Origin of the sequence: Sporosarcina siberiensis (assembly GCF_042681925.1) — a bacterium.
Classification (GTDB): domain Bacteria; phylum Bacillota; class Bacilli; order Bacillales_A; family Planococcaceae; genus Sporosarcina; species Sporosarcina siberiensis.
This window is the reverse complement of the sequence record NZ_JBHUGI010000032.1, coordinates 230,686-288,356: the sequence shown is the minus strand read 5'-3', so window position 1 is coordinate 288,356 and position 57,671 is coordinate 230,686. Positions and strand designations below refer to the sequence as shown.

Sequence of the window (57,671 nt, the reverse complement as noted above, 5' to 3'; positions counted from 1 at the left end):
GTTTGGCAGGTATCATGCGTTTAGAGAGTAAGATTTTAAGTACATCAGCTGCACCTATCACATCGAAACTTTATTCTTTAAATCAAGCTGGATTGGCATCGGCTAGAACAGGAGGAGCCGCCGGGGCAGGATTTAGCATCGGCAATAACATTGTAAATGTGTTTTCAGGAGACAAGGATATGGGGAAAGCTGGAGTTGCAATTGCCCGTGATACAGCTGTAGCCACCGCATCTAGTTATGCTATTGGAGCATTGGCAAGTACTTCAGCTGGAACGGCAGTTGTTGGTGGGATAGCCACTGTAGGAACAACGCTTGCAGGTACAACTGTTGGAACGGCTGTAGTAGCGGGAGCTGGGGCCGTTTCGGGAGCCGCAGTTGCAACTACAACTGCATTCACAGGTGCAATAGCTACTTCGGCAGTAGGAACCGCGGTAACTGCTGCTTCAACAACAATAGGAGGTTCGGTTGTGGGTACTGCGATAACTGGTGCAGCGGCTGCGATTTCAGGTACAACCATAGGAGCTGCGGCAATAGCAGCTGCACCGATTGTCATAGGAGCCACAATAGTTGGGGGAGCGTTTGCTATCGGAAAGAAATTAATCGAAAAAAAGTATTAGAAATCTGTTGTTCTAGGGCGTGAATCGTAAACTAGTCTTTGGTTGCCTATTATGTTAAATGGATAGAGAAAAATAGGTCGTATAAAAAGTGTGCCTGTAAAAGACGCACTCCAACACAATTCTGAAAAGTGTTTAAGTTGTGTGATGCACAGGCAAGTGAAAATACTAGTATACTATTGAACTCTGATTTTTTTACTGCATTGATATAATTTTAATGGTAAACTAATGAACAACCTAGAAATTAAAACTATTTTCATTTCATAGATTAATTGTAGTAAGAAATGAGGGATGTTTGTGAATGATAATGAGGACATACTTAAACGGCTAGAACAATTAGAAGCTGAAATGAAGGTATTGAAAAAGCAACAACTTGAATGGGTAGCTAAAACTACAGGTGTTAATGAGCCGATGAAATTTGTTTCGCCTACGCCTAAATCAGAAAAGAAGATTGCGGAACCTCACTATGCTCAGCCATCCGATACAACGTATATTGAAAAACCGATTCAAGAGCCAGTGATCAAGAATGAATTTAATCTTGAAAGAGCATTAAGTACTTGGCTACCACGAGTCTTTATGTTTATTCTTTTATTAGGTGTTTTGTGGGGACTGAAGCTTGGTGTGGATTACGGTATTGTTACGAATCCTGTACGTATAGGTTTAGGGTATGCAGGTACAGTACTTTTGTATTTTCTTGGTATGAGATATTACAACGGAAACAGCAAAGTATTTGGACTCACGCTACTCGGAGGATTAATTGCACTAGGAATTTTGACAACATTTGCTGGACATCAGTTGTATGGCTATTTTAATTTTACAACGGCTTTCATTTTAGGTGTAGCTTATATTGGTATTGGCGTTTGGTTGTCTCAGAAAACTAAATCAGAAACACTTACGATATTTTCAGCAATTGGTGGCTTTTTGCTTCCTTATTTACTTGAAGGCCAAGGTACTATTACATTGCAGTTTTGTGCGTATATTTTGATTTTATTTTTATCGTTATTTTATGTATCGCTTCGACAAAAGCAAAAATATACATTTTATATCACATTTTTATTATTCCACCTGACATTGGTTACATATAGTTTACTTAACTTCGCAAACTTGGATGAATCGATCGTCGTTGGAACAGTTTTAATGCAACATTCTATCTTGCTCTTCTTCTATTTAAAAGGAACGATTTCAAGACACGTGTTTTCAGAAGCACTTATTTACTCGAACTTCGCGTTCGCGCTAGGTTGGGTAAAGTTATTAGAAACAAGCCAGGAAATTGTTGTATACGGATTTTTAGCGGTTTTGTATACAGTCGTTACTGTAATCTTATTCGTGAAAAAAGACACGATTATTGGAAGTGTTCTTTCTGCGGTTTCAATTTTTGCGATAAGTGCATTTGTTTTATCATTTGGTTTTTCGAATGGCAACAGTACACTTCTGTTGTTACTCGTAAACGGGGCAGTAGGTTTATGGGTGGGACTGCGTTTTAACACGATTAGAACTATTATTACGAGTTCATTTATATACGGAATTACCGCATATAGTGTTTTTTTCACAAACGATTTATACCGATTTTATTCACTGGAACATGCACTGTGGCTTTTGTTTTTAGGCACAATGGTTTTTATTTATTATTCATTTATCAAGTTTCCTCCGTCGTTTTTAAAAGGGAAGTTGAAGCGAATAGATCAAAGTCTTATTATCGGACAACTTATTGTTATGAATTATGTGGTTAGGCTAACGAATCTTACACTTCAAGATTCGGATTTGGCAACTACAACCATTAACCATATTTTTGGACTTGTATTACTTGCCACATTAGGGGCTATGTACTTTATTCACAAATGGCAAAGAGGACGATATGTAACGTATGCAGTACTCATCGAGTTTTTCTTATTAGGCGTAGCAATGCTTACTTTTACACTATCAAATCCTTATGCTGAGTCGAATCATTTATTTAACCTCTTAGTTGAACTAATTTATGTTGCTATCCTTATAACGATGTTTATAAGTGTTATGAAAGAACGGTTTTATTTCAAATCTGCTCAATTACTAAAGAAAATTCCACTACTAGCGCTATGCATGCAAATTATTTTGTTTTTATTCCTGAATAAATGGTATGTATCTACAGCGTTATATTATGAGTTGAATTGGGAGTACTCGTTGCTCATTCACACCTTCTTATTGTTCTCTTTTTCTTTTGTCTCAATTACTCTAGGGGGCAAGATGAACTGGAGACATGTCAGATTAGCAGGGGTTTGGTTGATAGTCGTTTGTATTATAAAACTATTCTTTGTTGACCTAGTGAGTGTGTCGATAGTAGTCCGCGCAATCATGTTTATCATCGTAGGTATTGTCGGATTGATTTATTCAAAGACCTTAACTAAAGAATGATTTAAGTACCTATTATGTTAAATAGATAGTCGGAAAATGAAAAAACCATTGTTTTCAGGGTATAGGAGAAGTACCAATCACAGAACTTCCGATATACGAACCCCACCAAAATAGGAGGAGCTGAAAACAATGGTCACACTATCATTAAATCATATTCAGGGGAAGAACGGAAGTCATTGGAATCGATTAATGCGAGATGAAAAAGCTAAGGAATACTGTATTGTAGCGATTGATGCAGCGAAGTTTGTGAATACAGCGATGGTATGTACAATCTACGGTGATATTTTACAGGAGCCATTTGAGTTCGACGGGTCAATGACAGGCTATCAATTGATGAAGAAATACATTAATTCAGTGTGTGAAACATACGCACTTTCACAAGTGATTGTCGGAATTGAAACGACTGCGCATTACTATGAAGACCTTGTGAGATTGTGCATGGATGAGGGTTACGTCGTCCGAATTTTGAATGCCGCAACGACTGCCAGGGAAAGAGAAACCGTGTTGAATTATACGAAAACGGACCGTGTGGATTTGATGGCGATTGTCCAGTCATTACTTCATGGGCGTGGTGGAACGAGCGTTGAATCCATACTTGAACTTGAATCGTTAAAGACATTAACAAGGGCCAGAAGAACACTTGTTAATGCGCAAACAAGGTCCGTCAATCACTTGCGTCTGTATATGGATCACATTTTCCGTGAGTTTCAAGGGAAGAACCTGAAAGTGGATGGCGAAAATAAGGTCATCAAGATCTTAGATCAGTTCGTTTCAAAAACGTCGCTATTCTTGATGAGAAACCATCCTCACCCGTCAGATATCTTAACTCTAGGCAAAGCTGGACTAAGGAAGATATCTATTGAAAATAACCTGAAACTCCGTGAGGATGTTATCGATAGGTTCTTGGATTATGCAGCGAATTCGATTTCCAAACCAAAGTCTATGCTTGAAAGCGAGTTACTTTTACTCCAACTAAAACTTGATGAATATGAGTTAATACATCATCAAATCAAGCAATTAGAGGATGTAATTGAAGAGAAACTACTGGAAACCGATGGTGGTATCCTCTTAAGTATCCCAGGTTTAGGAATCACTACGGCCGCCGAATTGACCGCGGAAATAGGGAACGTCCATGACTATTCACATGCAGGACAACTCATCAAAATGGCCGGTACGAATCCAATTGTAAGACAGTCAGGTGGGAAAAAGGCGAATCATTACCGGATATCCAAACAAGGTAGGGCCGCTTTTCGAAATGTGGTCTACCAGGTAGGGAAAAACGTTGCGGTTCAGAATCCTGAAATGAAAGTCCGGTATTTGGCGATGAAGGACAAAGGTAAGAAAGCAGGCCAGTCCTATATCGCTCTAGGTAATCGAATCCTACGGATTGCCTTTGCCATGATCAATAATCAACAGTTATATAAAAGCATTGAAGCGGACTATTGTCTGGAAAAAGTCATCGCTGGCAAACTCAAGAATAAGAAAAAGCAGGAGCTATTCAATCAACGCTATATAAAAGAAGTAGAACTATAAACGCAAAATCTAGATATAGACAAAGGCGTTTTCCCGGAACGTAGACCACATAGTTTAGGGTACCTGAGGCTTTAATGACCTCGTTGCACAGCGTCATGGGTCTTGTTTCACAAATACGAATAAAACGTTAAAGAACGTGAGCTTGTATTTAATAGGATGTATCCCTGTGAAATGAAACGCAAGACCTTTCACGTTGCGGAAAAACGCCATTATAGTGTTCTGTGATTGTTGAGTTTCAAAAAAATACCATTATGAGGCTTTGGTTTCGTGCGGCCAAAAATCTATTTTCATAGCGCTTGACTTATTTCACATTAAACGCTGTGAAACAAACGTGATTGTTTCACAGGTACACTGATCACTATCTGAAAAGATCCGACCGAACTGATGGAGCTTTACAATAAGGAAAATGCACCTCCAACGATTATGAACGCTTTTGATTTGTAATTTGAGAAGGGTCTAGAGAAGGATAAGATTGGGGAGTGCCGTGCAATTGAACAAAACTAAGCCTTGAAAAACTCCCAGTGGAAATAGTTTCGATTACCACTAGGCTTACATTGGAAGAAGTAAGAGAGAGCTGAATTGATACTGTTGCGTGTCTGTGCAAGAAACTATCATGATTGTTTGTCACACAGACACGTTTCAAAACTTCAGTCATCTAGTACTTCAATCAGATATATCCGCTCATCAAATCCACCGCGTTTATCCGCTTTATCTTCCCGTATTCTTTCCAATTCTTCAATCGTCGTGTCATAAACTGAAGCCGCTGCATGAATAAGCTCCAACAAATCCGCAAGTTCTTCGATTGCATCCTCTGAATTCTCGTTTAACACAGCTTCTTCATACTCAGCCAATTCCTCATGCATCTTTTTATTAATCTCAATTAAGTATTCATCATTTGATAATATCCGAGAAGTTAATCTCTTGTCAGACTTTGCAATGATTTCAGGAATACGATCACGGACTAGTTTGTTGTAGATCGGCATTGTCTCATCTCCTTGTGTGAATCTTATAGTTAATTGTAGCACTTTTTTTGTCGATTTTACAAAAGGCCCCTCGTTTAAATTGAATACGTTTGGTGCTCTTTCTCAATAAGTATCCACATGTCATTTTCCTCGTAAATTTCTAAAAGCTGTTTTGCTTTCTGTAAATAGTTGTTTGCAGAATCATGACCTAGATGGTGAAGGCATAAAGATTTTCTTGAAAAACAGAGTGCAAGTGATTGATAAGGCATTTGTTTTTGATGCGTTTTAATCGTGTCTTCTAAAACAGAAAGTGCCTCTTGATAATTCTTATCTTTTATGAGTAGAAGGGTTAAATTTATAAGTAATGTAGATTGTAACTGAACAGAATATTGATAACCCTTATATTGGTTTAGGCGATTCAAGAGGCTTTTAGTGACTTCGATTGCCGTATCTACCGGAAAGAGATATAACAGAACGTTGATGAGTTTTATGTCTGTCAAATACCAATTGTTATACGTGGAAAGTCTGTCCCATACCGGTTCTACAATTTCTCTTGCACGATCAATATCACTAGTTTGAGCTAACTTGATGAGGGCATTACATATGGTTAAAACGTCACTAAGCATTATGTTTTTTTCGGAATTTTCATAGGCCATTATTTTGTTTTTAATAGAATGTAATCTGTGTAGATCGTTGTACGGTAGATTGAAAAAGTCCATTAGTATTTGTTGCTCTTCACTCACTTTATATTCGTCTGCAATAAATAAAAATTCACTTGGGCTGATATGAAATTTGTTTAAAATATTAATAAATGTTTCTGCTTTTATATCCGACTTTTCATCCTCAAATTTAGAATAGGAGCTTTGCGAAAGAATATTTTCTGCTGAATATTTCTGTGTGTAGCCCTTGTTTTTTCGTATTCTTTTTAAATGTTTCCCTATTGTCATTACGACTCACCCTTCAAAATATTCTTTTTCGAATATTTAGTAAGTATATCATTTTAATAGATTATTATACTAGGTAGGAGGTGAGAAGATTGGAAATTATATACGTATTGCTAGACATTTGGCTGATTTCTGGTGGAGGAAGTTAATCCTGCAATCTTCTGTACGTCCGAATAAGCTAAATAGCGATTTACCTATTATATCAAGTGAAAATTATGTAAATAGATTCCGTGTTGATACTACAAATTTAAAAGAAAAGAGAGGATCCGATGAAGAAGATTTTTAGTTGTTTATTGGCCATTTTGCTGCTCTCTACTACTTTTTTACATTCTGCGAAACCGACTTATGCTTTTGAGTCTACAAATGATGAAGTAATTATCAGTTTTAATAATGACAACTATCTTGTAAAGACTTTGTCTCAAAGTGATACTGCTATTAAATTTGAAATAATAAAGGATTCGATTGTTGAAGAATTAGAAGTTGATTATACTTCTGGGAATTTTACAATCACGGATAGCAGTGGTTTAATCCAAAGTTATAATGCTAATGATTTTATTGTTGATGATAGTCAAGCGAAAAAAGAAATTGCATTATATGAGAGAATGCATGTGATTTCAACTGAAGAAGATGAAGCAAACAACGAACTCATTTCACAAGAATTAGAATCGGAATCAGCGGATATGGGTGTTTTGAATATCAATTCATCCAGAAGTTATATTACAGGCGATATAAGGAAGGCTGTAGGGCTTGATAGTCCATCGGCTACTTGGAATTATCAAGGTGCTTATAATAGAGGTGCTAACGGAGCAGTAAAGGTTCTTGCTTATCAGGGTTCACAATGGAAGACAACGAAAGCTTTAAAGAAGTTTCAATTTACGAAAGGCGTAGCATTCTCTATAGTAATTGGAGCAGTTATTGCGTTTATTCCTGGCCTGAATATATCTACGGTGAGTAGCTTTCTGTTATCCGTAGGTGCTAGCGTTGTCAGCGGATATTTAGGAGATAATTTAACGCTCTTTGTTGGAGTTAGAAAACAGGATGTAGGAAGGGCTTATTTTGTGAAGAACGGCTTTACGACAAAGACAAAGTCCTACTATAATTATGTATATGGTAACCGTTCGAACGGTACACCACAGAAAAAGCTTTACAGCAGTGGTGGGTATGCATACTTTTACAATAATTGGAGCGTTTCTAAAGTTGCGTCTGTTGCTTATCAACAATATCGTTATATAGAACGTTTTAGATCAACGGCTCCTAGATCGAATGAGTTTTAAAAAATCCAGAAGTTGGTGAGTATGTGAATCAAACAGTGGAAAAAAATAAGAAAATTATATCATATGTCTATTTACTTATTTTTACTGTAGTTTCAGAAATTTATTTATTCACCAAGGCAACACCCTATGAAGCGATTAATGAGTTACGGTTTTATTGTTACATCGGGATGGCCATTTTCATCATAGGTTGGTTAATGCTTCAGAACTATAAATCGTTGTGGATAAACGTGGTAATCACTAGTTTGATTTTATGTTTGGTTCTGATTCAGAATTACAATCTTCCCGAGTTAAGATATGAAGACGCACAAAAGCTAATCAAGGAACAGTATCATATTATACCTGAGATGACGCATCAAAAAGTCATATGGAGTGATAAAGGAACGGACCTTTATCTGGTGACTGGCACTTTAAATGGAGAAAAAAGATTCTTTTCTGTGAATCCTATGACAAAGGAAATTGGGGAACTTGAGAATCCAGAGACCTCATAATTTTTCAGACTAAATTCTTGTCGTAAATGGCTGTTTTTCACTGGCATACTCTATATTGGATCACTTCTGAAAAATTCGTAAAAGACGAATGATTTGTTTGTGAAAAGGCAGAACGAATGGAAAGAAGAAGTCTAAGAAGTCTAAGAAGTACACACCCATACGGTGAAATTTTAGTAGACCTGCCATCAGAACATTTGCTGGCAGGTTTTTTTATGATTGTATTTTAACGTCTGTTTGATATGGTGGTGGAAGGTTGGTCATTATTTAGGTGCCTGTACATAAAGTTATTCTGATTATACAATATAATTACATATATTTTAGGTATATGTTGAAAAGTTGGTCAGATTTTGTTGACGTCATTATTTGCTTTAGCATATAAAAGAGTATACTTACGCATTTTATGAGAAATATATATAATAAATAAAACCGATTTATCCAATTCAGGAGAAGTCGGTTTTTTATGCGTATACAATTGGGTGAATTATTTGTTGTATTTCTTGCACAGGTACTCCAAAGTCTTTTTTGAATTCTTTTTCTAACCTATTTGTTTGTCGAACAGGCATCTTTCAATTATCGTATCTAAATTGTAATTTAGGGAACGATACCGAGTACTTGATGGTACCCGGGAGAAGGAGAAATGTCGATGAAGATTCGTTTTGGATATGTAGCCAATGCTTTAGGGTTGTGGGATGCAAGTCCTTCTAAAACGTTAACCTTTACTCGCTATAAAACACTTTCTAAAAGCGAACGGATGGACAAGCTGAGATCTGTAACAGTCCAAAACTTACAAAACACGAAACGAATTTTATATTATAATATCGCCCATGAAATAAAACTATACCGGTTTTCAAGTACGCTCGTTCCTTTAGCAACTCATCCGGAGGTAATGTGGGACTTCGTAACTCCGTTCAAAACCGAGTGGGAAGAATTGGGACAGCTCATAAAACAGTTTGATTTACGACCAAGTTTTCATCCAAATCAATTCACACTTTTTACAAGTCCGCGAGAAGAAGTAACTATTAATGCAGTGGTGAATATGAAATACCATTATAAAATGCTCGAGGTAATGAATGCACTTGATGAAGGTATTATTAATATCCATATTGGCGGAGCATATGGGGATAAAGAAAGTGCATTGGTGCGTTTCCATGAAAATCTAAAAGCATTACCTGTACATATAAAAAAACAGATGTCTCTTGAAAATGATGATAAAACGTATAATGTAGAAGAAACACTCCTTGTTTGTGAAAAAGAAAATATCCCTATGGTCCTTGATTATCACCATTATATGGCGAATGATGGTGAGGTTATTCTCTCGGATTGTTTACCGCGTATATTTAATACATGGAAAAGCGTTTCTTTAGTGCCAAAAGTCCATCTTTCTTCACCAAAAACAGATCAAGCATTTCGTTCCCATGCGGATTTTGTATCTTTTGATTTTGTCTTGCCGTTCTTGAAAATGGCAAAGGAGCTTGACCGAGACTTCGATATAATGATTGAAGCTAAGCAAAAGAATCTTGCTATGTTGAAACTCGTTGAAGAAGTAGCTTCGATCCGGGGAGTCAAACGGGTCTCAGGTGCAGTATTGGAATGGTAATTACAGATGGAATTACAAATTTCGTGTGATTGAGGTGGAAAAAGTGACGATTGTTCGTTTAGGGTATGTGGCAATGAGTATGGAATTGCAAAACGCATCTCCCTCACAAACCATGACATTTGCACAATTTCAAAAGATTAAAGACAGGGAAGCCGCTATTCGTAAATTGGAGCGTATTTCTGTTTCGAATTTAGAGAATACACTTAGAATTTTAAGGCATAATGCAGCATCTGATATTCACTTTTATCGCTTAACTTCACGAATAATCCCTCTGGCCAACCATCCTGAACTTCTTGATTGGGATTTTTTGAGTCCCTTAAAAAATCAATTGCGAGAAATTGGAGATTTTGCGACAGAACACAAAATGAGAATTGATTTTCATCCAGATCATTTTGTTCTCATTAATTCCATGAAGAAAGAGGTCCTGAAAAATTCCATTCAAACATTAAAGCTGCATTATTTAGTATTGAAAGGGATGGGGATAGATACGGCTCATCGCTGTGTGATGCATGTAGGGGGGAATTATAAGGATACGGAAAAATCGCTTGAACGTTTTATCAATCATTGGATGCTAGTCCCAAGGCCGATTCAAAAAATGATCATGCTTGAAAATGATGATACTTCTTTTACACTGGAGGATACTCTTTACTTATGTGAAAAGCTGGATATTCCACTTGTTTTTGATATTCATCATCATCTTGCGCTTCATCAAAATTCGGATTGGGAAGTTCATTGGGATCGAGTGGTCCAATCGTGGAGGCATTCGTCTCTTCCTGTGAAAATGCATATTTCAAGTCCGAAAAGTGCAAAGGAATTTCGGCATCATGCAGATTTTATTGACATCGATGTATTTTTTAATTTCTTAAATGGAATAAAGGGGAGCGTTCCACGAATTGATTGTATGATTGAAGCGAAAAGAAAAGACGAAGCCTTGTTTCGTTTAATGGAAGAGATTAAAGCAAGGGATGATGTGGAAGTCATTGATGGTTCTACGTTTCACTTAAGGTAATCAGGAAATTGGGCATGTGAATGAAGTTATTCGGATCATGCAAAGGACAATAGGTTAATCACGAATTCCTTCTAAAATAGAGTTGTAAGAAAAATTTCGTGAAAGTTTAAACAAACATGATTGCTTGTTGTACAGGTATGCGATAAAAAAGACAAACGTAAAAAATGTTACGTTTGTCATAGATCGTACGATTCTATTTGGTATATTCCACAACGATAAACGGTTGTAATTGGAATGGTTTAGGTGCAATGTTTCGGTCATTCCATTGTGCGAACCAGCGCTCTACTGGGTAGAAGAAATAGCCATCTTGCCAATGATCTGATGTATCATATGGGTCAGCAAAAATGAGCATATCATCACCAATGCCTGGTGTACCGTTGTTATCATAGCCAATAATGGATTGCCAGTGACCATCCCAGTCTGTCCACTCAACCATGATTGGACGATCATTTTCTAAATGATCTGTAAGCCATTTCACGAAATAGCTGTCTTTGGCATCTGATACCCAAGCTTCTGTATTCTCACTGTTTTCAGAAGCATATAAGCTATTCCAAGTGAATGTTGCTGGTAAGTTGCCTACGTTATTACCCGTCGCACCTGAATCCGCTTGTATTAGATCAACATCCGTGTAATCTGCACGGTAACTTGTTTCTACTACTTCAAAACCTTCAATACTTGTGAAGAAATTATGCAGCTGAGAAACGTCTGCACCATATTCATGGAAGTTATTCGCAGATCCAGGTAATGCGCCTTCTACATCTAGGTCAGTCATTGCTTTCATTTGTATCGCAATGTCCATTTCTGTCATTTTATCGTACCCGAAATGATTTGCCACCATTAATGCTGTTGCTGGACCACATGACCATTCCGTTGTTTGTTGCATCGTTTGGTAATTTTCGATAATTGTTAAATTGTCATCTGATTTTAAATTATAAAAATCAGGTGCTTTATAGTAGCGAGATTCTTGATTATCTCCTGCATTAGCGTATGCATCTGCACCGCCAGCCTCGTCATAATCTTCGCCTTTAATTGGGGTTGGTTTAACTGCCACGCTCGTTTCCGCCGATGCGTTTTTGACTGCTAATACCTCCGCATTGTTTTTCGTTTCTCCACCTGAGCATGCGCTCAGTAACATTGCAGATGCTAAAACTGCTGTTAGGGTTCTTTTCATTTATCATTCCGCCTTTTCTTTTTGTACTATGCATTTCTTGCATAGAAATCTAGTATAACTAAAAATAGAATTTTAACAATATGTATTTATATTTATGAAAAATACCGGAACTGATGGTGACTTCTGACGATACACCACAATTGCATATTTATAAAAGATATGCTGAAAAAATTGTCGATTTAGTATGTATATATAATTGTTTGTTTTTTCTTGCGCAGGTACTTTACACTAAACAAATTCTATTTCGCTATCCTGGTATTCTATTACAAATGTGAGGATGTCCATATCTATTACAAACAGATTCCTTTCACCGTTGACTTTATGTTTGAATACTTAGAAAAGAAGAGGAGTCCATATGGAATGCCAATCTCGGAAGGTCAGTGAATAGTTCAAATACAAAGCTTTTATATTTCGAATCATAACGCTTGAAATAGCTATTTTAATGTAGCAATATGGATAGTGTGAAATAGTGTACAAAGTGTGTAGTTTTCATAGTACATATAGTTTCATAAAACAATAATGTAGGGAGATATAAACTATGATTTATGCAAATCCTAATACTCCAGGCGCACTCATCAATTTTAAAGAAAAATACGATAACTTTATCGGTGGCGAATGGGTAGCACCCGTAAAAGGTGAATACTTTGATAACAAAACACCTATAACAGGGCAAATATTCACAAAAGCGGCTCGTTCGACTGTTGAAGATATTGAACTGGCACTAGACGCAGCCCATGCAGCAAAAGATGCATGGGGAAAAACATCTACAACGGAAAGAGCGTCAATTTTAAACAAAATCGCTGACCGTATTGAAGAGAATTTAGAAATGCTTGCTGTTGCTGAAACATGGGACAATGGAAAAGCAGTGCGGGAAACATTAAATGCTGATCTTCCCCTTGCAGCAGATCACTTCCGCTATTTCGCTAGTGCTATCCGCTCACAACAAGGAAGCTCAACTCAATTAGACAATGATTCAGTCGCTTATCATTTCCAAGAGCCACTGGGCGTTGTTGGACAAATTATTCCTTGGAACTTCCCAATTTTAATGGCGGCTTGGAAAATTGCACCGGCTTTAGCAGCAGGTAACTGTATCGTTATGAAACCAGCCGAGCAAACACCGGTTTCTTTACTTGTGTTAATCGAAACAATCCAAGATATATTACCAAAAGGCGTATTGAACATTGTGAATGGTTTTGGTGTTGAAGTGGGTAAAGCACTTGCAACAAACAAACGTATCGCTAAAATTGCCTTCACTGGTTCAACAGCTGTTGGCCGTCAAATTATGCAATACGCAACTGAAAATATTATTCCAGTAACATTAGAACTTGGTGGTAAATCACCAAACGTATTCTTTGAAGATGTAATGGATGCTGATGATGCTTATTTAAATAAAGCAATTGAAGGTTTCGTGATGTTCGCATTGAACTCAGGTGAAATTTGTACTTCTCCTTCACGTGCACTTGTTCACGAATCCATCTATGATACATTCATCGAGCGTGCATTAGAGCGCGTAAAAGCAATTAAAATTGGTAACCCATTAGATACAGAAGTGATGATGGGTGCTCAAGCTTCTGAGCAACAAAAAAACAAAATCCTTACATACTTACAACTAGGTAAAGATGAAGGCGCTGATTGTTTAATCGGTGGTGAAGAAAACGTACTTGAAGGAGATCTTGCTGGCGGTAACTATATCCAACCAACTGTCTTCAAAGGTCACAACAAAATGCGTATCTTCCAAGAAGAAATTTTTGGTCCAGTACTTGCTGTAACAACATTCAAAGACTTCGATGAAGCAATGGAAATCGCAAACGATACAGAATATGGTTTAGGTGCTGGCGTTTGGTCACGTTCGGGTGATACTGCATACCGTGCGGGTCGCGCTATCCAAGCCGGACGTATATGGACAAATACGTATAATCAATACCCAGCTGGTGCGGCATTTGGTGGTTTCAAACTGTCGGGTATCGGCCGTGAAAACCACGCAATGATGCTTGATCATTATCAACAAACGAAATGTTTATTAGTGAACTATAAAGAAGAATCACAAGGTTTCTTTTGATCTGATAGGGGCGATAACAACATGATAGAACGAGTGACTGCAACGCAAGAGGCTTTAAATTTGATAAATCTTATTAAGAGCAGGCATGGGGCTATCATGTTTTATCAATCTGGTGGCTACTGTGAGGGATCTGTCCCGATGTGTTATGTAGAAGGGGATTTTAAGCTTGGCGATAGCGATATCTATCTTGGTACCATAGGCGATGTCCCTTTTTACATCCACAGGGCACAATATGAGTAATTTAAACATACGCAACTTATTATTGATGCAATGACGGGCAGAGGTGCTAGTTTTTCTTTAGATAGTGTGGAGGAAATGCATTTTATCACAAAATCTAAAGTATTCACAGCAGACGAGTGTGAAGAAGTGAAAAAGCTTTTATGAAAGTGTATTGACCTGAAAAATAATAAGAAACACCTTCCGTTGAAAATGGGGATTGAGAGATACCCCAAGAATACAACGCGAAGGTGTTTTTTATATGCAACAAAATGAATTTCAGGTACCTATGCGTGTTAGGTACTCCAAAAATATACGGATTTAATTAACTATAGTTTAGTAATCTAAAAGGAGGGAATTATTTTGTAATATAATATAACGAGTTTAGTGAATAACTAAATAATTACATCGTTTCTCACACAGGCATTTTTTTGTTATTCAATTTTCTTCATCTTCATATATGAGCGTATAAGATCCATATCTTCTTTTGTAAGATTTTTAATTTCCTCGATGGACTGTATGACTCCCAATACTTGTTTGTCGTGAGACGGCTCGCTTTTATTGCCAAAATAACTTGTAATGGCGGAGGTGAACGTACCGATGATCCCAATACCTACTAACATTAAAACTACGGCTAATACTCGTCCTAATGGAGTTATTGGTGAAATGTCACCGTATCCAACAGTTGTGGTTGTGACAACAGCCCACCAGAGAGCATCTGGGAATGTGTTAATGGCTGGCTCAACCAAAATAATTGGAATCGGAATAATAAACAAGAGAACAACAGCAACCAACAGTAATTTGTCTAATCCGTTGGTCTTTAAAATACTATAGACTGGTTTTAGAAAACGTGACCCAATTCCAAGTAAACGGATAATCCTAAAGATACGAACGAATCTCGCTGCTCTGAATATCGAATCGAAGGGGATAATGGCAACAAGTTCTAAAGGATGTTTTTTTACATAAGTCCATTTGTTTGGTGAGCGTAATAATCGTACCGTGTAATCAATTACAAATATTATCCATATAATACGATCGAATAATACAAATTGTACATTCTCTGAAAATGCAAAAAGCAAGGACAGGACTACAAGAAAGAACATAAGAATTTCATATGTAATTGTAACTTTTTTCATTTCATTTACCACCTTGATGTTAAAGTTTTATATCTTACCCGTAATTTCCATTATACAGAAAAACACCATTTTGTTCGGAGGGATTTATAGCATGAAGTCATTATCCAAATATCGCTTTACACTATCGGTTTAAAAGAGTCGTGGTAGGGTATTTGTACAATACTCACTCATCAATGTTTGTTTCTTAAATCCTTGTCTAAGTAAGCAAAATGAAAGTATATTATCTGTATTTTAAGAACTAAATGTAACAGAATTATTTCAATATAAACTTACTTTATATTTTAATTGTTATTCTTGTATAATCTTAAATGATGCAATACAATTGAAATGTGGCGATATTGTTACAAAGTAATTGAAGGGTTTTGAATGACCTTTCAATCGTTTTGTAGTGGTTCCGATTACAGCACACGTCAAAAAAATATGGTTGACGTTGGTCATGCGAAAATTTAGAGAGGATGTTTCTATATGACTAGAGTTAAAGATAAAGTAGCACTTATAACAGGAGGTGCTTCTGGGATAGGCCTTGCTACTGCGCAAGTATTGGCAAAAGAAGGCGCTAAAGTTGTAATTGCTGATTATAATGAAGAGGGTGCCAAAGAAGCGGCTGCTCAAATAACATCACTAGGGTTTGATGCCGTTAGCATTTTCCTAGATGCGGGCAGTGAAGAATCGATTAAAAGTGCGGTTGATTTCACGGTCGAGCAGTACGGTGGAATTACGGTTTTGTTTAACAATGTTGGTGGAACGAATTTAAAAAAGGATATAGATGTTGTCAATACAGATCTTGAAGAATGGGATCGCCTGATGAATCTAAATCTGAAAAGTGTTTTGATTGGTAGCCGGTTTGCGATTCCACATATGATCGAAGCTGGTGGTGGTTCAATCATCAATACAGCATCTATGGCCGGTTTTGCAGGAGATGCTACCCGTTCAGCTTACGGAGCTTCAAAAGCAGGGGTTATCAATTTAACAAAATACATTGCTACACAATACGGGAAACAGAATATTCGTTGTAATGGTGTTGCCCCTGGTCTTATTTTAACACCGGCAGCAAAGAACAATATGTCTCCTGAATTACTAGATACTTTCCTTCGATACAATCAACTTCCATATCACGGGGAACCTGAAGATATTGCAAATACGGTATTGTTTTTAGCTTCTGATGAGTCTAAATTCATTACAGGTCAAACGATTCAAGTAGAAGGCGGCCATTATTTAAGTAACCCAACGATTCCGGATTTTAGAGACATGATGAATCAAGGCTAAGGTGTTTTATCATAGACGCAAATACATATGAGTGAGAAAAATGCATTTTGCGTAGTAGATAGTTGATCGCAATTATTATCATGTTTTTATCTTGTACAAGGAAAATAGAAAAAATCAGGACTTTTGAAATGAAAATTACATTTAGAGGAGAACGAAAATGAAAAAAAGCATTTTTAAAATTCACTATGCATGGTGGATTCTTGTTGGTTTATGTATTATTGTCGGAATTTCAAAGGGTGGGCTCAATAACTCAGCCAGCCTTTTCTTAAGTCCAATCTCGGAAGAGCTTAATATTGGTATGGGAGATTTAACGTTATACTTTAGTGTTGCTGCGGTATTCACATTGCTTTTCCTAGCTTTTGCTGGTAAACTTGCGCAGAAATACGACATTCGTTTGTTAATCATTCTTTCAATTATTCTACAAGGAGGAGCTTTTATAGCTTTTGCTTTTATGAATACTGTGTGGGGATGGTATATATTCGCAGTACCACTTGCAATCGGTGGAACTTTCCTTACAGTTATTGTAGGTCCAGTATTAATCAATCAATGGTTCAAAAAGAGTAGCGGTTTGGCTCTTGGTATTTTAACTGCAACTGGAGGAATTATTGGAGCTCTTGTTCAGCCATTTGTTGGAAGATTAATTGTGAGTGATGGTTGGAGATATTCATATATCGTAATCGGAGTTGCGGCCATAATACTTGTTGTTTTGGCGACGATTATCTTTATTCGAAAGTTGTCTTCAGAAAAAGGATTATTTCCTTATGGAATGGAAGAAGCGAAACAAGGAGAAGATGGGTCCAATACAACATCTCAAAACAGTGGTGTTACGTTGGCGGTTGCTAAAAAATCCTCTGCATTTTATGCATTGTTGATTTTCTTCTTCTTCCTAACTGCAATAGCAAGCTTCATGATTCACGTCCCTACTTATATCGTGAATAAAGGGTTTACTCAAGAATTTGCAGGAACTGCATTGGGTGTATTCATGTTAGGCGTAGTGTTTGCTTCCTTACTTATCGGTGTTTTGAATGATAAAATAGGGACGAAAAACACTGCAATACTAGCTATGGTTTTAGGGATTATTTCCGTATCTATACTGTTATTCGCGGCGTCTAGTTCTGTTATGATTTTCGTAGCACTTATTCTTTTCGCTTTTGTTACGAGCGGAATCGGAATTATCGCACCATCTCTAACTTCAAGTTTATTTGGTAACAAAGAATACAGTCAAATTTACTCGACTGTTTCAATAGGACTAGCAGTAGCTTCAATCGTAGCACTACCAGCATACGGTTATGTTTTCCAATTTACTGGTAGTTATTCGGGCGGGTTATATGCAATTTTAGTAATGCTTGTTATTAATATTGTTGTGATTTTCGTTGCGTATAATGGAAAGAAAAAACTCGAACAAGCAGGTTTATGGAATTAAATTAAAAAAATAGGAGGAATTTAAATGAATAGATTAGACGGGAAAGTTGCAATTGTTACTGGAGCTGCACAAGGTATGGGTGCATCACATGTTAGACGTTTTGTTGAAGAAGGAGCAAAAGTTGTTTTCACCGATATTAACGCAGAAAAAGGTCTAGAACTTGAGAAAGAACTTGGAGAAAACTCTAAATTCATCAAGCATGACGTTACAAATGCTGCTGATTGGCAAGTAGTGGTGGATTCGACGATAGAATTATTTGGCGCTATTGATATCTTAGTAAACAACGCTGGAATTAGCATGAATGTATCCCTTCTAGATATGACAGAAGAGCAATACCGCAAAATAGTGGACATCAACCAAGTATCTGTTTTTCTTGGAATGAAGACGACGGCTCCTTCTATGATTGAAGCTAAAAAGGGATCAATTGTGAACATCTCTTCTATGAATGGTCTTGTTGGTGGAGCAGTAGGATATACCGATACGAAGTTTGCTGTTCGCGGAATGACAAAAGCTGCAGCTCTTCAATTGGGTCAACACGGAATTCGTGTAAACTCTGTACACCCAGGTGTAATTGAAACTCCAATGATTTCAGAAGGCGATGCTGTTGAAGCGATTAAGGAATTCTCAAAGCATATTCCAATGAGACGAATTGCAAAACCAGAAGAAGTAACAAATATTGTTCTTTTCCTAGCTTCAGATGAGGCAAGCTATTCAACAGGTTCGGAATTTGTTATTGACGGCGGACTCACTGCACAATAATAAGTAACAAACAAAAAACGCTCAAATCTGAGCGTTTTTTTGTTTGTTTACGTTTCACCAATTTAGTTGTCGCACAAAGAACCGAAATAATTATCTTTCTTGTTCCTGAGCAATCTCCATAAACATTTGCAATTTGTCAGCAACTTTTCCATATACGGTTTCTTTCTCATAGTCGCCGTGTTTGTTCGGTTGACCAGCGGGAACGTTTGTTAAGATTTCTATGCCTTCTTCAATCGTTTGTACTTTATAGATATGGAACTGTCCATCACGGACGGCATCAATGACTTCATCGTTCAGCATCAAGTTTTTCACGTTTTGATGGGGGATGAGTACGCCTTGTTTTCCTGTTAAGCCTTTATTTTTACATACATTATAAAAGCCTTCTATTTTTTCATTTACTCCGCCTATTGGCTGTATTTCACCGTTTTGATTGACGGAGCCGGTAACAGCTAATCCTTGATCGATAGGGATTTCCGCTAGGCTTGACAGAATGGCATACAGTTCTGTGCTGGATGCGCTATCGCCGTCTACACCGCCGTAAGACTGTTCAAAAGCGATGTGTGCGGTGAGGACTAAAGGATACTTTTGGGCGAACTTTTGTCCCAAATAACCGCCGAGAATATAGACGCCTTTGTTATGAATGTTTCCGCTCATTTTGCTTTCCCTTTCAATGTTAACGAACCCTTTTCGCCCCATAAAGGTTGTTGCAGTAATACGTGATGGTTTTCCGAAATGGTATTCTCCTAAATCGTAAACGGCCAGACCATTGACCTGTCCAATTTTCTCGCCTTCAGTGTCGATAAGAATACTTCCATCATCAATACGTGCTTGAATCTTCTCCTCGGTTAAATTTGAACGATAAATCTTTTCTTTAATCGCTTTTTCAATATGCTTGGCTGTAATGAGGTCGTCTCCCATCATGTTTGCCCAGGCATCTGCTTCGTAGATTATTTCTACTTGCCGATTAAATCGTGTGGATAGTTTGTTTTGGTGCTCGGCAAGACGTGAACTGTATTCCACTATTTTTGCTACTGCTGTTCGGTCAAAGTGTCGCAAGTTGTGTTTTTTACAAAGTGTGTGAATAAATCTTGCCAGTCCCGTAATGTTATCCTGGTTGTATTCCATTTCAACATCAAAATCTACGCGGATTTTAAATAGTTTACGAAAATCTTCATCGAGATTATATAAAGTTCGGTAGATGTCCATGTTTCCGATGATGATTATTTTCACATCTAGGGGAATTGGATCTGGATTCACCGATGCCGTAGCAATGGAGCCGGTATGTTCACCGATGTTCTCAATTTGAAGTTTGTAGGTCAATAATGCTCTTTTAATACCTTCCCAAGCAAGGCCTTTTGAAAAAATGTCTTTAGCTTGAATCAGGAGATACCCGCCGTTTGCGTCGTGAAGATAGCCCGGTTTTATTTTTGTGAAGTCGGTATTGAGTGCGCCCATTCGGTTTTCATATACGACCTTACCAATTAAATTGTAAAAAGTAGGATTGTCTGCTGATATGACTGGCATGCCGACTGTTTCACTATTATCAACAAGCAGGTTGATTGTATATTTTTTAAATGTTTGATGATCGTCTTTGAATAGAATGCCTAGTTGTTTTTCGTCTTTTTTGGTTTCATTAGGTAAAAAAGCATGAAAGTTAGTTACGAGATCTTTTCGTACCTCTTTTAAATAGTGAATCACTTCAGGACATTCTTTATAGTCTTTTATTAATTCATCAATGTGAAAGTCGATGGCTATGAGAGCGGTTTGATGATCAAAACCAGATAATGTTCTTTTCAATTCCTGCTCAAAATGAAGAATAGATTTTGTAGCTTCTCGTATGACATCTTGCAATTTGGCAGAGTCTTTTGCAATAGTTGCTAGCTGCTCTTCATCCAATAAGTTATAAGCTTCTTCACTTATAGGTTGTCCGTCTTCACCCATAGGTATCGTTAAAATCGTTGGTCCCGATTGCTTTATTAAAAAGCCGTGTTCAGTTGCTATCTTTGAGGTCGATTTATAAATCAGTTCTTCTTTTTCTTTATAGTTTTGAATGATAGATATACGGCTCTTCTGATGGTTTTCATCAAGGAATGTATTTGGAATATCTTCTTTCAAATCTTTCAAAAGATTTTCCATTGATTTTTGAAGTTGTTTACCTAAACCGACCGGGAGTTTTAACACTTTGGGTTTGTATTCATCCTCAAAGTTGTTTACGTAACACCAGTCGAATAGGTGCCCGTCTCTTTTAGCAAAATCATTCACAATGGAATTTACAAAGGAAGTTTTCCCAGTGCCTTCGATTCCACAAACGTACACATGATACCCAGGTTTATGGACGTGTAGTCCAAAATTCATAACTGTGCGAGCGCGTTGTTGTCCAACAATAGTTGTTAACTTTTCAACCTGTTCCGTTGATTCGAATTGCAACATCGAATAATCTACAAACCTTTTCAAATCTTGTGGTGCTAAGGAAGCTTGCTTTCGAATCGATCTTATATTGAAATGGTCCAATTAAACTCACCTTCCCTTATGTACTTTATGTTTACTCTTCCTATACCCAAATTAAGCGTAGACCACGCATTAATAAAAGAATATTTAGGTAAAATTGAATTGCATTCCAGATAGGGGAGAGGGGGTGCCGCTCTTTATTAAAAAGAAAAGTACATCACTCTATTAAGTGATGTACTGGGTAATTAAACAGGAAACATGTATATGAATAAAGTATTCACTCTTAGATGGAGCTGGTCCAATTTTTCTTAAGTTTTCTTAAAGGTGCCCGTAGTAATCTCTATGAACCGTAACAGAATTCGCATAATCAAGTAAGGTGCCCCAAGAAAAGATTGGCAATCCTAATTCTCTTTGAACGGCGCGTGCGAATGGCTGAAAACCTGTACATTCAAACATTAATGCCTTTATGTCTGGATTATTCTTAACAAATTCCTTACAAATTCGAATCATGTCCGCTTCTGCTGTACTATAGTTGCCGTTAGGTATAGAAGGAAGCTTATTATCAACCCATAAAGAATGAAACTCAGTAGATTCATAATCATCCAATACTCCAACGACCGCTAAATTACTTTCTGGATTGATACCTACATTACTTAGGTGTGCTGGAGTAAGGCTGTTTTTGTATGCGCATACAATTCCAATCTGTTCCTTTTGTCCAATGACTTGTTGAATCATTGGCACTTGTAAGAGGCTTGACATAAAAACCGGTATGTCCATTGCGCTGGCAATCTCTTGTTGGAAATATGAAAAATATCCACACTCTGCGGCTATTGCTTTAACGCCCAATCTTTGCAACCTCTTAGCTGCATCTAATATTGGTTGTAAACATTGCGACTTATCTTCATCGAGCACAAGTTTTTTTATGTCAATTCCTTCAACGATATCGTATTGTATTGGAAAATTATACGCACTTGCATTCCGAACATCTCCAGGAAAGCCAGGGTAAACTTCATCTAATAACATGATCCCTAAGCCCATACCGTAAGCAATATGGTTTTTTTTCGCCTTAATATTCTCAATTCCAGTATCCCGACTTTGATAATTCATATATTTTTCCTCCTCAAGAAAGTTTATACTGATTTGTTTGTTTTTCAATAAATCACGAGAATCTCATACAATGAAATCTATTCAGTAGTTTTCATTAATTCATCTATAATATCCTTACCGATACGCTTTTCAAGTTTTGGCCACGTAGTCGCTCGGACATGCTTTCCAATTTCACTAAGCTCTGCGTTGCTAAATTCCACTACGTTAATTCCTTCTTCAACCATCTTATCGCGGTAATCTTGGTCATGCTCTTCTGCATTTGCAAAGCTTTTTAATACGAGTTCTTCTGTCAATTCCTTAAACATTTCAAGATCTTTCTCGCTTAATTCATCGTACAGACCTTTATTCATAAGAAGTGAATCTGTATTAAAGAAGTCATTTGTTTGATAATAGTATTTTATGACATCACGAAAACCCAAGTAGTTTAATGCTGGTTCTCCGCCAGACCATCCGTCAGCCGAGCCTGTTTGTAATGCCGTATATAGATCTGCATATGGAATTGTTACTGTACGGAAACCAATATCAGCCATCGGAAGTCTAAAAGCATCGATTGGGGCTACACGTAACAGTAAATCTTTATCTTCTCCTAATTCCATGAAGTTCTCTATTTCTTTTGTCGTTCCAACTCCACCGAAACCATTTGCATGAAAGCCTAAGAGTTGAACATTGTGCTCATTATTAATTTCTTGAATCTTGCTGAATACGTAAGACTCTGTATTATATCTGTCCGTAATGTTCTCATAACTCTCCGACAAATAAGGAACAAATAGCATCTCCAAACGATTATCAAGAGTACTTGGAAGGGTAATTAACCCCATATCTATTGTGCCGCGTCCAATTTCCTCATACACCGTAGTATAATCGCCTAATTGGTTTGCAGGATATACCTTAATTTCAATACGTCCTTCGCTCTTTTCTTTAACCTGTTCTACAAATGTATACAGTGCCTGGGTACTCGGATGATCATCCGGATATACTCCTGCAATGCGTAGGGTCTGTGTCTTTTCCGATGCTGATATCCCATTATCAGAACCCTCTGCTTTGGAATTACATGCAGCAAGTACAACCAATGAAACTGCTAATAAAGCTATTTTCATAACATTTTTCTTCAATATGCTTCATCCTCTCAATTCTATTCTATTGTCAATTTTTACTACCAAGATAAAGTGGCTGAATTATAAGTATTCGCTGTGTTTCCTAATCTCCATCACGGAATGAAGGGGCATATAAGATTGATAAGTCTATAGTTAAAGTATCTACATCACCTCCCAAAAAAATAAAAAGAGCAGAACTAAAAATGCTTTTACACATTTTTAGTTCCGCTCGGATTTAAAATTTGAATTATGTTGAAAAGGGTCGCTTCTCAACAAAACTTTAAGCTAGCGTAACAGAATATTCTATTAATTGATTACTATACTAGGTCATGTTCAATCCGTCAACTACTCTTTGTACTTGCATAAATTAAATATTGGTTATAAGCATCTTTTATCGCCATAGAAATCGCTTTTTTGCCTAAACCAAAATATCTGCTTTCAAATGTCTTTACTTGTTCATTTATTCCGTCAGCTATACAGTGACCTTCAAAAATAGTATTGAGAAAGTCTGTGCACACATCGGTTATAAACGTACTTGATGTGTACATTATTTTATCAGTTTGAGGATCTATCTCAAAACCGACCCCAAATACACCATATAAGTTTTTCCCTGCCATTCCATCAGGTAATCTTGAATAACCTGTACATATTATTGAATTGTTCGATCCCATACGAATCCCCCTAATTCATTACTGTAATAGTATGAATAGTATATCATCACAATACGAATATAGTAAGATTAGATGTTTAAATGGGTCATGCTCTACAAATAATAAGCAATTTCTTAAGTATATGGAATTGAATGTGGATTAAATAAACAGACACATCAAATTTGTTTTAGTCACATGTGCATGTAATGGAAAAAATTACTACGACTAATTTGCTACTTCCATTCTTTGTTATACAATTGTAGTATGTAACTTAAATAGTGTCATGTTAAAGAATTCATCACTTCTGTATCAATTACACTTGAACTATAAGCGAGCATTATGAATGGAGGATGAGTCATGGACAAAGAATTAGGCAAAGAAAATGTTGTTGAATTTCTTATAGCCATTAAAGATTCGCTGCCAAACAAGCAGAAACAATTATGTTCATATATTTTAGAAAACAATCGCGATGTCGGATTACTTACTGTTAAGGAACTTGCAGAAAAGGCAGATGTAGGAACGACAACAGTAATGCGTTTAATAAAAGAACTGGGTTACAGCAGTTTCTTTAAATTTAAAAAAGACTTCTATGACATTCAATTGGACTACTCGGATAAATGGGAAAATGTACAAAAGTCATTTGGAAATGATAATGAAAATGAAAACGAGGCATATAAAACACTTTCATCCGTTGGTAAAGAAGCAATTAACGTAATAGAACAATCGCTTACCCCATATATAGTTGAAAACTTTAATATAGCAATGGATTTAATAGCGAACGCAGAAATGATTAATTTACTTGGATTACGCCCTTATAAAGCTGTTGCATTATATATGGAAATGCTGATGGGAGAATTTTATTCGAATACCCGTCAGTTAAGTCATGATAGTGAAACTATGATTGACAGGATCCTACAGTTTACTCCAAATGAAGTTCTGATTCTATTTGGATTTGCTCCGTATACACAACGTACAATAGATGCTGCAGCACTTGCTTATAAAAAAGGTGTACCGATTATTTTAATAACAGACCATCTGTCGTGCCCGATTGCATCGTTTTCAAAAGTAATCTTGAAAGTTAAGGCAAGTGATAAGCACTTCACGATAGTTCCAGTGATTGTTTTAGTCGAGGCAATTGTTCTTGATCTTGGTAAAAGAAATTCTAAAACATCCATTCAAAGGATTAGAACACTCTTTGAAACATTAAAAGAATACGAAATAATAGTTCACTAGAATACGTTAAATGCTTATTGACTTATGGTTTATAGTTCAATCAAAACTGAGTAGAAAAAGGTCGAGGGTGCGTATCATTGTAAGGTTTCTAGTATCCAGACTACTTAAAAATTCAACCCTGATTACTAAATGCATCACGAGTGACAAAAACGGAATAATTGATATAAAATCCCCTTTCGCATTTCTAAAATTGCGAAAGGGGATTTTATGTTGTGCCAAGAAATAGCGCTTAAAAGGCATTAAAAGAATTTTTGTTCCTTTTCTTAAAAAAAAGGTTTACATACAACTATTTGAATGTTAAGATTACTGCGAAGTCATTAATAAATAGACAATTCTGTATTATCTGGAGAAAAGGGAGGGTAATGAGAACTGAACAAGGTAATGGAAGAAGTGCAAATTGTAAAAGAGTAGGTTCCATTTTATTTATCGTATGGAAATGGATTATGAGTCAGTGGATTAGAAAGAACTTAAAATGATATTTTACAGAATAATAGAATTTACATTCAAGGGCTTTTACGCGTATGGACAGTGAAGTCGATGTCCTCATATCGCTTTGAAGTATTAAGTTTACTTAAAATGACAACCGAATTATGTAAGCGTTATCACTATCGGTGGAAATCTGTATAAGACTTTTCAATAACCAATTATGAAATGTAAACAGACTGTGTAATGAAACTTCGAACAGCTTTAGAAAATTCTAGGGAATTAATTGAAGTTAAGAATTACGATATAAAAAAGATGACAAGGAGATGAATGAGATGAAGAATAAACACATGATTATGTTTCTAATAATTGTACTGTCTATGGTATTAGCAGCTTGTAATTCAGATAAAGGGACATCTACACAGGCTGAGGCAGCAGGATCGGATCCGTTGAAAATTCGGATTGCAGGCCAATCACCTGATGACCATCCAAGTACTCAAGCCATGTATCATTTTGCGGAACAGCTTAAAGAAAAGACAGATGGAAGAATAGAAATTAAAGTATATCCTGCGAATCAGCTGGGGGATTATACTACGGTATATGAAGAAATAGGGCGTGGAACAATAGAGATGGGCTTGATCAGTATCCCAAGTGAACTAGACAACCGCTTGGAATTGCTTTTCACACCATATATGGTAGAAGGCTATGATGGGATAGTTGAAGCCTATGAACGTGGATCATTCGTTTTTAATAAAATAGAAGAAATAAGCAATGAAAAAAATGTTCAACTCTTAGCCTTCCATGCAAATGGATTTGGTGGAATTGGAACAACAAAAGAAGTAAGTAATATCATGAACTTTGATGAAGATAAAGATCTATTGCTTCGTGTCCCACCAATCGATGCATTTAAGCAACCCATCGAAGACATTGGTTTTCGAACTGTAACAATTCCTTTTGCAGATTTGTACACTTCATTGCAAACGGGTGCAGCGGAAGGTTGGACTGGTGGAGAGGCTTCATTGAATTACTATGGTTATCGCGATGCCATCAAATACTTTTATGCAACGAATGATTTCTTTAACCCAGACTCACTTCTAATAAACAAGGATCTTTTCGAAAAAGTTAGCGAAGACGATCGCAAGATAATGGAAGAATTAGCAACAGAATTAATGAATAAAAGTTTTGAGACTGCAGAAAGTAATGATGAAAAGTATAGAAGCTTAATGAGAGATGAAGGAATAGAAGTAGTCGAGTTTAGTAAAGAAGAAATTAGTGAACTAGCCGATTTTGTCCGCAAAACGACATGGCCTAAATTAAAGAAACGTGTTGGCGAAGATATTATTGATGAGTTAACGAATCAATTTGATAAGTGAAGTGAACTATTCATGAGGAATGGTAAACAATGAAGTGTTTTCAAAATTAGTAGAAGGAGGTAGTCTGACTTTGAAAAGGTTGGTTAAAATCCAAGAAACTGTTTTGGTTATATCAAGTATTCTTGTTCTAATCGGTCTGTTTTTGACTGTGCTCTTGCGATATGTTTTTAAGATAGACTTGTTTGGTATAGAAGAGTTGTTACTACTTCCGATTTTTTTATTGTACTTTATAGGAGCTGCCAATGGCAGTTATGAGGATAGTCATATTTCCGCTAATATGATTGACTCTTACCTGAAGAGTGAAAAGGTTAAATTAATTATAAAGGCGTTTACAACGGTTGTTACACTCGGTGTCTGCGTGATCATATCTTATTGGAGTACTGAGTACTTGATTTGGAGCTTTTCGAATGGGGGGGCCACTTCAGGATGGCAGATTCCTTTGTATATCCCTCATGGAACAGTATTGTTAGGATTTTTATTGATGACCCTCTACTCATTTACTCATTTATACACTCAAATTAATTTGATAATACACCAGTATAAAAATTAGGAGGGTTCCAGTGTGGTTGCATATATAGCTATAATCATTTTACTTATTGCATTAATGATTGGAATCCCAATTCCATTTGTATTCCTCTTAACGGTTATCTATTTAATCTTTTCTTTAGGGTACGATCCGAGCTTTTTAATTCCATATGGATTTAGCCAGTTAAATAATATGGTCTTGCTAGCAATTCCGCTTTTCATTATGGCAGGGACTGTAATGTCTACAGGTGGAATTGGTGAAAGAATCGTAGATTTTACACAGGTAATCGTTGGTAAAACAAGAGGAGGAATGGGCGTTGTTACGGTAATCGCCTGTGCAATATTTGGTGCGATGTCCGGAAGTGCCGCTGCTGCGTTAACGAGTATCGGAAGTATCATGTTTCCTCGTCTAGTCGACAATGGATATTCTAAGGGGTTTGCTTCTTCTTTAATAACGAGTTCTTCCGTTCTGGGATTACTCATACCGCCCAGTGCGATAATGATCTTATATGCATGGGTTGGTAATCAGTCTGTATTAGCCAGTTTTTTGGCAACTGTGGTACCTGCACTAATACTCATGTTTTTCTTTAGTATTATCAATTTCTTTTACATGAGGAAAAAGGAAGTAGTTATGTTTAGTATTCCAAAACTCTCAGATGAGCCTGCACCTTCAAGGGCTCAGGAATTTAAGAGTAAAGGTATTTCTGCGATACCAGGATTATTAATGCCTGTTATCGTACTAGGTGGTATATATGGTGGATTTATGACACCTACAGAAGCTGCCGCTATTTCAGTAGTCTATGCAATACCAGTAGGTTTATGGGTGTATAAAGAAATGGATCGAAAAGGTCTATACAAAGCACTAGTAGATGCAGCAACAACTACTGGGGTCATAATGGTAATGTTGTACGCTATTATGATTCTAAGTCGAATTATTATTATGGAAAATGTACCGGACGCTTTAACGAACATATTACTATCGATAACGGATAATATGCTCTTACTCATGTTACTGGTCAATCTATTTTTAATAATAATTGGAATGTTAATGGATGACGTCAGTGCTATATTACTAGCAACACCTCTTTTGTTACCACTTGTTGTGAATTTAGGAGTAGATCCGATTCATTTCGCAGCAATTATTGGAGTGAATTTAGGGCTGGGTCTATTGACACCACCTACAGCTCCTTTGTTATATCTTGGTAGTCGAATGAGTAAAACACCTATTAACCAAATGCTTGGGCCAACTATGGTTATGATTTTCTTGGCTTGGATACCGACATTAATTATTACAACATTTGTTCCAGAAGTAGCACTATTTCTACCACGTTTACTTCTAGGATATTAAACTACTAGCATAAATCGCTAGATAAAAAGAAAGCTTATACTTTGTCAGCGTATATTTATAGATTCATTTACTCTACATAATCTGAGGTGAACGTCCTTAAGATTTAAATGAATAGTTACAGATCAAATTGTTCGAACATTAAAAAAGTATTTAGGGGGTTCTAGTATTGAGCACAAATCAAACGCATGTTATGAATACTAAAGAAGTTAAGTTGGATAAATTATTTTCACCACTTAAAATTGGTGAACGAGAGGTTAAAAATCGTATTGTATCCTCTTCTCATGCTGTGGGCTTTGATCATGGTTTACTAACTGAACGTCATTTAAGATACCACGAAAGAAAAGCTGAAGGTGGAACGGGCTTAGTCATGACTTTCGGATCTGCAAGTGTTTATAAGGAATCATCTGCTTCATACGGTTCCGTAAGTTTATGGGATCCTAGAAACGAGCCTTTTCTAATCGATTTAGCAAAACGCGTGCAAGCACATGGGGCTTTAATCATGTCACAAGCGACTCATATGGGTAGGAGAGGGAGCTCGATTATTAGTGGTCGTTCGATTCAGGCTCCATCTGCTCATCCAGAGCCGGTTCACCGTGAAATTTCCCATGTTTTACGAACAGAAGAAATACAACCAATTATTGATGCATTCGCTGATGCTGCGGCCACACTTGAAAGATGTGGTTGGGATGGTATGGAAATAACAGCTTTTGGTGGGCATCTCATAGAGCAGTTTTGGAGCCCAGTAATTAATGATCGAACGGATCGTTACGGAGGAGATTTCGAAGGCCGAAATCGTTTTGCCGTTGAAGTACTTCAGGCAGTTAGAGCAGCCGTTTCGAGTAGATTTATCATCAGCTTTAGAATGGCTGGTGATCCTAAAGAAGAAGAAACCGGTCTGAATCAGGAAGATATGCTTGAAATTGCAATCAAACTAGATGAACTGAAATGTATTGATTTCTTTAATATCAGTGGTGGAACGGGAACAACGTACAATTCTCAAACTGCATTTGTGCCGGGAGACAACTTTAAACGTGGTACTTATAATCATTTAACGCGAAGAATGAAAAAACATCTTTCTGTTCCTGTGCTGGTGGCTGGACGAATCCTTGATCCTGTACAAGCAGAGGAAGCATTGGAAAATGAAGATTGCGATCTAGTAGCAATGACTAGAGCCATTATAGCGGATCCAGATTTACCAAAGCTTGCTCAGGAAGGAAAACTCGCCGAGATTCGCCCTTGTATCGCTTGTAACGAGTCATGCATAGGTAGAATATATTCAGGAATGCCAATGATATGTACTGTTAATCCGTCAGTTGAATTGGACATCTTGGATGAAATTGGGAAAGCGAAAAACGTCCATCATGTTGTGGTCATAGGCGGTGGGCCAGCGGGAATGGAAGCTGCTCGAGTTGCAGCGAATCGTGGCCATAAGGTGTTGTTAATTGAAAAAGGGGATCGTCTTGGTGGAAAAGTAAACATTGCTTCTATTGTAGACGGTCGGCCACATTACGCGGAGCATGTAAAATGGCTTGAAAAGGAATTGAAAAGATTAGGTGTAGAGGTTCGTTTACAAGAAGAAGTAAATATGGAGAAATTGGTTTCTATGAATCCAGATCAGGTCATAGTTGCAACGGGCGCAATTACATCTGCAATGCCTGAAATAGGACAAAAAGGAACGACTAGTGTAACTGATATAGACGTTCTAAGTGGAAAGATTTCGATTGAACCTAATAGCAAAGTGCTAGTCTATGACCGAGAGGGTAGATACAGAGGTACTAGTATCGCAAATCATATCGCGGGTCTGGATGTTGCCCATGTAGAGGTTGCGACACCAATGTGGTCTGTCTCTGAAGATCTTGATGAAATCCAGAAAGCGGTAATGTATAAACTTATGGCAAAACTGGGAGTTAAATTGAAGCCAAATAAAAATCTAATCGTTAAAGATGATCAAGCCGTTCTTAAAGATATATGGTCTGGATCGGAAGAAACGCTTGTAGAGTACGATTATATTGTATTTGTAGGGTATGAACAAGGGGATAATGCACTTTACGAAGAATTGACATCCCTTGCACCGACTCTTAACATTCAACTGATTGGGGATGCACTATCACCAAGACGTTTGAATAACGCAATATTAGAGGGATCACAAGCTGGAAGGGTTGTTTAAGGCTGTATGTATTATTCAATAGAGATCATTTAATTGAATAAATAAACTTGAATACTCTCTTTAGTGAAAGATAAACCTGTTCACTGAAGAGAGTGTTTTTTGTTATGGATTTCTCGTAGCCGTGAAAGTTTCAATAAATAGGATTTTTTTCACACAGATTATCTGCCCTCAACCTGTAAATTAACTGCATACCTACATGTATTTTAGATTGACATCTATTGAATCAGAGTATAATATTATGAGTGGATTGAGAATCATTTTCAATTAAAATTAAACGTTTGGAGATGGAACTATATGAAGAAGAGTTTGATTTTAATCGTTGTTGCCATAATGCTTGTTCTTGCTGCTTGTGGAAGTACAACTAAAAAGGAAAGCGACACGGATACAGATGTTAAGAAATCCGAGAAGTCGGAAGTGAATTTGTATACAAGCCGTCATTATGATGTAGATACAGAATTATATAAGAAGTTTGAAGAAGAAACAGGTATAAAAGTGAACGTCATCAAAGACGAAGCAGATGTACTAATCGAACGAATCAAACGTGAAGGAACTGCTACGAAAGCGGATTTATTACTAACAGCAGATGTTGGAAGACTGTACCGTGCAAAAGAAGAAGGACTTCTTCAAACGGTGTCAAGTGACATATTATCGAAACAAATACCTAAAAACTTACGTGATGATGAAGGTATGTGGGTTGGTTTAACGAAGCGAGCAAGAATTATAGTGTATAATAAAGATAAGGTCAAACCCGAAGAACTTTCCACTTATGAAGCTCTTACAGAAGACAAGTGGAAGAGCCGTGTTCTCGTTAGATCATCTGAAAGCGTCTATAACCAGTCACTTCTTGCTTCATTCATCGAAATAGATGGTGAAGAGAAAGCAAAAGAATGGGCGCAAGGCATCGTTAATAACTTTGCCCAAAATCCTGGTGGCGGTGACCGTGACCAAGCGAAAGCAATTGCAGCTGGAATCGGTGATGTCGCGATTATGAACTCATATTATTTCGGTCAAATGCTTAATTCGCAAGAACCGGAAGAAGTAAAAGTAGCAGAGAATCTTGGTGTTTTCTTTCCTAACCAAGAAACAACGGGTACACATGTAAATATTAGTGGAGCCGGAGTCATCAAAGATTCTAAAAACGCGGAAAACGCACTTAAATTACTTGAATTCCTCACTGGAGAAGAAGCACAAAGCAAGTTTGCTTCTGCGAATTATGAATTCCCTGTGAATGAAAATGTAGAACCTTCAGAACTCCTTAAATCTTGGGGGGACTTTAAAGAACAAGAGATCCCATTATCGATTCTCGGAGAAAACAACGCGAAAGCGATTATGGTTTTTAACGAGGTTGGTTGGAAATAAAATCGAACCCCCTTCCGTAGTTTCGGTAAGGGGGTTGTTGCGAAAAGGGTAAAGGATGGGTTTTGTCATGAACAAGCATTTAGCTAATGTAAACGGGTGGACGATTGCTGCGGTACTCATCATCATCTTGCTATTTCTACCGAATGTGTCGATTGTATTAGGCATTTTCTCGCCAGCAAGTGAAAATTGGGCGCATATTAAGGAATTCATGCTTCTAGACTATATAAAGTCGTCTCTCACACTCGTTTTTTTTACAGCGTTGTTCACGATTGCGATTGGACTCAGTCTCGCTTGGCTCATTGCCCAATATAATTTTCCGCTTAGGAATTTTATGAAGTGGGCACTTATTCTTCCTTTATCGATACCGCCTTTCATTGGTGCTTATACATATCACGGCATCATTAATTATACGGGCGTCATTCAAAAGACCCTTCGGAACCAGTTCGATATCACACCGAATCCTGTCTATTTTGATATTATGACTCTCCCAGGTGCAATTTTCATTTATACTTTATTTCTCTATCCATACGTATACATGATTACGAGAATCTTTCTTTCTCACCAATCCGCTTCCTTAATTGAAAGTGCACGTACGCTTGGAAAGGGTCCAATGACAATATTCTTTAAAGTAGTGATTCCGATTTCCCGTGTATCCATAATTGGCGGGGCGAGTTTAGTTGTGTTGGAAGTTTTGAACGATTACGGGGTAGTGAAGTATTTCGGAATTCAGACGTTTAGTACCGCTATTTTTCAAACATGGTTTGGGCTTGGCGATTTAGAATCATCCATAAAACTTGCTGCCTCACTTATGGGAATCGTAATTTTTATTCTAATAATTGAACGTCTACTACGGGGTGGAAAACAGTATAGTTATTCAACGACAAAAGTAAGACCACTTCCTCTCGTTCAGCTAAAAGGAAGGAAAGCGGTATTTGCGACGCTGTACACAGTTGTAATTTTCAGTGTTGCGTTTCTCATCCCAATCCTTCAGTTAATTGACTGGGTTATTCTCACGATGGGTGACGTACCGATGCAGGATGTATTACTCTATACGAAAAACTCTGTTATCGTTGCGGGTCTTGGTGCTTTCCTTATTATTGTGTTTTCATTGGTTGTCGGTAACTTTAGTCGAGTTGTCAATCACAAATTTGCGAAAGTATTGCCGAAATTGACGGTCCTTGGTTATTCGATACCCGGAGCGGTTATAGCAGTGGCAGTTATTACAACTTTCATTGCGCTTGATAAGTTCTTTGCGCCTGTCTATCAATTCTTAGGTGTGGATTCGGAACTCGTCTTGAGCGTTAGTCTGTTCATGCTTATAAGCGCCTACATCATCCGATTCTTTGCAATCGGTTATAATTCGATTGAATCCGGGTTCGATAAAATCGGAACGGATTTCCGGGATGCATCTCGTATGCTGGGAGCAAGAAGCCTTCGGACATTTTTTAAGGTAGATGTTCCCATGATGAAGAGCGCTATTATTAGTGGATTTATCCTGGTGTTTGTTGATATACTTAAAGAAATTCCGTTAACTTTAATTTTACGACCATTCAATTACGATACATTAGCCACAAAGGCGTTCCAATATGCAAGTGATGAAAAGATAATGGAAGCATCTCAAGCTTCATTACTGATAGTCGGTGTGAGCACGATTGCGATCTTCGTTTTCCATAAGTTGCTCAGAGAGGAGCCAGAATAATATGTTTATGGTTATTAAAAATTTACAGTTCTCTTATCCCAATTCTCCCTTAGTAACGGTTGATGATTTTTCTTTCACAGTAGAAAAAGGGGAAGTTATTTCAGTACTTGGCCGCAGTGGAAGTGGAAAAAGTACTCTTCTACGCTTAATTGCAGGACTTGAAATGCCTGCAGGAGGTTCATTTACTCTAAACGGCAAGAAGATGTTTTGCAACAAGACTTTCCTGCAACCGGAAAAACGGGGAATCGGTATGGTTTTCCAAGACTATGCACTTTTCCCACACATGAGTGTTAAAGACAATGTTCTATTCGGGCTCTCAAAAATGAGTAGGAAAGACAAAAATAAACGAGCGGAAGAAGTACTTGAACTCGTTGAACTTACTGGATTTGAAAAACGCTATCCTCACCAATTAAGTGGAGGGCAGCAGCAACGGGTAGCACTTGCACGGGCGATGGCTCCGGAACCTGAACTCATTCTTCTAGATGAACCATTCAGTAACTTGGATATGGATTTACAAGTAAAAATTCGTGGAGATCTACGCCGGATCTTAAAAAAAGCAAAAACTACTGCTATTTTTGTCACACATAATCAAAACGATGCTCATGCACTCGCGGACCGCATCGTGAAAATTGTAGACGGCAAAATAGACCGAATTGGACGTCCTTGTGACTTATTGGGAGAATCCCCAACAGAAATTCCAGGAATGATTGAAATCACTTACGAAGAACTCATAGGTGTTTGATAAAACCATTAAAAAAGCTTCATCTCATTTTAAGAGATGAAGCTTTTTTTATATCTAAAATTTGAATTTTCACAGTGCATGATGCTCATCGAAAGTTAGTTTTTTCTCGACCCAATTTTCCTGTAGTCTGTCTTGCTTTTTTCAACTATTTTTTCAAACTCGACAAACACAAAGTATTTGGTTTCTCCCATCTGTTCAACACGTATTATTTTTCCGTTACGCCCTTTGATCCTCACACTTTCATTCACTGCAGGTATTTGCCGTAAAGCTACATTGAGTAGTTCAACTCTGTTTTCGAAATAATGAATGGCATACATTTTCTAATCCCCTTTTTTATTATGAATGTTGGTATACATCCATTTTATGAAGGTGATTGAGATTTAGAACGTCGTCAATAAATCTTATTGGGCAATTGTTCAATAGTGTTTCATAAGTATTGCGAACCCTGTATTTTTTATTCCGATTAATCAATCAAAATTCCAATAAATAACGTAGATGCCCTAGTTCACATGGAATGTACCATCCACTTCAACGGTCTCATATATATTAATAAAGGCGTCTTCATCATGTTTGCGGACAATCTTTTTAACATGCAAGGTTTCGTACCGTGTGACTACCATCATTAAGATGTCCTTTTTTTCTTTTGTATAGCCACCGTAACCTTCTGTTATCGTAATGCCACGGTAGATGGATCCAAGTAATTCATCTCGGATTAAATCGCCTTTTGTAGTGACTATCTGCATCGTTAGTTTAATGTGGTCCGTGAAAATCGTGTCGATCATTTTTCCTGTGATATAAATCGACAATAGAGTGTATAACGCAAGTTCCCAGTTGAAGAAAAACCCTGACATAAGAACGATGATGCCGTTCATTCCTGTTAGAAGAAGACCAATACTGAATGAACTTGTGCGAGAAATAATAATCGCAATAATGTCCAAGCCTCCAGAAGTTCCGGAGTACTTCAGAATCAGACCGATTCCGATTCCACTAATGCCTCCACCAAACACTGTAGACAATAGGATGTTGTCTGTAATCGCAATAATGGGCAATGCATATAAAAAGATGGAAACTGAAATGACGCAAATCAATGTATTGATTGTGATTGTTTTACCTAGTTTATAATAGCTCAAAATAATTAAAGGTAAGTTCAGAAAGAAATTGAGTATACCGATGTTAAACGGGGTAAGCAACCCCAGCAAAATTGCAATACCGCTAATCCCGCTGCTTAATATTCCAAATGGAACAAGAAAAAAGTTAAACGCGAATGCAATGATGAGTGAACCTATGACAACCATTATGTTTTTCATAAACAGTAAGTCTCCTTCCGATATGTATATAAATAAAAACTCATCCCTAAACAAAGGGACGAGTTTGTGCTCACGATACCACTTCTATTTTAGCTTTGCCTTTTAAGAATGATTTTAGAAATTGAGCAATCCATTGACGAAAAGGAATGGCCTTTACTGTTCCTTTATTTCATCACAGATTTCAACTGCTAGATGCAAATTTAGCAAAGAAAAACAGGCATGTCAAGACTATTTGAGGTGCGATGTAGAAGTGGAATAGTTGCCACTATTTGGAGTAATTCGGCGTTGAGTTTTTGCAATCTGAACCCCTTTAGTATTCAAATTCCGTATCGATTTTTATCATAGAGCGATGGGGCGAGGAATAGTATTGGTATAGGATTCCGTTTGCAAAGGAGATCGATAATAAAATCGAGTTTAGTTCAATCCAGTACATTCACTAGATGTTATAGAAAGGACAAGTCCATAAGGGTCTAATCGATTGCATGACCGTTCACAAATTTCACAGTAGAAGGGGAATCGAATGTCAGAATATCATCAACAAACGACCGTTGAAGTTATGGAGAAGCTAGACGTCACCTACCAAGGATTGAGTGATTATGACGTTCAAAGGAGACAAGAAATATACGGCTATAATGAATTGGCTGAAGGAAAAAGGACAAGTACATTTGCTGTTTTCTTTGGGCAGTTTAAAGATTTACTAGTCATTATTTTACTAGTTGCCGCTTTTATTTCATTTTTATTAGGAGAAGTGGAAAGTACGATTGTCATACTGATTGTTGTACTGTTAAACGCAATTCTAGGCACCGTGCAACATGTGAAGGCGGAGCAATCTTTAGAGAGTCTGAAAGCATTGAGTTCACCATTGGCTAAAGTGATGCGGAATAATCAGCTTGTAGAGATTCCTTCAGAAGATGTTGTAGTTGGAGATCTCCTTTCTTTGGAGGCTGGTGACTATATTAGTGCAGATGGCAGATTAGTCGAAAGTCATAATTTGCAGATCAATGAAAGTTCGCTGACAGGTGAATCATTAGCTGTATCGAAAAGTACCGCGCCAATCCAAGAAGAACATGTGCCCATTGCAGAGAAAACGAATATGGCTTTCACTGGAAGCTTTGTTACGAATGGACGCGGAGTCGTGATTGTAACGGCGATTGGAATGGAATCGGAAATTGGGAAAATCGCCAATTTACTAGATACTGCAAAAGAGAAGAAAACACCACTTCAAGTAAGTCTCAATCAGTTTGGAGAAAAATTAGCTTTAGGGATTACGATGATCTGTGTAGCTATTTTTACGATAGATTTATTCAGAGGTCGTGAGTTAGTCGAATCGTTTATGTTTGCCGTGTCGCTTGCAGTTGCAGCCATTCCAGAAGCATTAGGTTCGATTGTTACCATTGTACTGGCGTTTGGGACACAAAAAATGGCGAAGGAACATGCCATTATCCGAAAGCTCTATGCTGTTGAAAGTTTGGGAAGTGTATCTGTGATTTGTTCAGATAAAACGGGGACATTAACGGAAAATAAAATGACCGTGCAACACGTCTATGTCAATCAGAAAGTCATTCCACATGATCAACTTCAGACAAAACATGCACTCGAAAAAAGCCTTTTGATTAAAGGATTATTATGTAATAATGCTGTGGAAAGAGATCAAAACGAAATCGGTGATCCTACTGAAATTGCACTTGTGAAATTAGGGAAACAGTACAATTTTGATGAATTAATTGTTAGGAATCTCAATCCTAGAATTATGGAAATACCTTTCGATTCCGACAGAAAGCTAATGACAACAGTTCATCAGGTCAATAAGCAAACGGTCATGATTACTAAAGGTGGAGTAGATGTTCTGCTACCCAAAATTAATAGAATGGAAACTTCTTTGGGGATTGTTACGGTTACGGATGAGCACCGTAACAAAATTGAAGAAGTGAATCATGACTTTTCTGCGAATGGTTTAAGGGTCCTTGCGATTGCTTATAAAGAGATACGGACACATCAAGCAATCGATGTACAAGATGAAAGAGATTTAATCTTTGTTGGATTAATAGCGATGATGGATCCACCGAGAAAAGAGTCCAAAGCAGCGGTTGAAAGCTGTATAAAAGCGGGCATTAAACCGATTATGATAACCGGTGACCATAAAATAACAGCCATTGCGATTGCAAGAGAAATTGGACTACTAAAGGATTCATCGGAAGTAATTGAAGGCCCCGAAATTGAAAGGTTAACGGATCAGCAACTCGAGGAAAGAGTTGAAGGTCTTACTGTCTACGCACGTGTAACACCTGAACATAAAATACGAATTGTGAAAGCTTGGCAAGAAAAAGGACATGTCGTTGCGATGACTGGGGATGGCGTCAATGACGGACCAGCCTTAAAACAAGCCGATATTGGTGTAGCGATGGGGATAACCGGTACCGAAGTAGCGAAAGATGCTTCTTCAATGGTCTTAACAGATGATAACTTTTCAACGATTGTTTCAGCGATTGCGAATGGAAGAAGCATCTATTCGAATATTAAAAACGCCATTCTCTTCCTATTATCAGGGAATGCGGGTGCTATCTTTGTTGTGTTGTATGCAACGGTACTCGGTTTACCACTTCCATTTGCACCCGTGCATCTATTATTCATCAATTTACTGACGGATAGTTTGCCGGCAATCGCGATTGGTTTGGAGCCGCATAATAAAAAAACGATGAAGGATAAGCCAAGAGATATTCACATGCCTCTATTAAATAGAAGAGTTACGACTCAAGTGGTACTTGAAGGTTTATTAATCGCGATCTCAACGACTATTGCTTTTCGAATCGGCTTGCAGGCGGGGGATACGCTCACAGCCAGCACGATGGCATTTACAACTTTATGTCTGTCCAGATTAATACATGGCTTCAATTCTAGATCTAAAGAATCCATTTTCGTGATAGGTGTATTTTCAAATATGTATACGTGGCTCGCATTTATCATCGGATTTGTATGTTTACATGTCGTATTATTTCATCCAGCGCTTACGAGTATGTTTGAAGTGGCACCGTTAAGTTGGAGACAATTGGGTCTTATTTACGGACTGTCTGTTATGCCATTTCTAGTGAATCAGTGGTATAAGGTGTTGTTTGTAAGGAGTAAGTGATACAAGTGGGTGCCTGTTGTCACACGGGCGCCTTTTATTCATTTACTTTTAAGAAAATTTCGTAGATGCTATACTTATAGTATAAGTTGGTAGGAGGTTTCTGGAATGATTGTGAATCGTGATGAATTAAAAAGGGTGATTGATGTAGATTTACTTTCTGTAGATAAGTCGCTATATAGATCAAACAACAACTAAGGAGGATTTTAAAATGACAAAAGATCGTTATCAAAAAGGTTTAGACAAATTAATGGAACTTACTACACCAGACAGTGAGAACCCAACAGGCCATATGGATATTGGTGAGGGATTTAAAGATATCGCGCCTGATTTAAGTAAATATGTGGTCGAATTTGCATTTGGAGATATTTATGCACGTCCGGGATTGGATAACAAGCAAAAAGTTCTTACAACCATTTCGGCCCTTGTTGCACAAGGAACACCGCAGATTGGGATGCATGTAAAAACAGGGCTAACAGTAGGTTTAACACCGGAAGAAATTGTCGGCTGTATTATGCACCTCATTCCGTATACAGGATTTCCACGTGCTCTCAATGCATTAAAAGCCGCTCAAGAAGTGTTTGAAGAACAAGGTATAACCATTACACTACCTGAGGATTGAATAAGTTCTTTATTATTATGTTCATTAGATTTTTGCGTACCTGTGGGACAAACAATTTGTTTGTCCCACAGGTACATTTTTATTATTTATGAAAAGGGGAATGGGTATGCGATTGGATCTGCAAAAACGATCGTGAAAAATGGCGACGTTGAAGACGAAAGCTATATTGAAGTAGATGATTGTAGATTGCATTCAGAACAGCAAAAAGCAACCACTCAATTAAAGTGATTGCTTTTTCTGCTATATAGTATCTTTAACTATTCAAATGAAGAAAAAGTCATGCATACGTTATGTCCTTATTGGCGTTGCATTCTTCTTGGGTGAATATCCACCAAGGAATAGTGTTCCATGTGGCAAAAACTTTTGTATGAAGATTGAAGTAACGATTGGAACAACTAAACCAAACGCAGTGAATCCAATAATGCCATACGTGAAATAATCATTTAGTAAAATATCTGTAAATATGTGCAAGTACATAATAGAAAGTGAGTGTTTCTCGATTTGTTGTAACCATTTTAAGGACATTTTAGAAGCGATGATTTGGAATGTACCAACCAACAATAGTGTGAATGAAAGTGGAATGAATACATCAAAAAAGAGGTGTTCATAACGTAAAAACTTCATGCTCAAATGATAATCAATTACGTTAAACCAATCAAGAGAAACCGCTGTAACACTTCCAATAAGTCCCGCGATTAACCACGGTCTCGAAACATTCGTCCAAATACCCTTCATATAAAACCCGAGTGCAAAGTAAACGACGGCCATAAGCGCAACATCAACATTCCAAACCATTGGAATCGATTGCGAGGCTTCAACAGGTCCACCGTCAATGACGTTCATTGCAAGTAGGCTTTCTAAATGAGCGATTAGATAGAAGAACGTTAAAATAATAATTTGCTTTGTACGACTAAAATATTTTGTCAGCCATAAGAAAATCAAATAGGCAAAGAATAATGTTGTCACAAACCAAAAGACCCCGTACGCACCACGTACAAAACGGCCACCTACAACAAGTTTCCACACATCATCTAAATACCATGATAGATCCAAATTGCCTGACCCTATTTGAAGCCCATAACGAATAACTGTAATCGCGATGAGGAAAAATAAGTAGGGGACAATCAATTGCATGAAACGTTTATGGATTGTCGATTTTAATAACCCTTTTTCAAGTGCTGGTTTGAAAAACATCCCGCTTAAAATAAAAAATGCAGGCATGTGAAACCAATAAATATACTTTGAAAGTGGGAAGTCCAGTTCTCCCGGATAATGACCAATCACGACGAGGATCATTAGAAATCCTTTCGTAACATCCACCCAAGATAACCGTTGCTTATTCATAATCAAACTCCTCTAGAAATCGAACTCATTTCATTGTATACCCCAACTAGAGAAGAAAACGCTTTGTAACAGTATTGATATAGGATTGAAAGACTGGAGGGAAATACTGGGAGGTTTAAATGTCCTATTGACACAATTGAAATGGGAATGAAATACCATATATTAGATTCCGGATTTATTCCAAACTTATTCTCAGCCAAACCAATAAGAAAGTAAGTCCAAATATAAAAAGTGTGCTACCAAAATTGTTGACAACTTTGGTAGCACACTTTTTAGGTCTCTTTATATATACTAGCGACCATCTCCACAAACTTTTCAGCTTCTTCTACAAAAGGTGAGTGGTTGCTGTCGTTAAACGTAAATAGTTTTGCATTTGGGATTGCATTTGCTATTTCTTCTGAGAAGACATGCGGACATTGCGCATCGTGTAAACCACAATAAACAGTTGTTGGTATCGTGATCTGTGGCAGTTGGGCGGTAATATCGTAATTCGGTAGCTCAGTGTATGAATAATAATCGAGCCTTTCCGGAACGACACTCCCACTATTGGGTTTATTAAAATACTGGTCATATTTTTCGGGACGATAAATAGACATTTCGGTCCATTCACGGTTTAACGATTTCTTTTTTTCGACGGGTGTCGCTGGATTGTTAAGTGAACTTAAGATTTCCCTCAGCCGCCCGTTGTTCGGATTGTCTGTACAATAAATGCTTCCAGGATGTTGCATATATGCTTTCGATGCAGCGGCACCGCCGATGACAATTCTTCTAAGCGAATCGGGCGCTTGAATGGCATATACAAGTCCAAGCATTCCACCTGTTGAATGGCCAGCAAAAGCCCATTTTTCAAACTGCAGGGCAGCACGAATCGCTTCCAAATCTAATATTGAGTCTGCCATACTTAAATCATCTTTATGCACGGACCCAACTGAATTTCCGGCTCCCCGTAAGTTAACAAGATAGACGGTACCGTGCTCCGTGAATGGGTTTGCAAAGGTGTTTCCCTTTTCATTATAGGCACTATACAAATGAGTCACGCAAATGGGTTCGCCTTCCCCTTTCACAAAAACTTCGAACGATCCTCTTGTTGTTTCAATAAATTGCTGAATCCACATCTGATTTTCCTCCTAGATTTCTCTTGTCTCAATTGATAACACTGATTAGAGTATAATGGGATTAATCACTTAATTATAGAGGGATAAAGTCTAGTAAACAATCAATATTCGTAAGAAGGAGAGATCGGATGAAAAAAGAAATAGACCAGGCGATTGATTTACGAAAGGAAGAGAAGCACAAGGAATCCAACGAAATCCTATTAACATTTTAATTTCGCGTGCCTGTGCAAGGAATTTTCGTGAAAGTTTAAACAAACAGGATTGTTTGTTCCACAGGTGCCTTTTATTTATCTTCCGAGTAGACGGCAATAAGTAAGACGGCTTCATCTTCACCGATGTTTTTCACGAAATGAGGAACACTTGCATTCCAACTGAATGAATCGCCTTCTTTGGCAATAACAGAGTCTTCGCCTTGTTCAGCAAGAACGGTTCCTTTAAGTACGACATGGCTCTCTTCACCTTCATGGGCAATGGCTTCGCCGGTCGATGCACCGGTTGGTAATTCAACATACATCATGCGAAGACCGCTTTGGGTTGTAAGGTGTTCAATTTTTATGCCATTGAACGTTGTTGTTACACGTTCAGACTTCCTAACAACTTTCATATGCTGCTTCTTTTCGAGCAGTAAATAGGGCAGTGGAACGTCCAGGAAGTTGGCAATTGCTTGCAATGTATTTAGGGAGGGGGAAGTATTATCGTTTTCAATATTGCTAATGAACCCTTTTGAGAGACCGATTTGTTCGCTCATTTGTGCGATTGTTATTTTCTTTCTTTTACGTATGTCCCGTATTTTTGAGCCGATTTCCAAATGAATCCCTCCAAGACTAGTGTCGTTTGAATCTATATTAACACGAATATCTTGACGTTATCCACAAATGGGTGTTATGTTATAAGAAGTAATTATTCCTAAAGGGATACATTGTTGATTTAGAATGGAAAATAGGACGATTTCCATTCGTTCATCGAGGCTGTAACAAATTGAACTTTTAATTGATCATCTTCTTTTTTTTGCTTATTAAGTTCACCTATAGGAATATAATGTTCCTAAGGAGATATTGTTGGAAGGTTGAAAAGGAAGTTAGATCCGATTCTTTTCAAACTAAAGACTCCGAAATTCATCGAACTCGAATGAACGATCCATTTATTTTCCTATTGTAAGGAATGAGAAACACATACTACGAAACAGAAGAGAGGAAGATTGTTAAAATGAAAAACTTTCATCGTTCTCCAAATACATTTGTTGGAGAAGTAAATATAAATGTATTGAATTTAAATACAGCGCTTGAATTTTATCGAAAAGTAATCGGCTTTCAAATTTTGGAGCAAACAAGTCGAAAAGCTATTTTAACAGCAGATGGTAAAACAGCTTTATTAACTTTGGAACAACCGGCTGATGTACTACCAAAAGAACAAGGAAAGTCCGGTTTATTTCACTTTGCACTTTTATTGCCAACACGGGCAGACTTGGCTGATTTTTTCAGACATTTAAACGAGACAGGATATCGATTTGGAGCATCCGATCATCTTGTCAGTGAGGCACTTTATATTTCGGATCCAGATGGAAATGGAATTGAGGTCTATATCGATCGACCACCTGCTGAATGGACTTGGTATAATGACGAAGTCAAAATGGTATCTGATCCGATAAATGTAGAAAGTCTCCTTTCAGTTAGCGATGGAAAATGGAATGGGTTGCCAGCAGATACGATTATGGGACACATCCATCTACATGTGTCTAATCTTCAGAAAGCAGAAGAGTTTTACTCGAAGGGCCTTGGTTTTAAAGTTGTAAGTCATTATCCACAAGCTATTTTCACTTCTACTGGGGGTTATCATCATCATATTGCCTTGAATACATGGCAAGGAGTAGGTGCTCCGACTCCAAAGAAAAATAGTGTGGGTTTAAATTGGTATACGCTCGTTTTTCCGAATGAAGAAGCAAGAGCAAGAGTGATTGAACAGTTACAAAATCTAGGTGCAACAGTTGTGGCCGAAAAGGATTTGTTCATGGCTGAAGATCCATCAGGAAATAAAATTAAATTAACCGTGTAACTAAAACCCCAAGTATGCTGCCTGAAAATGCTAGCATACTTGGGGTTTTTTGGTTGTTATCGTATTAACAAACATGTTTGATTATCACATCGGCGCTCTTTAGCAACGATTATTCCTGCTCAATGACTAAACCATCGTCTAGTACCCATACAGAAGTTTCTTGTTCATTTCCTTGAACAAGAATCCGTCCGCTGATAGATAGGGTGTCGCCTGGATGAATCTTGGCAATCTGTTCGGGGTCTTTCATAGTAACAGCGAGTGAATACGCCATTAGTTCCGGTCTGTCTAATGTAATTGTATTCCAATCTTCATTATTATACAGTGCTGGATCACCTGCGTAGATGATGATTTCACGTTCGTATACTTCAATTACAACACCGGACCAATCCGAAACCGTTTTTCCAGGTATGCTGCCCTCCTTGTCCATTTCCAATTGCTCTGTGTTCGGAAGGGAGTAAAGTTTTTCGACGAATGTTGGGAAATCTGTATTTGTTTCAAGCATAGCGATGATCTCATCTTCCACGCTTAGCGGAGTAGTTTCTTTTTCTTCTTCTTCAATCTCATCTTGCGTTTCTTCTTTTTCTTCGATATTCTCCTTTGGGTCTTCTTTACTGTCTTCGTTGACTTTAGAATTCGAATCACACGCTCCTAAAATGAGTAGGAAAGTCAATAATACGAACAAAGCTATTTTCTTCACGGTAAATACCTCCTCTTAATAATGTTGAATCCGTCGATTTACATGCGAATTGCATCTGGATAATCGACACTTCAAATAGCAGGGGTCTTATGCGTATTTTAAAAAGTCTAAGAAACAGCGTGAAGTAAGCGCCGACGAAAGGGAATATGGGAAGGAGTTAATATAGAGCACCTATGCAAGAAACTATCGTGAATGTTCAATTCATCCTCTTGATTTTCACTTTTTTGGATAGAGTTCATTCATAAATTCAATTGAATGTGAGATTAATTTTTCCAAAACAGATATGTCAATATCGGCTAATTTATTAACATATACGCATGATTTCCCGACGGTATGTTTCCCTAAATTAGCAAGAATCCGTTCTCGTTCCGGGCCACCTGTTAGGTATAAACTGATCTTTGCTTTTCGTGGTGAAAACCCAACAAGTGCTGCGTCACCTTCGTGACCCGTTGCATATTTATAATGATAAGATCCAAATCCGATAATGCTGGGTCCCCACATCTTCGCTTCAAACCCAGTTATTTTGGTGAATAGTTCGAGTAATGTATAGGCATCTTCACGTTTTTTGGGACTTTCTACATTTTCAATAAATTCTATAACACTGCCGTCGTGTTCTTTCGTTAGTACTTCATACATAATTTGAGTCCTCCTAATCGTTGTCATATGCTTTCGACCAATGGAAAGGTTGTATTTCCTCCAAAGTTTTATACGTAAGTTCCCCGTCAAGCGAACTAATTGCTGCTTTTACATCGGGCCCAAAGTAGAATAGCCTTTCTTGGCAAACACCACAAGGGGTCAATACTTTAAACTCGCTGTTTTCATCATCTCTCACAACGCAAATGGAGTACGTAATTTTAGTGCCTAATTTATGTGCTTCAAGTATAGCGCCGGTTTCAATACACAACTCTGTAGACGCATTGATAACTTCGGGGGCGATACTTGTCAAAACTTCTTCTGATTCGGTATATATAGCCGCAGCTCCTCCCCAGCCTGTGGGGTATCTTTTTTCAATAAGCTCTATAGCAGCTTGGTATAACTGTTTTTCAATGGTCATTCTTAAGCACCCCTGGTTGAATATTCTTATAACTATATTACCACAGTCAACCACTCTATATTGTTCAGGAAAATAGAAGAAGAGACCTTGAGTAAACTAAAGGTCTCTTCTTCTTATTGAATCATCAATGGCAGGGCGGCGTATCCTGCATCTCTCAACCCATATAAAATGGGGGTGTTGGCTGCCGGTTCCAACTTCTATTGAAAACTCGGTAATCATAGATCAATGATTTTTAATGACGACTTGTTCCACATTTAAATTCTTTCTTACTTTTGCATTATGATAGATAATATCCGCAATGTCTTCTGGGTCCATTAAACCTGCTGTTTGAGCCGCGTCGAAAATACCGTCCCAGAATTCTGTTTTCATGCCGCCCATATAGGCACCGAATACGTGAATGTCTGTATCTTTTAGTTCGGCTTGTAAACTTTCGTGGAAACCACGCATACCAAACTTACTAGCACAGTAAACGGACTCAGTCATTTTTCCTTCTAATCCAGCTGTGGAGACAATGTTTAAAATACTGCCACCGTTTCTTTCTTTCATATCAGAGAGCACTTCTTGCGTACAAAAAATGGTCCCTTTTAAGTTGATGTCAATCATTTGGTGAACCGCATCTTCTGATAAGTTTTCAGCTAAATCAAACATGCCCACTCCCGCATTATTTACAAGAATATCTACAACACCTAAGTTTTCTTTAATCTGTTTGAAAACGTTAGAGACTTCTTGTTTAGAAGAAACGTCTACTTTGAAAATCGAATAATCTTCGTTCGGTAAGTTATGAGCAGTACGCTCTAATTTTTCTTCCGTTCTCCCAAGTAAACAAACGTGATACTGATCCTCCGCATACTTTTTTGCGAGTGAAGCCCCTAATCCACTTCCAGCTCCTGTAATTACTGCAATCTTTTTATTCAAAAAAATCCATCCCTTCTACTATTATGTATGCTTCTTAATCTTTACAAGTATTGTACAAGCATAAATGAATCTTATAACAATGGCAAATTCCGATATTGTTCATTATATAGAATTTATTCAAAAATAGTGACTAAATAAGAATTGTACAGAATCTTATGATAAAATAGTTGGAGGGGGTTTATCATATGATGACTGCATCACTTTTTGGAATGTTAAATATTTTTATCTATTTAGGAATTATCGTTTTCGGTATTTATTTTTTATTGACTATTCTAAAGTTATCTAAACAACGAAATGAGTATCTAAAGCACATTCGTGAGGAATTAAAGAAAAGTAATGATAAGAATTAATGTAGAACACTGATTAAAGAATTTAACGTTTACTATAGGTCTGATTAAGCGAGATTCATTTCTCCTTAATTGGACCTATTTTAATTTAAATAAATAAACAGACTGAAACTATCTGTTAACTTATTCGTATATTAGAATAAGGGGGTATGGACATGCGAAGTGAATTACAACAAAAACAAATGCATTTAACAACGATACGAACCGAACGAAACAGAGTCCAGCGTAGATTGACCGGGGCAGAAGAGCAGTTGAAAGAAGCGCAGATAGTGCGTGACCGACTTCATGAACAGTTAACGAAAGAGCAACAAGATGTAGTGAAGCTTGGGAAGTTTTCGTTTATGAACAAAATTAGTGAGTGGAGGGGTACTTGGGACGAGCGCATGGGTAAGGAGATTGCCGAAGCTGCGGAAGCCGAACTTCTTTACAATGAAGCAGAAAAAAACGTGACGGATTTGGAAGCGGAAGTTAAAAGATACCGCGAAGAGATCAATTCTTCGGAGTTTCTTTATATTGATGAAGAATGGGAAGACTTTTTGAAGGAGAAAGAAACGTGGATCAGACGAAACGACAGCAATACATATGGAACTTTGTTGAAAATATCAGATGAGCGTGTGTCGCTACGTTCCTTATTACGTGAAATCGATGAAGCACAAGACGCAGGAAATAAAGCGAGCCGTTCACTTGAGAAGGCATTGGATAAGCTTGATTCAGCAGAAGGGATGTCCATTTGGGATACATTTCTCGGAGGTGGAATGATCGTGTCGGCACTGAAGTATTCCGAAATTGACAGTTCAGATGATTATGTTCATCGTGCACAGCGAGCACTACGCCACTTTGAGACAGAGTTAATGGATGTTGAAAATGTCGTAACCACTTCTTTTACGGTAAATAATAACGACATATATACGTTTACGGATATCTTTTTCGATAATATATTCTCAGACTGGACCGTTCACTCACGTATTACGGAAGCGAAAAGTAAGTTGAACTCCGTATTGCAAGAGGTCCAACGTGTTATGGATCAACTCAGAAGAAAGCTTGATGAAACAGAAAATGGAATTGAAAAGTTGGATGCTGAGGAGCGTGCAATTATTGAGGCTTGAATAGCATTCAATGTAAATAATAAAAAAAGGTTCGATTATGGGATTATCCACTGAATCGAACCTTTTTCTCTGCAGTTATTCACTCGCGATTTGAATAGGGTTTATTCATAAACGCGATGCTTTCCGGTTGGATGTTTAAGAATGGTTTTGTAATAAAGTAAGAACTTCTTGCAGCCTTTTCCGAATTACACGTGGAGTTACATTGTTCTGGCGCATTCTTGTGAAGAGATTATTTAGTATTAACGAAAAGATAATGAATGCTGTTCCGATATAATCATACGACGTTAGTTGACTGCCTTGCGCAAATGAAATAACGAGTGTTGTCACGGGAACAAAGTTAATGAACAATAGTGCGTTTAATGGCGATAGAATTCCGACGCCAATGTTCCAACCAAGCAGCGCAATGAGGCCTGGGAAAATAATCATAAATGCTAAATGCGGACTAACAATTTGGATTGTTTCCATTGTCGGTACCGTTACATAGCCCGAAAGTGTTACAAAGAAAACAACAATTACTGCTGTAATCGTTCCGAGTAGACAACTTAATGTTGAGTATCGGAGTGCTGACCAGCCGTTCTCGCGAAACGTGCTGCCGCCCATCGTATAGATTACCCAACCAACAACCGCGATAAAGATGTATAAAGAAGGAATAATATCACTTGTTGACGATAAAAATAATCCAAAATCACCTTTAGTAATAACGAGCGAAACCCCTATAAACGCTGTAAATACGAAGAATAACGTAACACCATGTGGACGATTCCTACTGAGTAGCCAAACAATAACAATTGAAATCATGGGCATCAAAGACTCCATAATCGAGGCTACCATTACACCAGGTTCACCTAGTAAATCTTCTCCCCAGAAAATGAGCAAATTATAAACAGCAAAAGCCATTGTCCCGTAAAACCACAACGACAAAAACTTCTTCTGAAAACGAAATGCTTGTTTCCCTTCCTTCCATAGAAGCAGTACAACCAAGATAACTGTCACTGCAAGGTAACGAAAAATAGTGAAATAAAATGGGTCAATATAATTGAACGCATGACTCGCGACCGGAAACATTGCACCCCAAGAAACGCTTGCTATAAAGCACAAGAAAGCGCCTAGCATTACTTTATTTTTCAATTAATAAAAGTCTCCTTCAATTCATTCTCTATATTCTATATCCATATATCAGTAGACACCAAAATGGACATCATGTAAAACGAAGGAAAATGATGATAACCATCAGTTTTAGTGATACCATAGAGAGAACAATTGAAATAGGAGTGGGAAATATGGAGTTTAAAGACTTAGAAATTTTCCAAATGGTTGCAGAAAAAGGTACGATTACAGCAGCAGCAAGAGAATTGAATTATGTACAGTCCAACGTTACGGCAAGAATCCAAAGGTTAGAGGTGGAACTGAACACACCGTTGTTTAACCGACATAACCGCGGAATGAATTTAACACCCGAAGGAAAAAAACTGCTTGTGTACAGTGAGGAAATATTGTCTTTAACAAATGAAATGAAAAAAGTCATCCAAAGTAAAGAAGAACCGGCTGGGAAATTGGAGATAGGTACAGTAGAAACGGTCATTCAATTACCCTATATCTTATCGGCATACAATAAGAAATACGAAAATGTGGATATGTCTCTCATTTCGGGCGTTACTGAAGAGTTACAGGAGGATGTATTGAATCATAAATTAGACGGTGCTTTTGTTACGGAAACAGAACTGCATCCAGATCTTGTTTCACACGATGTATTTAAAGAGGAACTTGTCTTAATTTCGGACATGAAAGAAACATCATTGGACCTATTAAAACGTGAGCCTTTTCTATGTTTTTCTGAAGGGTGTGGGTACCGTGCTCGGCTTGAAATGTGGTATAAAGACGAAAATGTTAAACCACAAAAAGTAATGGAATTTGGTGCATTGGAAACCATTTTAAGTAGTGTCGTAGTAGGCCTTGGCGTCACATTCGTCCCTAAGTCTGCGGTATCGCACCTCGTAAAAAGAGGCGTCATTCAATGTCATACCCTTCCGGAAAAATACAGCAAAATCAATACAATCTTTATAAGACGTTCTAATTCATACCTTACTTCAACCATCGAAAAGTTTATTGAAACGATTGAACAGTTTAATGCTGAAACGATTTAAATTTTGTATACTTGCAATAGAAACATTCATGGAAATATGAACAAATAGCATTGTGTGTCACGCGGTACCTACTTTTTATTAGCAGGAAAAATTGTGTGGAGGTAGTAATGATGGCTGGAATTGGGATCGTGATATTGAAGCTGGTTTTAGCGGCAGTAGCGGGTTTGGTTTTGGGATTAGAAAGAGAGGCCAAGCATAAGCCGCTTGGATTAAAAACATGTGTAGTTATTTCGATTGCGAGTTGCTTACTAACTATCGTATCGATTGAGTTTGCACTAACTTCTTATAAAGGCACCCTTTTTACAGGAGCAGATCCAATGCGTTTGGCATCTCAAATTGTGAGTGGTGTTGGTTTTCTTGGTGCAGGGGTCATTTTACGAAGAGATAATAACGTTATTTCTGGACTGACAACAGCGGCCATTGTTTGGGCAGCTTCTGGATTCGGGATTGCGATTGGAGCAGGTTATTATATTGAGGTTGCGTTAGGTATCGGATTAATATCTCTTACAGTTAGCTTTCTCCCTTTCATTATGCGGAAAATCGGTCCAACTTCGTTGAAAGAGCAAGAAGCATATTTGACAGTTTACGTTGACCCTGCAGCTACGATTGATGCAGTTGTTAAAGAAATTGAAACGTTCGTAATCAGTATTGAAAATGTAAAAGTAAAAGGGGACGGCGATGGTCATCGACTTGATATGAGTTGTTTTATTTCTGATGGGAAGGGGAATATCTTTACCCAATATGACAAAATCAGAAAAATACCGGGTATTAATCAAGTGGAAATCACGAAAATTTAATACTAAAGTATTTTTATAATCCATACTAACCAGCTCCATTTATGAATAAGGGACCGATATAATGGAGAGAGAAGAAATGATCCAGTTCGTAAAGGAGTGAAGAACTATGCAAAGTTACATAGTCATGCAAGGACGTACATATGACGAAGAAAAAGAATTGGGAGTGCTTTGGTCATTGCAGCGAGATAGTATCGGCAATGCTCATCATTTTTGGGAACGGATGAAGGAAGTACTTGAGGGAGATCGCATCTTTCATTATGTGAAAGGGGATATCGTCGCAATCAGTGTTGCGAAATCGAGTTACAAAGAAGCGCAAAAGCCGAATGAGATTATGCTTCCAGTCAGCGAACATGCCCAGGGGTACTTGGTGGAAGTCGATTATTACGAACTCGATAAACCGTTAACGATTGAGGGTTCGTTCGACGAGATCCTTCCATTGTTGCCCATTAAATATTCTGCGTTTCAGGACAATGCCAATGGAAATCAAGGGTATCTCTTTCCGTGTAACGAAGAACTGACGATTAAACTGGTAGAGCTGATTTCGGATTTGAACATTTATGAAATTGATGAAGAACAATTGGAATTTGTCATGGGGACTGTGCAAAAAACGGAACATGATTTTCTTATTCCGATTCTCGCAGAAACTGAATCTGAAACGAAAACCAAACTACGACTCGGGCATCAACGGTTTAGAAAAGAACTCTTGTCTTTATGGCACGACCAATGTGCACTTTGTGAAGTAGAATTGCCGGAACTGTTGCAAGCAAGTTATGCAATGCCTTGGAAAGACTGTACGAACATAGAACGCATCGATCCAAACAACGGCATTCTTCTCTGTCGCAACCATGATGCTCTCTACCAAAATGGGCTCATTGCATTTGACGGACAAGGGAAAATTCATATTTCTTCTCGGATTTCTGAAGAGGATTACGAAAAATATGGACTTACGAAGAGGATGACTGTAAACAGAACTGAGAAAAACAAGCCATTTTTGAAATGGCATAAGAAGCATATGTTTAAGGAGTAAATATTAAGTACCTGTACGATAAACATTCATGGAAGTAAATGGATAGTTTATCGAACAGATACTCTATATTTATATTGAGTTAAGCATGTTTTTCGGCAATGGAGAGAATGACATCTTTCGGCTGAAACCCGACAGACTTCTCAACCAATTCACCGTCTTTAAAGAAGAGTAGAGTTGGAATACTCATTACTTCATATTTTTGCGCTGTTTCTGGATTCTTATCGATATCTAATTGGACAACGCTTATTTGATTGTTCGGATCTTGGTCAATTTCTTCGAGTATAGGGGCAATCATCTTACACGGTGGACACCAGGCCGCCCCGAGTTCCGCGATGATAAATCCTTCTTGAGTATCTTGAACGAATGATGAGTCTGTAACATCTTTAATTGACATATGATCTCTCCTATCTAATGTCTAACCTCTTGTGGTTACCCAAGTGGTTAGAATTAAATCTTATATTATGTTAAGATGAATATCAATCATTCTGTTTTAAGGAGAATTTACAATGACTAATAACCTGGAAACAAGGTATTCCTATTTGTGTGAATATCTGTTTATGAATCTACTCAATACGATTAAACGAGAAAATGATATAGCGATAGATCTCCTTTCGGAAGAAGGCGTTATGGACGAGTGGATTGCATTAATGGAGGCAAAGGGATTGCTACAAGCGAGTCAAGTCGATAAGATTCGAGAGGTTTCAATTGATGTAAAGAAGGTCCAAGCATTTCGAGATTTGGGTAGACGCTCTTTTTCACAGGAAGGAACGCATCCGGATTTGATGGGAATTTTATCTTCTTATACTAAGCAGTCGCCTCTTGCTTTCGATGCAGAATTTATGCCTTTACCAAGTCAAGGGGGTTCTGACGGACTTCTCGCATTGCTTTCATTTGAAATGTTGCAAGCGTATCAAGGGGACCTCTTTCAAAAGGTGAAAAAATGTGGAAGTCCTACATGCTATGCTTTTTTTGTTGATACGAGCGGCAGACGTAAGTGGTGTTCGATGGAAATTTGCGGGAACCGAGAAAAAGCACGAAGGCATTATTCAAAAAAGGTAAATGAATGATGAACAAAATTAAGTATCGTGTAGCTGTGTAAAAAACAAACATAAAAGCATAACTTTTCTGTAACGTCGGAATATGGGGTGTAGGCCAACCGGTACCAGGAAATTCAGCAAATGAGCATGGGGTGTCCTAATCCGGCGAATAGTGAATCAGCACCGTTAGTCAAACAGTCATCTTTTTTATCCACTGGAAAACTCCTTTTATTAGCCGATATACTAATTAAATAGTCCGGTAAATACAAAGGAGGAAGAAAAATGAAAATTACACCGAACCCATCTTCATTTAGAATGCCACAAAAACCAGAGCCAAACACAGTTAAGCAAGACTCCACGAAGAAAAATGAACCAATGACTAATCAGCAAGTCGATAAATACATCCCGTCCGAAAAAGAACAAAGTGTTACGTATGAAAAGCCTGCATATAAAGCGGATACTAAAACAATTGACCGGCTTAAAGCAGATAGTGAAAAGGCGTATGAACAGCTCGCCAACTTAGTTCGCGAACTTCTTCAAAGACAAGGAATGACTTTTAAAGAGGTTGCTTCTGGGGAAAAAGAATTGGTTGTGGATGAGCAGGCGCGTGCAGAAGCACAACTTGCAATCGGAGAGGGCGGCGAGCAAAGCCCTGAAAAGGTTAGTGATCGCATCGTTGAGTTTGCAAATGCTGTTTCCGGTGGAGATAGAAGTAAATTTGAACTGCTGAAAAATGCTATTGAAGAGGGGTTTAACGCTGCAAAACAGGCGCTGGGCGGCACACTTCCAGAAATTTCACAGAAAACATATGATTTGGTAATGGAGAAGTTGAACAAATGGAACGAAGAAGAGTAATAGGTATCGTTCAGTCGTAGAGATTCAGGCAAGAGTGTTTAGTGAAAAGAACTTCCTTTCTATATATGAGGGAAGCTTCTTTGTTTTGTCTCTATTATATTCATGAGCTAGTGGTTCATAACGAAACCAATTAGTATACTATTTTATTAATTATACATAAAAAAATCATATTATACGATAACCAAATGTTGATTGTCAAGCAATAAATTGCAATATTTCAAGTTCTATGGTACAATGTGGATATAACAGTAATTGAGACACCATTCGATGTTCGTACACAATTTCTTCAATAGAGGAATTGAGTGCGTTTTTTGAATTCGAAATCTGGTTTTTGTTAAATTTGCATAAATGAACTTTTTTTGAAAGTAGGCTCGTTAAAAAATAATAAGTATCCATTGAAATTGTTAAATACTTAATTTAAGGAGAATGTGTAAGTGAATTTAATTAATGAAGAAATAACTCATAAAGTGTTTGGTAAAGGTAATATAGTGGAACATGAGGAATCCATTATTACCGTTGACTTTAATAAGGAAATTAAAAAGTTTGTTTATCCTGATGCTTTTGAGAAATTCATTACACTCAAGAACGAAAATACTGCAAAAACATTTAAGAAACTCTTTTTGCAAAGACAATTAAAAGAAGAACTTCTTGAAAAGCAACGCGAAGAAGAAAGAGAAATTCAGATGCTTGAACAAGCACGTATAGATAAAATGAAGAATCATAAAATTCATGAAAGCTCTCAAATTGTTTTCTGGCTAGACGAAGAGGAGCAAGAAAATGTATTTACTGAATGGGAAGTATTTACTGGAACGGTTCAAACCGGAAAAAGTAAAGGAGAACCGAACAGAGCAACTCGTGTAAGTCTGAACAGTGCGGCTTTGTTGACTGCTAGAGGTTCCGAACAACCCGAAACAGAAAGACAAATTCTCGGTGTTTATATGGTAAATGAATCGTACTCCGATAATATCATCAAAGATGGAATGGTTCCTTCAGATCCAGAGTTTAGAATTAAACTTACTGAAGAAGAAGCAGGAAAAATGCTATTCTGGAATTATTACATCAATAAAAACTATCCTCACCGAACTACATGGAATTCAGGTAAATTCCGTTATTTTGATAATGTTTGGACTGCGCAAATCTTAAAAGACATCATTGATATTAGAACAGATGAAGAAGAAGTGACATATGCTCAAAACTTTCTCGAGCACTTCTGTCAAGTGAATGCTCTAGATATAGATAACATTCCAGAAGTAAGCGGAGCTTTAAAGCAAGAATAAATCAAGAGATAATTACTTTAAGTGATTTTAACCAAAACTAAATGAACTACAAAAAGAGCCCAATTCAAATATGAATTGGGCTCTTTTTGTGTCTTACTATTGTTAAGCAAAAACGAATATTTTAAAGAATAGGAAGGTTTGAGTTATTGGTCATGTAAATGCTGTATAGTGTAGTAGATTAATAACTTATTTTGTAACAATTTGTCGTTGTTTGGAAATTGTATGAAATTCATATAATTGAACTCTGTAAATAGAGACTTTTCCCCAGTTTACAATTGAATATAAAGGAGAAGAAAAAAATGAAGAAAATAGGGTTACTGATTATATTACTAATAGTGATTACTTTACCGTTTACTTTATGGCTTATTAAGGAAACTACTCCACTTGAAATTGTAGTTGTTGATAAAACCGTTCCGAAGAAAGATTATAGAGAACACAATGGTTTGTTTATTTTATTGAACAGTAAAAAAATTGTGAAAGAGAATGGTCAATCTTATGATATTGGAGCCGATTATTTTGGATATGACCCTTATGATCAGGTTCCATTTCCATCTTATGAAGTGAATAAAGAAGCAGATTTACTATACATAGCAGACTCATATGGTGTGTACTCCGATGACTTACTGGACGAGCCTGATGGCAAACGGTCGAAGCAGATTTATGGTGGAATGGACCTGCTTGAGTGGAACAAAATAATGGAAAGTAAAACGGCTACAACTACTTTAATCGCTGAGTTCAATTCCTTTGCAACACCAACAGATGCCATCACAAGTGACATTATGCAAAAAAACTTAGGTGTTGAGTGGAGTGGATGGACGGGTAGATATTTTGCTGATTTGGCCAGCGAAGAAATTCCTGCTTGGATGATTAATAATTATGAAGCACAAACAAATGAAAAGTGGGAATTTGAAGGAAGCGGTTTGGGGTTTGTGAATTTGACGGATCAAGTCGTTATTTTAGATGATGAATATGGACAAGGGGATGTGAACTTTGAGTTGACGAATCTTGGGCACGAAAAGTTTAAAACAGTGGATGCATCAAAGTATATGTATTGGTTCGATATTATTAGTCCACTAGAAAACAGTGAAATCCTTGCTACGTATAATTTAAAAGTCACAGACGAAGGGGAAAAAATCTTACAGGATGCGGGTATTCCAACGATCTTTCCGGCAGTTATTCATCAGGATAAAGAGAAAACGTATTATTTTGCTGGAGACTATGCAGATTTTCCAAATAAGGCTTTAACGAAGTTAGTAGGTGCTCCCGAACTTTATAAGTTTTTGAGTAGTAAAGAAACCCAGTTTTTTTGGTTAACGTATTTTCCAATGATGGGTGAAATACTTGAGGAAATCAAACAGGAGAAAGAGCGGTGACACAAATGAAAAACAAAAAAGAAAATCGCTATGGTTTGCAATTTTTCTTATGGTTTACTTTTCTAAGCACGCTCGGTGTTGGTGGCGGAATCTACTTCTTACTTGTACTCCTTGTTCCGATAGAGCAACTCTATGTTAATCAGGGATGGTCACAATTCAGAATTGACTCAATCATGAAATATTATGTAATTGGATGGGTTGTTTTCGGTTTTATTGCGTCATTTGTATATTACTTCCTAGTGGTTAAGAAAAAGAAATGGAAATTAGCTTGGGCTTTTGCAATTGCTGCCGTCCTGCTATGTGGATCTGCATTGTACTCCTTTTTAAATACAGGAACTGGATTGATCCAAGCTTCTCAAGGAACGATTGTAGAAGGTGACCGTTTTACATTCGGTCCGTACCCTGAAAAAGAAGATATGGAACAGTTGAAAGCGGAAGGGTACGACGGAGTAATTTCTCTGTTAAGTCCAA

General features: G+C 37.5%; 52 protein-coding genes and 1 pseudogene (2 of these 53 only partly in view). 34 read left to right on the top strand and 19 right to left on the bottom strand.

Annotated elements, in window-relative coordinates:
* The 3 genes from ACFSFY_RS12300 to ACFSFY_RS12290 form a co-directional block, all read left to right on the top strand.
* A protein-coding gene (locus tag ACFSFY_RS12300) for a hypothetical protein (RefSeq protein WP_381538433.1) crosses the window boundary here: on the top strand, nucleotides 1-617 show its final stretch. It extends 838 nt beyond the left edge of the window; 617 of the gene's 1,455 nt are visible here — the last part of the coding sequence; the start codon falls outside the window, past its left edge; the stop codon is at nucleotides 615-617.
* 294 nt (nucleotides 618-911) lie between these two features.
* The gene (locus ACFSFY_RS12295; protein WP_381538432.1) at nucleotides 912-3,002 is read left to right on the top strand and encodes a DUF2339 domain-containing protein; all 2,091 of its coding nucleotides are present in this window, start codon (nucleotides 912-914) and stop codon (nucleotides 3,000-3,002) included.
* A gap of 129 nt (nucleotides 3,003-3,131) precedes the next feature.
* Nucleotides 3,132-4,535, top strand: a complete 1,404-nt coding sequence (locus ACFSFY_RS12290) for an IS110 family RNA-guided transposase (RefSeq protein ID WP_381538430.1) — start codon at nucleotides 3,132-3,134, stop codon at nucleotides 4,533-4,535.
* Nucleotides 4,536-5,182: 647 nt separating this feature from the next.
* On the opposite strand, the gene ACFSFY_RS12285 is transcribed toward ACFSFY_RS12290, so the two are convergent.
* Nucleotides 5,183-5,518, bottom strand: a complete 336-nt coding sequence (locus ACFSFY_RS12285; RefSeq protein ID WP_381538428.1) for a pyrophosphohydrolase domain-containing protein — start codon at nucleotides 5,516-5,518, stop codon at nucleotides 5,183-5,185.
* A 74-nt stretch (nucleotides 5,519-5,592) separates the two neighbouring features.
* Complete coding sequence (locus ACFSFY_RS12280; RefSeq protein WP_381538426.1) at nucleotides 5,593-6,444, bottom strand: helix-turn-helix domain-containing protein; 852 nt, start codon at nucleotides 6,442-6,444, stop codon at nucleotides 5,593-5,595.
* Between the two features lie 266 nt (nucleotides 6,445-6,710).
* On the opposite strand from ACFSFY_RS12280, the gene ACFSFY_RS12275 reads away from it, so the two are divergent.
* From ACFSFY_RS12275 to uvsE (ACFSFY_RS12260), 4 genes are all read left to right on the top strand, one after another.
* Nucleotides 6,711-7,715 carry a hypothetical protein gene (locus ACFSFY_RS12275; RefSeq protein ID WP_381538424.1) on the top strand — a complete coding sequence of 335 codons (1,005 nt, stop codon included), beginning with the start codon at nucleotides 6,711-6,713 and terminating at the stop codon, nucleotides 7,713-7,715.
* 23 nt (nucleotides 7,716-7,738) lie between these two features.
* Nucleotides 7,739-8,203 carry a hypothetical protein gene (locus tag ACFSFY_RS12270; protein WP_381538422.1) on the top strand — a complete coding sequence of 155 codons (465 nt, stop codon included), beginning with the start codon at nucleotides 7,739-7,741 and terminating at the stop codon, nucleotides 8,201-8,203.
* A 643-nt stretch (nucleotides 8,204-8,846) separates the two neighbouring features.
* Nucleotides 8,847-9,800: a UV DNA damage repair endonuclease UvsE gene (uvsE, locus tag ACFSFY_RS12265; protein WP_381538420.1), complete on the top strand. Its 954-nt coding sequence runs from the start codon at nucleotides 8,847-8,849 to the stop codon at nucleotides 9,798-9,800.
* 43 nt (nucleotides 9,801-9,843) lie between these two features.
* Nucleotides 9,844-10,809 (top strand): UV DNA damage repair endonuclease UvsE, encoded by a 966-nt coding sequence (uvsE, locus tag ACFSFY_RS12260; RefSeq protein ID WP_381538417.1) that lies wholly within the window; start codon nucleotides 9,844-9,846, stop codon nucleotides 10,807-10,809.
* Nucleotides 10,810-11,002: 193 nt separating this feature from the next.
* Here uvsE (ACFSFY_RS12260) and ACFSFY_RS12255 read toward each other — a convergent pair whose 3' ends face one another.
* Nucleotides 11,003-11,980: a papain-like cysteine protease family protein gene (locus ACFSFY_RS12255; protein WP_381538415.1), complete on the bottom strand. Its 978-nt coding sequence runs from the start codon at nucleotides 11,978-11,980 to the stop codon at nucleotides 11,003-11,005.
* Between the two features lie 538 nt (nucleotides 11,981-12,518).
* Here ACFSFY_RS12255 and exaC point away from each other — a divergent pair.
* Together exaC and ACFSFY_RS12245 are read left to right on the top strand one after the other, a co-directional pair.
* Nucleotides 12,519-14,039: an acetaldehyde dehydrogenase ExaC gene (exaC, locus tag ACFSFY_RS12250; RefSeq protein ID WP_381538414.1), complete on the top strand. Its 1,521-nt coding sequence runs from the start codon at nucleotides 12,519-12,521 to the stop codon at nucleotides 14,037-14,039.
* Nucleotides 14,040-14,060: 21 nt separating this feature from the next.
* Nucleotides 14,061-14,423, top strand: a pseudogene (locus ACFSFY_RS12245) (DUF779 domain-containing protein).
* 266 nt (nucleotides 14,424-14,689) lie between these two features.
* Here the strand turns inward: ACFSFY_RS12245 and ACFSFY_RS12240 are convergent.
* Nucleotides 14,690-15,391 carry a potassium channel family protein gene (locus ACFSFY_RS12240; protein WP_381538413.1) on the bottom strand — a complete coding sequence of 234 codons (702 nt, stop codon included), beginning with the start codon at nucleotides 15,389-15,391 and terminating at the stop codon, nucleotides 14,690-14,692.
* Between the two features lie 465 nt (nucleotides 15,392-15,856).
* On the opposite strand from ACFSFY_RS12240, the gene ACFSFY_RS12235 reads away from it, so the two are divergent.
* The 3 genes from ACFSFY_RS12235 (at nucleotide 15,857) to ACFSFY_RS12225 (ending at nucleotide 18,839) form a co-directional block, all read left to right on the top strand.
* The gene (locus ACFSFY_RS12235) at nucleotides 15,857-16,657 is read left to right on the top strand and encodes an SDR family NAD(P)-dependent oxidoreductase (protein WP_381538411.1); all 801 of its coding nucleotides are present in this window, start codon (nucleotides 15,857-15,859) and stop codon (nucleotides 16,655-16,657) included.
* A gap of 157 nt (nucleotides 16,658-16,814) precedes the next feature.
* The gene (locus tag ACFSFY_RS12230) at nucleotides 16,815-18,080 is read left to right on the top strand and encodes an MFS transporter (RefSeq protein ID WP_381538410.1); all 1,266 of its coding nucleotides are present in this window, start codon (nucleotides 16,815-16,817) and stop codon (nucleotides 18,078-18,080) included.
* Between the two features lie 24 nt (nucleotides 18,081-18,104).
* Entirely contained in the window at nucleotides 18,105-18,839 is a 735-nt protein-coding gene (locus ACFSFY_RS12225) for a glucose 1-dehydrogenase (RefSeq protein ID WP_381538408.1), read from the top strand.
* A gap of 90 nt (nucleotides 18,840-18,929) precedes the next feature.
* On the opposite strand, the gene ACFSFY_RS12220 is transcribed toward ACFSFY_RS12225, so the two are convergent.
* From ACFSFY_RS12220 to ACFSFY_RS12205, 4 genes are all read right to left on the bottom strand, one after another.
* On the bottom strand, nucleotides 18,930-21,350 hold the full coding sequence (locus tag ACFSFY_RS12220; protein ID WP_381538406.1) for an AAA family ATPase: 2,421 nt from the start codon (nucleotides 21,348-21,350) through the stop codon (nucleotides 18,930-18,932).
* Between the two features lie 255 nt (nucleotides 21,351-21,605).
* Nucleotides 21,606-22,394 (bottom strand): aspartate/glutamate racemase family protein, encoded by a 789-nt coding sequence (locus ACFSFY_RS12215; RefSeq protein WP_381538405.1) that lies wholly within the window; start codon nucleotides 22,392-22,394, stop codon nucleotides 21,606-21,608.
* 77 nt (nucleotides 22,395-22,471) lie between these two features.
* Nucleotides 22,472-23,506 (bottom strand): TRAP transporter substrate-binding protein DctP, encoded by a 1,035-nt coding sequence (gene dctP / locus ACFSFY_RS12210; protein WP_381538403.1) that lies wholly within the window; start codon nucleotides 23,504-23,506, stop codon nucleotides 22,472-22,474.
* Nucleotides 23,507-23,829: 323 nt separating this feature from the next.
* Complete coding sequence (locus tag ACFSFY_RS12205) at nucleotides 23,830-24,159, bottom strand: DUF3870 domain-containing protein (RefSeq protein ID WP_381538401.1); 330 nt, start codon at nucleotides 24,157-24,159, stop codon at nucleotides 23,830-23,832.
* Between the two features lie 336 nt (nucleotides 24,160-24,495).
* Here ACFSFY_RS12205 and ACFSFY_RS12200 point away from each other — a divergent pair, with 336 nt between their 5' ends.
* The 8 genes from ACFSFY_RS12200 to ACFSFY_RS12165 all read left to right on the top strand — a co-directional run bounded on the left by ACFSFY_RS12200 (nucleotide 24,496) and on the right by ACFSFY_RS12165 (nucleotide 35,007).
* Entirely contained in the window at nucleotides 24,496-25,371 is an 876-nt protein-coding gene (locus ACFSFY_RS12200; RefSeq protein WP_381538399.1) for a MurR/RpiR family transcriptional regulator, read from the top strand.
* Between the two features lie 758 nt (nucleotides 25,372-26,129).
* On the top strand, nucleotides 26,130-27,167 hold the full coding sequence (dctP, locus tag ACFSFY_RS12195) for a TRAP transporter substrate-binding protein DctP (protein WP_381538397.1): 1,038 nt from the start codon (nucleotides 26,130-26,132) through the stop codon (nucleotides 27,165-27,167).
* 70 nt (nucleotides 27,168-27,237) lie between these two features.
* A complete protein-coding gene (locus ACFSFY_RS12190; protein ID WP_381538395.1) occupies nucleotides 27,238-27,717 on the top strand; it encodes a TRAP transporter small permease in 480 nt (159 codons plus the stop codon).
* 12 nt (nucleotides 27,718-27,729) lie between these two features.
* On the top strand, nucleotides 27,730-29,040 hold the full coding sequence (locus tag ACFSFY_RS12185; protein ID WP_381538393.1) for a TRAP transporter large permease: 1,311 nt from the start codon (nucleotides 27,730-27,732) through the stop codon (nucleotides 29,038-29,040).
* Nucleotides 29,041-29,206: 166 nt separating this feature from the next.
* A complete protein-coding gene (locus tag ACFSFY_RS12180; protein ID WP_381538391.1) occupies nucleotides 29,207-31,207 on the top strand; it encodes an oxidoreductase in 2,001 nt (666 codons plus the stop codon).
* A 294-nt stretch (nucleotides 31,208-31,501) separates the two neighbouring features.
* Complete coding sequence (locus ACFSFY_RS12175) at nucleotides 31,502-32,566, top strand: extracellular solute-binding protein (RefSeq protein ID WP_381538388.1); 1,065 nt, start codon at nucleotides 31,502-31,504, stop codon at nucleotides 32,564-32,566.
* 67 nt (nucleotides 32,567-32,633) lie between these two features.
* Complete coding sequence (locus ACFSFY_RS12170; RefSeq protein WP_381538386.1) at nucleotides 32,634-34,265, top strand: ABC transporter permease; 1,632 nt, start codon at nucleotides 32,634-32,636, stop codon at nucleotides 34,263-34,265.
* 1 nt (nucleotide 34,266) lies between these two features.
* A complete protein-coding gene (locus ACFSFY_RS12165; protein WP_381538384.1) occupies nucleotides 34,267-35,007 on the top strand; it encodes an ABC transporter ATP-binding protein in 741 nt (246 codons plus the stop codon).
* A gap of 95 nt (nucleotides 35,008-35,102) precedes the next feature.
* On the opposite strand, the gene ACFSFY_RS12160 is transcribed toward ACFSFY_RS12165, so the two are convergent.
* Nucleotides 35,103-35,324, bottom strand: a complete 222-nt coding sequence (locus ACFSFY_RS12160) for a hypothetical protein (protein WP_381538383.1) — start codon at nucleotides 35,322-35,324, stop codon at nucleotides 35,103-35,105.
* Nucleotides 35,325-35,507: 183 nt separating this feature from the next.
* A complete protein-coding gene (locus tag ACFSFY_RS12155) occupies nucleotides 35,508-36,314 on the bottom strand; it encodes a YitT family protein (protein WP_381538381.1) in 807 nt (268 codons plus the stop codon).
* A 520-nt stretch (nucleotides 36,315-36,834) separates the two neighbouring features.
* On the opposite strand from ACFSFY_RS12155, the gene ACFSFY_RS12150 reads away from it, so the two are divergent.
* The 3 genes from ACFSFY_RS12150 (at nucleotide 36,835) to ACFSFY_RS12140 (ending at nucleotide 40,288) form a co-directional block, all read left to right on the top strand.
* The gene (locus ACFSFY_RS12150; protein ID WP_381538379.1) at nucleotides 36,835-39,441 is read left to right on the top strand and encodes a cation-translocating P-type ATPase; all 2,607 of its coding nucleotides are present in this window, start codon (nucleotides 36,835-36,837) and stop codon (nucleotides 39,439-39,441) included.
* Nucleotides 39,442-39,649: 208 nt separating this feature from the next.
* Nucleotides 39,650-40,060, top strand: a complete 411-nt coding sequence (locus ACFSFY_RS12145; RefSeq protein ID WP_381538378.1) for a carboxymuconolactone decarboxylase family protein — start codon at nucleotides 39,650-39,652, stop codon at nucleotides 40,058-40,060.
* 60 nt (nucleotides 40,061-40,120) lie between these two features.
* Nucleotides 40,121-40,288, top strand: coding sequence for a hypothetical protein (locus tag ACFSFY_RS12140; protein WP_381538376.1), 168 nt, complete (start codon nucleotides 40,121-40,123; stop codon nucleotides 40,286-40,288).
* 60 nt (nucleotides 40,289-40,348) lie between these two features.
* Here ACFSFY_RS12140 and ACFSFY_RS12135 read toward each other — a convergent pair whose 3' ends face one another.
* From ACFSFY_RS12135 to ACFSFY_RS12125, 3 genes are all read right to left on the bottom strand, one after another.
* A complete protein-coding gene (locus ACFSFY_RS12135) occupies nucleotides 40,349-41,404 on the bottom strand; it encodes an acyltransferase family protein (RefSeq protein WP_381538375.1) in 1,056 nt (351 codons plus the stop codon).
* A 272-nt stretch (nucleotides 41,405-41,676) separates the two neighbouring features.
* On the bottom strand, nucleotides 41,677-42,519 hold the full coding sequence (locus ACFSFY_RS12130) for an alpha/beta fold hydrolase (protein ID WP_381538373.1): 843 nt from the start codon (nucleotides 42,517-42,519) through the stop codon (nucleotides 41,677-41,679).
* Between the two features lie 283 nt (nucleotides 42,520-42,802).
* The gene (locus tag ACFSFY_RS12125) at nucleotides 42,803-43,327 is read right to left on the bottom strand and encodes a helix-turn-helix domain-containing protein (protein WP_381538371.1); all 525 of its coding nucleotides are present in this window, start codon (nucleotides 43,325-43,327) and stop codon (nucleotides 42,803-42,805) included.
* A 398-nt stretch (nucleotides 43,328-43,725) separates the two neighbouring features.
* On the opposite strand from ACFSFY_RS12125, the gene ACFSFY_RS12120 reads away from it, so the two are divergent.
* Nucleotides 43,726-44,571: a VOC family protein gene (locus ACFSFY_RS12120; protein WP_381538369.1), complete on the top strand. Its 846-nt coding sequence runs from the start codon at nucleotides 43,726-43,728 to the stop codon at nucleotides 44,569-44,571.
* 109 nt (nucleotides 44,572-44,680) lie between these two features.
* On the opposite strand, the gene ACFSFY_RS12115 is transcribed toward ACFSFY_RS12120, so the two are convergent.
* From ACFSFY_RS12115 to ACFSFY_RS12100, 4 genes are all read right to left on the bottom strand, one after another.
* Nucleotides 44,681-45,268 carry a hypothetical protein gene (locus tag ACFSFY_RS12115; protein WP_381538367.1) on the bottom strand — a complete coding sequence of 196 codons (588 nt, stop codon included), beginning with the start codon at nucleotides 45,266-45,268 and terminating at the stop codon, nucleotides 44,681-44,683.
* Between the two features lie 216 nt (nucleotides 45,269-45,484).
* Nucleotides 45,485-45,904, bottom strand: a complete 420-nt coding sequence (locus tag ACFSFY_RS12110; protein ID WP_381538365.1) for a DUF1801 domain-containing protein — start codon at nucleotides 45,902-45,904, stop codon at nucleotides 45,485-45,487.
* Nucleotides 45,905-45,917: 13 nt separating this feature from the next.
* Nucleotides 45,918-46,322 carry a cytidine deaminase gene (locus tag ACFSFY_RS12105; RefSeq protein WP_381538363.1) on the bottom strand — a complete coding sequence of 135 codons (405 nt, stop codon included), beginning with the start codon at nucleotides 46,320-46,322 and terminating at the stop codon, nucleotides 45,918-45,920.
* 222 nt (nucleotides 46,323-46,544) lie between these two features.
* Nucleotides 46,545-47,237 carry an SDR family oxidoreductase gene (locus ACFSFY_RS12100; RefSeq protein WP_381538361.1) on the bottom strand — a complete coding sequence of 231 codons (693 nt, stop codon included), beginning with the start codon at nucleotides 47,235-47,237 and terminating at the stop codon, nucleotides 46,545-46,547.
* Nucleotides 47,238-47,422: 185 nt separating this feature from the next.
* Between ACFSFY_RS12100 and ACFSFY_RS12095 the strand changes: the two genes are divergently transcribed.
* Both ACFSFY_RS12095 and ACFSFY_RS12090 read left to right on the top strand, forming a co-directional pair.
* Nucleotides 47,423-47,587, top strand: a complete 165-nt coding sequence (locus ACFSFY_RS12095) for a hypothetical protein (protein WP_381538358.1) — start codon at nucleotides 47,423-47,425, stop codon at nucleotides 47,585-47,587.
* 152 nt (nucleotides 47,588-47,739) lie between these two features.
* Nucleotides 47,740-48,690, top strand: a complete 951-nt coding sequence (locus tag ACFSFY_RS12090; RefSeq protein ID WP_381538356.1) for a hypothetical protein — start codon at nucleotides 47,740-47,742, stop codon at nucleotides 48,688-48,690.
* Between the two features lie 135 nt (nucleotides 48,691-48,825).
* Here ACFSFY_RS12090 and ACFSFY_RS12085 read toward each other — a convergent pair whose 3' ends face one another.
* The gene (locus ACFSFY_RS12085; RefSeq protein ID WP_381539064.1) at nucleotides 48,826-49,803 is read right to left on the bottom strand and encodes a DMT family transporter; all 978 of its coding nucleotides are present in this window, start codon (nucleotides 49,801-49,803) and stop codon (nucleotides 48,826-48,828) included.
* Between the two features lie 167 nt (nucleotides 49,804-49,970).
* Between ACFSFY_RS12085 and ACFSFY_RS12080 the strand changes: the two genes are divergently transcribed.
* The 3 genes from ACFSFY_RS12080 to ACFSFY_RS12070 all read left to right on the top strand — a co-directional run bounded on the left by ACFSFY_RS12080 (nucleotide 49,971) and on the right by ACFSFY_RS12070 (nucleotide 52,658).
* Complete coding sequence (locus tag ACFSFY_RS12080; protein WP_381538354.1) at nucleotides 49,971-50,834, top strand: LysR family transcriptional regulator; 864 nt, start codon at nucleotides 49,971-49,973, stop codon at nucleotides 50,832-50,834.
* 110 nt (nucleotides 50,835-50,944) lie between these two features.
* Nucleotides 50,945-51,631, top strand: coding sequence for an MgtC/SapB family protein (locus ACFSFY_RS12075; RefSeq protein WP_381538353.1), 687 nt, complete (start codon nucleotides 50,945-50,947; stop codon nucleotides 51,629-51,631).
* 106 nt (nucleotides 51,632-51,737) lie between these two features.
* The gene (locus ACFSFY_RS12070) at nucleotides 51,738-52,658 is read left to right on the top strand and encodes an HNH endonuclease (protein WP_381538352.1); all 921 of its coding nucleotides are present in this window, start codon (nucleotides 51,738-51,740) and stop codon (nucleotides 52,656-52,658) included.
* 79 nt (nucleotides 52,659-52,737) lie between these two features.
* On the opposite strand, the gene trxA is transcribed toward ACFSFY_RS12070, so the two are convergent.
* On the bottom strand, nucleotides 52,738-53,052 hold the full coding sequence (trxA, locus tag ACFSFY_RS12065) for a thioredoxin (protein ID WP_381538351.1): 315 nt from the start codon (nucleotides 53,050-53,052) through the stop codon (nucleotides 52,738-52,740).
* A 112-nt stretch (nucleotides 53,053-53,164) separates the two neighbouring features.
* On the opposite strand from trxA, the gene ACFSFY_RS12060 reads away from it, so the two are divergent.
* From ACFSFY_RS12060 to ACFSFY_RS12040, 5 genes are all read left to right on the top strand, one after another.
* Nucleotides 53,165-53,725, top strand: coding sequence for a CGNR zinc finger domain-containing protein (locus ACFSFY_RS12060; RefSeq protein ID WP_381538349.1), 561 nt, complete (start codon nucleotides 53,165-53,167; stop codon nucleotides 53,723-53,725).
* 252 nt (nucleotides 53,726-53,977) lie between these two features.
* A complete protein-coding gene (locus ACFSFY_RS12055) occupies nucleotides 53,978-54,550 on the top strand; it encodes a hypothetical protein (RefSeq protein WP_381538347.1) in 573 nt (190 codons plus the stop codon).
* A 434-nt stretch (nucleotides 54,551-54,984) separates the two neighbouring features.
* Complete coding sequence (locus tag ACFSFY_RS12050; RefSeq protein ID WP_381538345.1) at nucleotides 54,985-55,827, top strand: malate synthase; 843 nt, start codon at nucleotides 54,985-54,987, stop codon at nucleotides 55,825-55,827.
* Nucleotides 55,828-56,126: 299 nt separating this feature from the next.
* The gene (locus tag ACFSFY_RS12045; RefSeq protein WP_381538343.1) at nucleotides 56,127-57,200 is read left to right on the top strand and encodes a hypothetical protein; all 1,074 of its coding nucleotides are present in this window, start codon (nucleotides 56,127-56,129) and stop codon (nucleotides 57,198-57,200) included.
* On the top strand, nucleotides 57,197-57,671 hold the start of the coding sequence (locus tag ACFSFY_RS12040; RefSeq protein WP_381538341.1) for a hypothetical protein. The gene runs 1,241 nt beyond the window's last position; only the first 475 of its 1,716 coding nucleotides appear in the window; its start codon is at nucleotides 57,197-57,199; its stop codon lies beyond the right edge, outside the window. The genes ACFSFY_RS12045 and ACFSFY_RS12040 overlap by 4 nt, the downstream gene beginning before the upstream one ends.

Bases quoted from the DNA above. Each gene is read 5' to 3' on its own strand.
- ACFSFY_RS12290 (WP_381538430.1), top strand. From the start codon at position 3,132: ATGGTCACACTATCATTAAATCATATTCAGGGGAAGAACGGAAGTCAT.
- ACFSFY_RS12285 (WP_381538428.1), bottom strand. From the start codon at position 5,518: ATGCCGATCTACAACAAACTAGTCCGTGATCGTATTCCTGAAATCATT.
- ACFSFY_RS12280 (WP_381538426.1), bottom strand. From the start codon at position 6,444: ATGACAATAGGGAAACATTTAAAAAGAATACGAAAAAACAAGGGCTAC.
- ACFSFY_RS12275 (WP_381538424.1), top strand. From the start codon at position 6,711: ATGAAGAAGATTTTTAGTTGTTTATTGGCCATTTTGCTGCTCTCTACT.
- uvsE (WP_381538420.1), top strand. From the start codon at position 8,847: ATGAAGATTCGTTTTGGATATGTAGCCAATGCTTTAGGGTTGTGGGAT.
- ACFSFY_RS12255 (WP_381538415.1), bottom strand. From the start codon at position 11,980: ATGAAAAGAACCCTAACAGCAGTTTTAGCATCTGCAATGTTACTGAGC.
- exaC (WP_381538414.1), top strand. From the start codon at position 12,519: ATGATTTATGCAAATCCTAATACTCCAGGCGCACTCATCAATTTTAAA.
- ACFSFY_RS12240 (WP_381538413.1), bottom strand. From the start codon at position 15,391: ATGAAAAAAGTTACAATTACATATGAAATTCTTATGTTCTTTCTTGTA.
- ACFSFY_RS12235 (WP_381538411.1), top strand. From the start codon at position 15,857: ATGACTAGAGTTAAAGATAAAGTAGCACTTATAACAGGAGGTGCTTCT.
- ACFSFY_RS12230 (WP_381538410.1), top strand. From the start codon at position 16,815: ATGAAAAAAAGCATTTTTAAAATTCACTATGCATGGTGGATTCTTGTT.
- ACFSFY_RS12225 (WP_381538408.1), top strand. From the start codon at position 18,105: ATGAATAGATTAGACGGGAAAGTTGCAATTGTTACTGGAGCTGCACAA.
- ACFSFY_RS12215 (WP_381538405.1), bottom strand. From the start codon at position 22,394: ATGAATTATCAAAGTCGGGATACTGGAATTGAGAATATTAAGGCGAAA.
- ACFSFY_RS12205 (WP_381538401.1), bottom strand. From the start codon at position 24,159: ATGGGATCGAACAATTCAATAATATGTACAGGTTATTCAAGATTACCT.
- ACFSFY_RS12200 (WP_381538399.1), top strand. From the start codon at position 24,496: ATGGACAAAGAATTAGGCAAAGAAAATGTTGTTGAATTTCTTATAGCC.
- dctP (WP_381538397.1), top strand. From the start codon at position 26,130: ATGAAGAATAAACACATGATTATGTTTCTAATAATTGTACTGTCTATG.
- ACFSFY_RS12175 (WP_381538388.1), top strand. From the start codon at position 31,502: ATGAAGAAGAGTTTGATTTTAATCGTTGTTGCCATAATGCTTGTTCTT.
- ACFSFY_RS12170 (WP_381538386.1), top strand. From the start codon at position 32,634: ATGAACAAGCATTTAGCTAATGTAAACGGGTGGACGATTGCTGCGGTA.
- ACFSFY_RS12165 (WP_381538384.1), top strand. From the start codon at position 34,267: ATGTTTATGGTTATTAAAAATTTACAGTTCTCTTATCCCAATTCTCCC.
- ACFSFY_RS12160 (WP_381538383.1), bottom strand. From the start codon at position 35,324: ATGTATGCCATTCATTATTTCGAAAACAGAGTTGAACTACTCAATGTA.
- ACFSFY_RS12155 (WP_381538381.1), bottom strand. From the start codon at position 36,314: ATGAAAAACATAATGGTTGTCATAGGTTCACTCATCATTGCATTCGCG.
- ACFSFY_RS12150 (WP_381538379.1), top strand. From the start codon at position 36,835: ATGTCAGAATATCATCAACAAACGACCGTTGAAGTTATGGAGAAGCTA.
- ACFSFY_RS12145 (WP_381538378.1), top strand. From the start codon at position 39,650: ATGACAAAAGATCGTTATCAAAAAGGTTTAGACAAATTAATGGAACTT.
- ACFSFY_RS12135 (WP_381538375.1), bottom strand. From the start codon at position 41,404: ATGAATAAGCAACGGTTATCTTGGGTGGATGTTACGAAAGGATTTCTA.
- ACFSFY_RS12130 (WP_381538373.1), bottom strand. From the start codon at position 42,519: ATGTGGATTCAGCAATTTATTGAAACAACAAGAGGATCGTTCGAAGTT.
- ACFSFY_RS12120 (WP_381538369.1), top strand. From the start codon at position 43,726: ATGAAAAACTTTCATCGTTCTCCAAATACATTTGTTGGAGAAGTAAAT.
- ACFSFY_RS12110 (WP_381538365.1), bottom strand. From the start codon at position 45,904: ATGTATGAAGTACTAACGAAAGAACACGACGGCAGTGTTATAGAATTT.
- ACFSFY_RS12105 (WP_381538363.1), bottom strand. From the start codon at position 46,322: ATGACCATTGAAAAACAGTTATACCAAGCTGCTATAGAGCTTATTGAA.
- ACFSFY_RS12095 (WP_381538358.1), top strand. From the start codon at position 47,423: ATGATGACTGCATCACTTTTTGGAATGTTAAATATTTTTATCTATTTA.
- ACFSFY_RS12090 (WP_381538356.1), top strand. From the start codon at position 47,740: ATGCGAAGTGAATTACAACAAAAACAAATGCATTTAACAACGATACGA.
- ACFSFY_RS12085 (WP_381539064.1), bottom strand. From the start codon at position 49,803: ATGCTAGGCGCTTTCTTGTGCTTTATAGCAAGCGTTTCTTGGGGTGCA.
- ACFSFY_RS12080 (WP_381538354.1), top strand. From the start codon at position 49,971: ATGGAGTTTAAAGACTTAGAAATTTTCCAAATGGTTGCAGAAAAAGGT.
- ACFSFY_RS12075 (WP_381538353.1), top strand. From the start codon at position 50,945: ATGGCTGGAATTGGGATCGTGATATTGAAGCTGGTTTTAGCGGCAGTA.
- ACFSFY_RS12070 (WP_381538352.1), top strand. From the start codon at position 51,738: ATGCAAAGTTACATAGTCATGCAAGGACGTACATATGACGAAGAAAAA.
- trxA (WP_381538351.1), bottom strand. From the start codon at position 53,052: ATGTCAATTAAAGATGTTACAGACTCATCATTCGTTCAAGATACTCAA.
- ACFSFY_RS12060 (WP_381538349.1), top strand. From the start codon at position 53,165: ATGACTAATAACCTGGAAACAAGGTATTCCTATTTGTGTGAATATCTG.
- ACFSFY_RS12055 (WP_381538347.1), top strand. From the start codon at position 53,978: ATGAAAATTACACCGAACCCATCTTCATTTAGAATGCCACAAAAACCA.
- ACFSFY_RS12045 (WP_381538343.1), top strand. From the start codon at position 56,127: ATGAAGAAAATAGGGTTACTGATTATATTACTAATAGTGATTACTTTA.